The 57,671-nt window shown below is 49.7% G+C and carries 50 protein-coding genes and 1 riboswitch; of the genes, 20 read left to right on the forward strand and 30 right to left on the reverse strand.

Annotated features, from left to right (window positions below; all coding sequences use genetic code 11):
* Nucleotides 1-141: 141 nt before the first annotated feature.
* From DFP94_RS10165 to ilvB, 8 genes are all read right to left on the reverse strand, one after another.
* Entirely contained in the window at nt 142-564 is a 423-nt protein-coding gene (locus DFP94_RS10165; protein ID WP_114496383.1) for a hypothetical protein, read from the reverse strand.
* Between the two features lie 249 nt (nt 565-813).
* Nucleotides 814-1,353, reverse strand: a complete 540-nt coding sequence (locus DFP94_RS10170) for a peroxiredoxin (protein ID WP_114496384.1) — start codon at nt 1,351-1,353, stop codon at nt 814-816.
* Nucleotides 1,354-1,546: 193 nt separating this feature from the next.
* On the reverse strand, nt 1,547-2,626 hold the full coding sequence (gene leuB / locus DFP94_RS10175) for a 3-isopropylmalate dehydrogenase (RefSeq protein ID WP_114496385.1): 1,080 nt from the start codon (nt 2,624-2,626) through the stop codon (nt 1,547-1,549).
* Between the two features lie 202 nt (nt 2,627-2,828).
* Entirely contained in the window at nt 2,829-3,944 is a 1,116-nt protein-coding gene (locus tag DFP94_RS10180; protein WP_114496386.1) for a glycerol dehydrogenase, read from the reverse strand.
* 177 nt (nt 3,945-4,121) lie between these two features.
* The gene (locus DFP94_RS10185; protein ID WP_114496387.1) at nt 4,122-5,660 is read right to left on the reverse strand and encodes a 2-isopropylmalate synthase; all 1,539 of its coding nucleotides are present in this window, start codon (nt 5,658-5,660) and stop codon (nt 4,122-4,124) included.
* Nucleotides 5,661-5,844: 184 nt separating this feature from the next.
* Nucleotides 5,845-6,837 carry a ketol-acid reductoisomerase gene (ilvC, locus tag DFP94_RS10190; RefSeq protein ID WP_114496388.1) on the reverse strand — a complete coding sequence of 331 codons (993 nt, stop codon included), beginning with the start codon at nt 6,835-6,837 and terminating at the stop codon, nt 5,845-5,847.
* Nucleotides 6,838-7,027: 190 nt separating this feature from the next.
* Complete coding sequence (gene ilvN, locus DFP94_RS10195; protein ID WP_114496389.1) at nt 7,028-7,513, reverse strand: acetolactate synthase small subunit; 486 nt, start codon at nt 7,511-7,513, stop codon at nt 7,028-7,030.
* Nucleotides 7,513-9,258, reverse strand: coding sequence for a biosynthetic-type acetolactate synthase large subunit (gene ilvB, locus DFP94_RS10200; RefSeq protein ID WP_114496390.1), 1,746 nt, complete (start codon nt 9,256-9,258; stop codon nt 7,513-7,515). The genes ilvN and ilvB overlap by 1 nt, the downstream gene beginning before the upstream one ends.
* Before the next feature lie 648 nt (nt 9,259-9,906).
* On the opposite strand from ilvB, the gene DFP94_RS10205 reads away from it, so the two are divergent.
* Nucleotides 9,907-10,362, forward strand: a complete 456-nt coding sequence (locus DFP94_RS10205) for a GNAT family N-acetyltransferase (RefSeq protein WP_114496391.1) — start codon at nt 9,907-9,909, stop codon at nt 10,360-10,362.
* 4 nt (nt 10,363-10,366) lie between these two features.
* On the opposite strand, the gene DFP94_RS10210 is transcribed toward DFP94_RS10205, so the two are convergent.
* From DFP94_RS10210 to DFP94_RS10250, 9 genes are all read right to left on the reverse strand, one after another.
* Nucleotides 10,367-10,663, reverse strand: a complete 297-nt coding sequence (locus tag DFP94_RS10210; protein WP_114496392.1) for a hypothetical protein — start codon at nt 10,661-10,663, stop codon at nt 10,367-10,369.
* Between the two features lie 255 nt (nt 10,664-10,918).
* Complete coding sequence (locus DFP94_RS10215; RefSeq protein ID WP_114496393.1) at nt 10,919-11,878, reverse strand: ABC transporter permease; 960 nt, start codon at nt 11,876-11,878, stop codon at nt 10,919-10,921.
* Between the two features lies 1 nt (nt 11,879).
* On the reverse strand, nt 11,880-12,953 hold the full coding sequence (locus tag DFP94_RS10220; RefSeq protein WP_114496394.1) for an ABC transporter permease: 1,074 nt from the start codon (nt 12,951-12,953) through the stop codon (nt 11,880-11,882).
* Nucleotides 12,946-14,484 carry an ABC transporter ATP-binding protein gene (locus DFP94_RS10225; RefSeq protein ID WP_114496395.1) on the reverse strand — a complete coding sequence of 513 codons (1,539 nt, stop codon included), beginning with the start codon at nt 14,482-14,484 and terminating at the stop codon, nt 12,946-12,948. Before DFP94_RS10225 ends, DFP94_RS10220 begins: the two co-directional genes overlap by 8 nt.
* A gap of 123 nt (nt 14,485-14,607) precedes the next feature.
* On the reverse strand, nt 14,608-15,693 hold the full coding sequence (locus DFP94_RS10230; RefSeq protein ID WP_114496801.1) for a BMP family lipoprotein: 1,086 nt from the start codon (nt 15,691-15,693) through the stop codon (nt 14,608-14,610).
* Between the two features lie 417 nt (nt 15,694-16,110).
* Nucleotides 16,111-16,470, reverse strand: coding sequence for a 50S ribosomal protein L20 (gene rplT / locus DFP94_RS10235; protein ID WP_108464861.1), 360 nt, complete (start codon nt 16,468-16,470; stop codon nt 16,111-16,113).
* A gap of 34 nt (nt 16,471-16,504) precedes the next feature.
* Nucleotides 16,505-16,705 (reverse strand): 50S ribosomal protein L35, encoded by a 201-nt coding sequence (gene rpmI, locus DFP94_RS10240; protein WP_044477582.1) that lies wholly within the window; start codon nt 16,703-16,705, stop codon nt 16,505-16,507.
* 75 nt (nt 16,706-16,780) lie between these two features.
* Entirely contained in the window at nt 16,781-17,275 is a 495-nt protein-coding gene (gene infC, locus DFP94_RS10245) for a translation initiation factor IF-3 (protein ID WP_114496396.1), read from the reverse strand.
* Nucleotides 17,276-18,187: 912 nt separating this feature from the next.
* Nucleotides 18,188-19,420, reverse strand: a complete 1,233-nt coding sequence (locus tag DFP94_RS10250; protein ID WP_114496397.1) for a glycosyltransferase family 2 protein — start codon at nt 19,418-19,420, stop codon at nt 18,188-18,190.
* A 612-nt stretch (nt 19,421-20,032) separates the two neighbouring features.
* Here DFP94_RS10250 and DFP94_RS10255 point away from each other — a divergent pair.
* Nucleotides 20,033-20,560: a phosphatase PAP2 family protein gene (locus DFP94_RS10255; protein ID WP_114496398.1), complete on the forward strand. Its 528-nt coding sequence runs from the start codon at nt 20,033-20,035 to the stop codon at nt 20,558-20,560.
* Between the two features lie 51 nt (nt 20,561-20,611).
* Nucleotides 20,612-21,748 carry an MGDG synthase family glycosyltransferase gene (locus DFP94_RS10260; RefSeq protein ID WP_114496399.1) on the forward strand — a complete coding sequence of 379 codons (1,137 nt, stop codon included), beginning with the start codon at nt 20,612-20,614 and terminating at the stop codon, nt 21,746-21,748.
* A 67-nt stretch (nt 21,749-21,815) separates the two neighbouring features.
* Here DFP94_RS10260 and trmB read toward each other — a convergent pair whose 3' ends face one another.
* Complete coding sequence (gene trmB, locus DFP94_RS10265; RefSeq protein WP_114496400.1) at nt 21,816-22,523, reverse strand: tRNA (guanosine(46)-N7)-methyltransferase TrmB; 708 nt, start codon at nt 22,521-22,523, stop codon at nt 21,816-21,818.
* Between the two features lie 389 nt (nt 22,524-22,912).
* Between trmB and mnmL the strand changes: the two genes are divergently transcribed.
* Genes mnmL through DFP94_RS10280 form a run of 3 tightly spaced genes read left to right on the forward strand, consistent with a single transcriptional unit; the run spans nt 22,913 to nt 25,436 of the window.
* Nucleotides 22,913-23,863: a tRNA modification radical SAM protein MnmL/YtqA gene (gene mnmL / locus DFP94_RS10270; protein ID WP_114496401.1), complete on the forward strand. Its 951-nt coding sequence runs from the start codon at nt 22,913-22,915 to the stop codon at nt 23,861-23,863.
* 1 nt (nt 23,864) lies between these two features.
* The gene (gene mnmM / locus DFP94_RS10275) at nt 23,865-24,446 is read left to right on the forward strand and encodes a tRNA 5-(aminomethyl)-2-thiouridylate-methyltransferase MnmM (protein WP_114496402.1); all 582 of its coding nucleotides are present in this window, start codon (nt 23,865-23,867) and stop codon (nt 24,444-24,446) included.
* Nucleotides 24,447-24,503: 57 nt separating this feature from the next.
* Entirely contained in the window at nt 24,504-25,436 is a 933-nt protein-coding gene (locus DFP94_RS10280; RefSeq protein ID WP_114496403.1) for an alpha/beta hydrolase, read from the forward strand.
* A 124-nt stretch (nt 25,437-25,560) separates the two neighbouring features.
* Here DFP94_RS10280 and DFP94_RS10285 read toward each other — a convergent pair whose 3' ends face one another.
* The 4 genes from DFP94_RS10285 to recQ form a co-directional block, all read right to left on the reverse strand.
* Nucleotides 25,561-31,062: a HAMP domain-containing protein gene (locus tag DFP94_RS10285; RefSeq protein WP_114496404.1), complete on the reverse strand. Its 5,502-nt coding sequence runs from the start codon at nt 31,060-31,062 to the stop codon at nt 25,561-25,563.
* Nucleotides 31,063-31,247: 185 nt separating this feature from the next.
* Nucleotides 31,248-31,379: a YjcZ family sporulation protein gene (locus DFP94_RS26410; protein ID WP_342768237.1), complete on the reverse strand. Its 132-nt coding sequence runs from the start codon at nt 31,377-31,379 to the stop codon at nt 31,248-31,250.
* A gap of 176 nt (nt 31,380-31,555) precedes the next feature.
* A complete protein-coding gene (locus DFP94_RS10290; protein WP_114496405.1) occupies nt 31,556-33,334 on the reverse strand; it encodes a B12-binding domain-containing radical SAM protein in 1,779 nt (592 codons plus the stop codon).
* Between the two features lie 11 nt (nt 33,335-33,345).
* Nucleotides 33,346-35,190 carry a DNA helicase RecQ gene (gene recQ / locus DFP94_RS10295; RefSeq protein WP_114496406.1) on the reverse strand — a complete coding sequence of 615 codons (1,845 nt, stop codon included), beginning with the start codon at nt 35,188-35,190 and terminating at the stop codon, nt 33,346-33,348.
* 218 nt (nt 35,191-35,408) lie between these two features.
* Between recQ and DFP94_RS10300 the strand changes: the two genes are divergently transcribed.
* The 9 genes from DFP94_RS10300 to DFP94_RS10345 all read left to right on the forward strand — a co-directional run bounded on the left by DFP94_RS10300 (nt 35,409) and on the right by DFP94_RS10345 (nt 44,320).
* The gene (locus DFP94_RS10300; RefSeq protein WP_114496407.1) at nt 35,409-37,118 is read left to right on the forward strand and encodes a spore germination protein; all 1,710 of its coding nucleotides are present in this window, start codon (nt 35,409-35,411) and stop codon (nt 37,116-37,118) included.
* On the forward strand, nt 37,066-38,163 hold the full coding sequence (locus DFP94_RS10305) for a GerAB/ArcD/ProY family transporter (protein ID WP_181873094.1): 1,098 nt from the start codon (nt 37,066-37,068) through the stop codon (nt 38,161-38,163). Before DFP94_RS10300 ends, DFP94_RS10305 begins: the two co-directional genes overlap by 53 nt.
* A complete protein-coding gene (locus DFP94_RS10310; RefSeq protein ID WP_114496409.1) occupies nt 38,156-39,373 on the forward strand; it encodes a Ger(x)C family spore germination protein in 1,218 nt (405 codons plus the stop codon). The genes DFP94_RS10305 and DFP94_RS10310 overlap by 8 nt, the downstream gene beginning before the upstream one ends.
* Before the next feature lie 11 nt (nt 39,374-39,384).
* Entirely contained in the window at nt 39,385-39,570 is a 186-nt protein-coding gene (locus tag DFP94_RS10315; RefSeq protein WP_114496410.1) for a CLC_0170 family protein, read from the forward strand.
* Between the two features lie 97 nt (nt 39,571-39,667).
* Entirely contained in the window at nt 39,668-41,155 is a 1,488-nt protein-coding gene (gene rlmD / locus DFP94_RS10320; protein WP_114496411.1) for a 23S rRNA (uracil(1939)-C(5))-methyltransferase RlmD, read from the forward strand.
* Nucleotides 41,156-41,691: 536 nt separating this feature from the next.
* Nucleotides 41,692-42,444 carry a hypothetical protein gene (locus DFP94_RS10330; protein WP_147273847.1) on the forward strand — a complete coding sequence of 251 codons (753 nt, stop codon included), beginning with the start codon at nt 41,692-41,694 and terminating at the stop codon, nt 42,442-42,444.
* Between the two features lie 196 nt (nt 42,445-42,640).
* On the forward strand, nt 42,641-43,063 hold the full coding sequence (locus DFP94_RS10335) for an NUDIX hydrolase (RefSeq protein WP_114496414.1): 423 nt from the start codon (nt 42,641-42,643) through the stop codon (nt 43,061-43,063).
* Between the two features lie 8 nt (nt 43,064-43,071).
* Nucleotides 43,072-43,617: a histidine phosphatase family protein gene (locus tag DFP94_RS10340; RefSeq protein WP_114496802.1), complete on the forward strand. Its 546-nt coding sequence runs from the start codon at nt 43,072-43,074 to the stop codon at nt 43,615-43,617.
* Nucleotides 43,618-43,741: 124 nt separating this feature from the next.
* Nucleotides 43,742-44,320 (forward strand): DUF4256 domain-containing protein, encoded by a 579-nt coding sequence (locus tag DFP94_RS10345; RefSeq protein WP_114496803.1) that lies wholly within the window; start codon nt 43,742-43,744, stop codon nt 44,318-44,320.
* Between the two features lie 76 nt (nt 44,321-44,396).
* Here the strand turns inward: DFP94_RS10345 and DFP94_RS10350 are convergent, their stop codons facing one another.
* The gene (locus DFP94_RS10350) at nt 44,397-44,978 is read right to left on the reverse strand and encodes a TetR/AcrR family transcriptional regulator (protein WP_114496415.1); all 582 of its coding nucleotides are present in this window, start codon (nt 44,976-44,978) and stop codon (nt 44,397-44,399) included.
* Between the two features lie 199 nt (nt 44,979-45,177).
* Here DFP94_RS10350 and DFP94_RS10355 point away from each other — a divergent pair, with 199 nt between their 5' ends.
* Together DFP94_RS10355 and DFP94_RS10360 are read left to right on the forward strand one after the other, a co-directional pair.
* Nucleotides 45,178-46,386, forward strand: coding sequence for an MFS transporter (locus tag DFP94_RS10355; RefSeq protein ID WP_114496416.1), 1,209 nt, complete (start codon nt 45,178-45,180; stop codon nt 46,384-46,386).
* Between the two features lie 316 nt (nt 46,387-46,702).
* On the forward strand, nt 46,703-47,089 hold the full coding sequence (locus DFP94_RS10360) for an iron chaperone (RefSeq protein WP_114496417.1): 387 nt from the start codon (nt 46,703-46,705) through the stop codon (nt 47,087-47,089).
* A 260-nt stretch (nt 47,090-47,349) separates the two neighbouring features.
* On the opposite strand, the gene DFP94_RS10365 is transcribed toward DFP94_RS10360, so the two are convergent.
* Complete coding sequence (locus tag DFP94_RS10365; RefSeq protein ID WP_114496418.1) at nt 47,350-48,132, reverse strand: class I SAM-dependent methyltransferase; 783 nt, start codon at nt 48,130-48,132, stop codon at nt 47,350-47,352.
* 608 nt (nt 48,133-48,740) lie between these two features.
* Here DFP94_RS10365 and DFP94_RS10370 point away from each other — a divergent pair.
* Both DFP94_RS10370 and erm read left to right on the forward strand, forming a co-directional pair.
* Nucleotides 48,741-49,325 carry an LOG family protein gene (locus DFP94_RS10370; protein WP_114496419.1) on the forward strand — a complete coding sequence of 195 codons (585 nt, stop codon included), beginning with the start codon at nt 48,741-48,743 and terminating at the stop codon, nt 49,323-49,325.
* A gap of 248 nt (nt 49,326-49,573) precedes the next feature.
* Nucleotides 49,574-50,425 carry a 23S ribosomal RNA methyltransferase Erm gene (gene erm, locus DFP94_RS10375; protein ID WP_245954700.1) on the forward strand — a complete coding sequence of 284 codons (852 nt, stop codon included), beginning with the start codon at nt 49,574-49,576 and terminating at the stop codon, nt 50,423-50,425.
* A gap of 42 nt (nt 50,426-50,467) precedes the next feature.
* Here the strand turns inward: erm and sdaAA are convergent, their stop codons facing one another.
* The 6 genes from sdaAA to DFP94_RS10405 all read right to left on the reverse strand — a co-directional run bounded on the left by sdaAA (nt 50,468) and on the right by DFP94_RS10405 (nt 56,963).
* Nucleotides 50,468-51,349: an L-serine ammonia-lyase, iron-sulfur-dependent, subunit alpha gene (gene sdaAA, locus DFP94_RS10380; protein ID WP_114496421.1), complete on the reverse strand. Its 882-nt coding sequence runs from the start codon at nt 51,347-51,349 to the stop codon at nt 50,468-50,470.
* A gap of 50 nt (nt 51,350-51,399) precedes the next feature.
* A complete protein-coding gene (sdaAB, locus tag DFP94_RS10385) occupies nt 51,400-52,065 on the reverse strand; it encodes an L-serine ammonia-lyase, iron-sulfur-dependent subunit beta (protein WP_114496422.1) in 666 nt (221 codons plus the stop codon).
* Nucleotides 52,066-52,247: 182 nt separating this feature from the next.
* Nucleotides 52,248-52,359, reverse strand: a riboswitch (glycine riboswitch).
* Nucleotides 52,360-52,443: 84 nt separating this feature from the next.
* Nucleotides 52,444-53,433: an ABC transporter ATP-binding protein gene (locus DFP94_RS10390; protein WP_114496423.1), complete on the reverse strand. Its 990-nt coding sequence runs from the start codon at nt 53,431-53,433 to the stop codon at nt 52,444-52,446.
* A gap of 12 nt (nt 53,434-53,445) precedes the next feature.
* Nucleotides 53,446-54,246: an ABC transporter permease gene (locus DFP94_RS10395; RefSeq protein ID WP_114496424.1), complete on the reverse strand. Its 801-nt coding sequence runs from the start codon at nt 54,244-54,246 to the stop codon at nt 53,446-53,448.
* Nucleotides 54,243-55,019 carry an ABC transporter permease gene (locus DFP94_RS10400; protein WP_114496425.1) on the reverse strand — a complete coding sequence of 259 codons (777 nt, stop codon included), beginning with the start codon at nt 55,017-55,019 and terminating at the stop codon, nt 54,243-54,245. Before DFP94_RS10400 ends, DFP94_RS10395 begins: the two co-directional genes overlap by 4 nt.
* A gap of 216 nt (nt 55,020-55,235) precedes the next feature.
* The gene (locus DFP94_RS10405; protein WP_114496426.1) at nt 55,236-56,963 is read right to left on the reverse strand and encodes a cellulase family glycosylhydrolase; all 1,728 of its coding nucleotides are present in this window, start codon (nt 56,961-56,963) and stop codon (nt 55,236-55,238) included.
* Nucleotides 56,964-57,244: 281 nt separating this feature from the next.
* Between DFP94_RS10405 and DFP94_RS10410 the strand changes: the two genes are divergently transcribed.
* Nucleotides 57,245-57,589: a DUF805 domain-containing protein gene (locus DFP94_RS10410; protein ID WP_114496427.1), complete on the forward strand. Its 345-nt coding sequence runs from the start codon at nt 57,245-57,247 to the stop codon at nt 57,587-57,589.
* The last annotated feature ends 82 nt before the right edge of the window (nt 57,590-57,671 follow it).

A 57,671-nucleotide genomic window follows, 5' to 3' on the forward strand; every position in this document is an offset into this window, starting at 1 on the left:
TGGAACGCAACATGCAGACACCATCCCGTTCTATAAATAGCTACCTATATTATACAACATTAACGCGGTGTCGTCTTAAATAAATATAACATAAAAAAGGCTGTCGAGACTTTCTCGACAGCCTGAGCTCCCTGATGGGAGCTATTTCATTTCCTTGCTATTCTTTTGCAACAATTTCGATCTTCGTCGGCTCATGACAGCCAGCCGCTTCTTAAGTTCATCTTCCCATTTGGAATCCTCGATTTGTTTCGCAACTGTCAAAAGATCAAGCGACATGTCAATCTGACTTTGAACAAGATCTAGCGGGTCTTCATCCTCGCGGTTCACGCAATTTCCAAAGATGGATTCTTCGTCCTCCATAATGAAGTCTTGAAAATCGATCTCCGAAAGCCCGTCGCTATGTGCATATTCAGCAAGGACTTCGTACTCGTTTTCCACCTTATAGTGAACCTCCACCCGATGGCATACCGGACAAAAAAGCAGGGGAACGTTATGAACCTGGGTACGGTAATGCTTTAACGTTCCTTTCGTTCCAACCATACTTGCGCCGCAGCAAAAACTCATTCCCCATCACCCTTTCCCGTTCAGGCTACCGTATAACCTGGATGGCATAAAATTGATTTGCATATATTTATTCGCGACCCCGAATGCAAATTCCTTTAACCAGGTAGTTGTTCTTTATTCCTTCTAGGATGAGCCCGGACACGCATGAAAATACGTCTGTTTTCTTTCGTCATCCCCTGTCAATCGGGGCAAAAAGCCCCCTGTTCCGGCTTGTGCCGTCAGGGGGCCTTAAAGACTATTTATGTTGGCTTAGAGATTCTTGTCCCCAGGCTTCCAGTTCATCGGGCAAAGGCCACCGGATTGAAGAGCTTGAAGCACACGGAGAGTTTCTTCAACGCTGCGGCCCACATCATTGTGGTTAACCACTTGATACTTAAGTTCGCCTTCCGGATCGATGATGAACAGACCACGGAGTGCTACACCTTCTTCTTCGATCAGAACGCCATAATCGCGAGCAACGCTCTTCGTAATATCCGAAGCCAGCGGGAAGTTCAATTGACCCAAGCCGTTGCTGTCGATTGGAGTATTGATCCATGCTTTGTGGCTATGCTCGGAGTCAATGCTGACACCCAAGATTTCGGTATCCAACTCCTTGAACTGGGTGTAAGCTTCGCTAAGCGCGGTGATTTCCGTAGGACACACAAACGTGAAGTCCAAAGGATAGAAGAAGAATACCAACCATTTGCCTTGATAATCGGACAATTTCTTGCGTCCAAATTCCTTGCCGTCCCCGGTTACAATCGCCATGTCAAAATCCGGTGCGGGTCTTCCCACCAATCGTTCTGCCATTTGAAAAAGCCTCCTTTAGAAATATGTAAGAAACCGAAAAGTTTCTGTATCCACATCATTCATTTGCAGGTAGTGACTACATTTCAAATGGTATCATTCGAAAAATTCAAAGTCAAGATTATAAATAATATTTATTTATAATTATTATAATTTAATATTATATTTAAAAAATATTGCAATCGGAAGCTACTCTTTACTTTTTGATCGCAGCGACAATCATATCTCCCATCTCCGTCGTACCGATCGCTTTGCTCTTGTCAACTGCGATATCCCCTGTACGATGGCCCGCATTAAGCACATCCGAGACTGCGCGCTCAATAGCATCTGCAGCATCCGCATAGCCGAACGTCATCCGGAACATTAAAGCTACCGAGAGAATCGTTGCAATCGGGTTAGCCAGGTTCTGTCCGGCAATATCCGGCGCCGAACCGTGCACAGGCTCATACAGGCCGAAGCTGCCTTCGCCAAGCGAAGCCGAGGACAGCATGCCGATCGAACCGGTAAGCATCGCCGCTTCATCGCTCAAGATGTCGCCAAACATATTTTCCGTCACGATGACGTCGAAGCTCGAAGGGCGGCGCAGCAACTGCATCGCGCAGTTATCGACCAATACGTGCTCCAGCTCGACGTCAGGATATTCCGGAGCAACCTTGATCACGACCTCGCGCCACAAACGGGAGGTTTCGAGTACATTGGCTTTGTCTACCGACGCCAGCTTTTTGCGGCGTTTTTGGGCGATTTCAAAAGCCTGGCGCACGATACGCTCCACTTCGTTGACATTGTAGGCGCAAGTATCGACTGCTTCCTGTCCGTTCTCCGTCTCGCGGCGGAATTTCTCACCGAAGTAAATGCCGCCGGTAAGTTCGCGGACTACGATGAGATCGGTTCCTTCCAACACTTCCGCTTTCAGCGTCGAAGCATCTTTAAGACAGTCGAATACAACGGCCGGGCGAAGATTCGAGAACAAGCCGAGCGCTTTGCGGATGCCGAGCAATCCGGTCTCCGGACGCAATTCCTTCGGGTTGTTGTCCCACTTCGGACCCCCTACCGCCCCGAGCAGAACGGCATCCGCCTTTTGGCAAATATCCAGCGTTTCCTGCGGCAATGGCGTGCCCTTCTCGTCGATGGCAATGCCCCCGAACAAAGCATGCTCCGTTTGAAATTTGTATCCGAACAATTCCTCCGTACGTTTCAATACTTTTTCCGCTTCAGCTACAACTTCCGGTCCGATCCCGTCTCCGGCGATAACCGCAATCTTCTTTACTTCTGCCATGACCATACAACTCCCTTTCTCTCAGTAGCTCACTCGAATAGACTCTTATTTAGTTGTAACATAATCACCAGCAAGAAAACCAAGATATAGAATCTATTAGGTTAATAGGTTTTAACTATAGGTGTTATGCTGCTTCAGGAATTGGAAAAGCCGCTAATCGATAGCGGCTCCATCCCTTGAAAAAAGGGATTAAATCGTGCTCTTACAGTTCTTCTTCGTCACGGTATGCTTCAGCAATCGCATTGGCCGCGACAATCGCATTGTACACGTCATCTGGCGTAACTGGAAAAGGCATATTTCCCATCGTGTCACCTTCCGCACAGGCATTGGCAGCCACTTGGCGCCACTCTTCTTCGACGAACTTTTTGACTCCGAGATCTTGCAAGGTCAACGGAAGCCCCACCTGCTTCACCAGGGAGATAACCATTTCGATTTCTTCATGGGGCGCGTTTTCCAAGACGAGCTGAGCCAACAATCCGAACGTTACCTTTTCCCCGTGCTGGGCATGATGCAGCGATTTAACGGCTGTCATTCCGTTATGAATGGCGTGTGCAGCCGCTAACCCGCCGGATTCCGCTCCCACTCCGCTTAAGTAAATCGTCGCTTCAATCGTATTTTCCACCGCTTTGGTTACAACGCGGTTATCCACGGCGATTTTGGCTTGAACGGCGTTTTCCAACAGGGTGTCGTAGCAAAGTTTGGCGATGCCAAGTCCGGTCAGCGAAGGTTTCATCAGTACCAGATTGTCCCCGACCGAACGGTAGCAGGCTCTCGCTTCGAAATAGGTAGCCAGGGCGTCTCCGATTCCCGCAGCAAAGAAGCGGGCCGGTGCAGCTGCCAGGATGCCGGTGTCAGCCAGCACCACATCGGGATTGCTTGGCAAAAACAGATATTCGTCAAAGGAACCGTCGGGTTTGTAAATCACCGCAAGCGCCGTGCATGGAGCATCCGTGGAAGCAATGGTCGGAAAAATGACGACCGGCAGCTTTTCATAATAAGCGGTAGCTTTGGCGGTGTCCAGCGTTTTTCCTCCGCCGATGCCGACGACGATATGGGCTCCCGCCTTATGCAAAAGACCGCGATGACGCTGAATTTCTTCCTTGGTGCATTCATAGTTGAATTTCTCGAATACGGCTTTGCCGCCACCGGCAGTAATGGATTTCCCCGCTTCTTTGGAAGCCCGTTCCAGAATAAATTCGTCGCAGATCACGTACGCGCTGTCGCCGAAATGCTTCATATAATCATAAATGGTCTCCAGCAGGTCGTGCCCGATAATAAACTTTTTGGGAGAGGTTACGGATTTAACGGATTTGGTCATGTTGTCTTCTCCTTTTCGCTTGTCTGAAATCATCAGAGATTCTGAGCTCTCAAGTTAAGTTGGACGATTTCGCTTCAAACTAAACATGACTGCCGCACTTTCATGCAAAAATACAAAAAAAGCTGCGGAGCCTATGACTCCACAGCCTTTGCTATGTTCCGTTTTTAGGAGCATATTTTAAGATTGAGCCTTAAGGCCGCGATCACTTTCCTTTTTCTCGATCAGGCGGTTCAGGGCATCGACATAAGCACGCGCACTCGCTTCAAGAATGTCCGTGCTTACGCCTCGACCTTGGACGGATATTTCGTCCTGGGCAAGAACGACATGAACTTCACCCTGCGCATCTTTGCCGCGTCCCACCGATTTAATCAAATAATCGGAAAGCGTCACTTCCTCACCCGACGCCAGGTCAATCGCATTGTAAATCGCATCGACCGAGCCGTTGCCGTCGGCCTCTTTCTCCACCGTATTGCCTTCCGCCGTCAAGAGGGTAACCTTCGCATGCGGCGTTGACTCGTTACCGTATGCAACATAAATCGTTTCCAGGTGTAACGACTCCGGCGTATCGTCCAGCTTCTCTTCCAAAATGGAAAGAATGTCCTCGTTGGTCACGTCTTTCTTCTTATCTGCAAGCGCCTTGAACTTGGCAAACGCCTCGTTCAGCTGTTCTTCCCCAAGCGTATAGCCCAGATCGGTCAGCTTCTCCCGGAACGCATGGCGGCCGGAATGCTTGCCCAGCACGAGCTTGCTTTCCTTCAATCCGATCGTCTCCGGCGACATGATTTCATAGGTCGTCTTCTCTTTCAGCATACCGTCCTGATGGATGCCCGATTCATGGGCAAAAGCATTCGCGCCGACAATCGCCTTGTTGCCGGGAACGACCATCCCGGTCAAACGGCTAACAAGGCGGCTGGTGCGCGAGATTTCCGTCAATTCAAGCGATGTCTTCGCACCGAAAAAGTCACTGCGCGTTTCCAGAGCAAGCGCCACTTCTTCAAGCGCCGTATTTCCGGCCCGCTCGCCGATCCCGTTGATCGTGCCTTCAATCTGATCCGCTCCGCCGAGAATCGCGGCAAGCGAATTCGCTGTCGCCATACCCAGGTCGTCATGGCAGTGCGCACTCAGCTGGATTTTTTCAATCCCGGGAACCTGTTCCTTAAGCGTCTTGAAGATGTTACCGTATTCATACGGATACAAGTAACCGACCGTATCCGGAATATTGACGACAGAAGCGCCTTCTTCGATGGCCATCGCCGTCATCCGGCACAAGAAGTCAAGTTCCGTACGTCCGGCATCCTCGCAGGAAAACTCGATTTTGGAGAAATATTTACGGGCATAGCGAAGCGCATCCCGGGCGGTTTCAAGCACCTGCTCCTTCTCCATCCTAAGCTTGTATTTCCGGTGTATCGGGCTTGTGGCCAAGAACAGATGGATGCAAGGGTCTTCGGCGCCTTGCAGCGCTTCCCGAACCGCGTCGATATCCTGCATGCGCGAACGCGACAAGCCGATAATCGTCGACTTTTTGATGGAGCGCGCCACGGCGTTGACCGCTGCGAGATCTCCCTGTGAAGCCGCGGGAAATCCCGCTTCAATCCGGTCGATACCAAGCTTTTCAAGCTGATATGCGATCTCCAGCTTTTCCCGGGTGTTCAGATTGACCCCCGGCGACTGCTCTCCGTCCCTCAGCGTTGTATCGAAAATATAAATCTTCCGCATTCTGCACCCCCTGAATAAAAAACGTCCAAATAAAAACCTCCAATGCGGCACACGCTGATGCACGGCCGCATTGGATAAGATAAACGGTTCATTCTTTTCTTTAGCTCCGCACCGCCTTAAAGCAGCAGCTTAATAGGCAACCGGAATACTCATGCTACATATTTATGACGTACCTTTAAATGTATTACTTTTTGATCCAATGCATCAAACCGCGCAGCTCTTTGCCGACAACTTCGATCGGATGATTGGCTTCGTTGCGGCGGGTAGCTGTCAGGAATGCACGGTTCGACTGGTTTTCCAAGATGAAGTCGCGTGCGAATTTGCCTTGTTGGATATCGGACAGCACTTCTTTCATCGCTTTCTTTGTTTCTTCCGTAACTACGCGAGGACCGGTAACATAGTCGCCGTATTCCGCCGTGTTGGAAATGGAATCGCGCATCGTTGCCAGGCCACCTTCATAGATCAGGTCAACAATCAGCTTCAGTTCATGTAAACACTCGAAGTAAGCCATTTCAGGAGCGTAACCCGCTTCGGTCAGCGTTTCGAAACCTGCTTTGATCAGGGCGCTTACACCGCCGCAAAGTACAGCTTGTTCACCGAACAAATCGGTTTCGGTTTCTTCACGGAATGAAGTTTCAATGACTCCGGCACGTGTACAGCCGATCCCTTTGGCATAAGCAAGACCGATTTCTTTGGCTTTACCGGTAGCATCTTGATGAATCGCGATCAGACCCGGAACCCCGAAGCCTTCAACATAAGTACGGCGAACCATGTGACCCGGCGATTTTGGAGCAACGAGCAGAACATCATTGTCCGGGGACGGTACGATTTGGCCAAAATGAACGTTAAAGCCGTGGGCAAACAGCAGGGCAGCTCCCTTTTTCAGGTTAGGAGCGATTTCGCTGTTGTATACAGCCGCTTGAGTTTCATCCGGCATCAAGATTTGGACGACATCCGCACGTTTTGTAGCTTCCGCTACGGAAAGAACTTCAAAACCGTCTTCTTTAGCTTTGTTGAAGGATTTCCCTTCACGAAGGCCAACAACGACTTGAAGCCCGCTTTCACGCAGGTTTTGGGCATGGGCATGACCTTGGCTGCCGTATCCGATAATTGCGATCGTTTTCCCTTTTAATACGCTAAGTTCTGCATCTTGTTCATAGTACAAAGTAACTGCCATTTCTAAAACCCTCCCATAATATGCGGGTATGCATAGCGCACGTCCCAATTTTATTTTGTACCCTCCGCCTGTTTGACGGGTGATTCAAAGGATCGTCACCCCTGGAAACTCTGGAAGAACGATACTTTCAATCCCCCGCCAACTTAGGCGGAAGGTGAAGCTGATGCTAAATTATGTTGTAAAAAAACTATCAGGCATTGCCGCGAATCATGGCGGTAACTCCGGTTCGTGACAGCTCGCGGATTCCGTATGGATGCAGCAGTTCGATCATGGCATCGATTTTTTCCGTATCGCCGACCACCTGAACGATCATGCTGTTCGTACCGATATCGACTACCGCCGCACGGAACGTTTCAACGACGCCCATAATCTCCGGACGCTCCGCCGGTTCGGACTTCACCTTGATCAATGCAAGTTCGCGCCCAACCATCGGCTTGGAACTGAGGTTGACGACTTTGATCACGTCGATTAGTTTGTACAATTGCTTTTCAATTTGTTCCAGCGTTTTGTCATCACCCTGGGTCACAATGACCATCCGGGACAATCCTTCTTCCTCCGATTGCCCGACCGTAATGCTTTCAATGTTGAACCCGCGCCGGCCGAAAAGGCCGGACACGCGTTGCAAAACCCCTGGCTGGTCATTAACCAATACGGAAATAGCATGACTTTTTATCATTATTCATCGTCCCCCATCAGCATTTGATCAATGGTGGAACCTTGTGTAACCATCGGATACACGTTCTCGCCTTTATCCACTACAAATTCCACCAATACCGGTCCCGGCGTTTCCAAAGCTTCCTGCCAAATCTTCTTGGCTTCCTCTTTGTTCGTCGCGCGTAACCCTTTAACGCCGTAAGCTTCCGCCAACTTCACGAAATCCGGGCTGCCGGCAAGATCGATATGGCTGTAGCGGTTCTCATAGATCAGTTCCTGCCATTGACGAACCATACCAAGCACCTGGTTATTGATGACGACCACTTTGACAGGGATTTTGTTGATCGCACAGATCGCCAGCTCCTGGGCACACATCTGCATGCCGCCGTCTCCGTTGATCGAAATAACCAGCCGTTCCGGCTGAGCCATTTGTGCGCCGATCGCTGACGGGAATCCGAAGCCCATCGTTCCGAGTCCCCCGGAAGTGATCCAGGAACGAGGCTGATTGAATTTGTAGTACTGGGCGGCCCACATTTGATGCTGCCCTACGTCCGTCGTTACGATCGCTTCGCCGTGCGTCGTTTCGTTCAACAGTTCGATGACCCACTGCGGCTTGAGTACGGAATCCGAATCTTTATACTTGAACGGTTTATCCTGTTTCGACTGCTTGATCTTGGCTCTCCACTCATCAGCCTTTCCTGCGCGTCCAACCAATGGATTCAGCAATTCAAGGACGGTTTTGACATCTCCAACAATCGGAATGTCTGTTTTAACATTCTTCCCGATTTCCGCCGGATCGATATCGATATGCACGATTTTTGCCTTCGGTGCAAAACCGTCGAGCTTACCGGTTACCCGGTCATCGAATCTGGAGCCGATGTTGATCAGCAGGTCCGCCTGCTGGATGGACTGGTTAGCGGTATAGGTACCATGCATGCCTGGCATCCCCATCCAAAGGTCATGCCCGCTTGGAAATCCGCCTAGCCCAAGCAATGTCGTGGTAATTGGAATTTCCGTCTTGTTCACGAATTCCAGCAGCGCTTCGTGTCCGCCGGAATATACCACGCCTCCGCCGGCCAGGATGACCGGACGTTCCGCTTCCTGAATCGCCGAAGACAGTTTGTCGAGCTGCAAACGGTTCGGAACAACGGTAGGATGATAGCCGCGCAGGTTGATAGTTTGCACGGGTTCAAACAGCGCTTTGTTTGCCGAAACATCCTTCGGAATATCAATCAACACAGGCCCTTTGCGTCCGGTATTTGCAATGTGGAATGCCTCATGAATAACGCGCGGAAGATCCTCTACATCTCTGACCAGATAACTATGCTTCGTGATCGGCATCGTAATGCCGGTGATATCGGCTTCCTGGAAAGCGTCTGTACCGATAAGGCTGGAGACTACGTTCCCGGTGATGACGACGAGCGGAACCGAATCCATATAGGCTGTCGCGATTCCCGTTACCGTATTGGTTGCTCCCGGTCCGGAAGTAGCGATGCAGACACCGACTTTCCCGCTTGCACGGGCATAACCGTCTGCCGCATGAATCGCTCCCTGCTCATGTCTTGTCAGCAGGTGATGGAAATCGGTGAACCCGTACAACGCATCGTAAATATATAGCACCGCGCCCCCCGGGTAACCGAAGACGCACTCGACACCTTCCAAAAGCAAGCTGCGAAGCAGGATATCCGAACCGGTGATCACTTCCGGTTTCATCCATTTCTCACGTAATTGTTCTGTAGACCGCACTGCAGGAATTTGCGCGCTCATCAGTCATCCTCCTTCCAAAACTTAGGTATTTCTAAAATTTAAATTGTTATATTAACAAAAAAACCTTCCGTCCTCCAGAACAGTCTCCTGTTCCGAGGGACGAAAGGTTTAGCTTCCGTGGTACCACCCATTTTCACCCGGTTCTTCACAGTACCGAGTCTTAACGAGTAGAAGCCAAGCCGACTCCTACCCGTGGTCTTTAACGCAGACCTGACGATTTTCCCTAATAGACTCATCGCAAGCATTGCCTAGGATACCTTGCAGTTTTTCAGGAAAACAGCTCCGAGGTGAGCTCGCATTTAAGGGGTAATGGCAGACGGTCTCAGCAAATCCGTCCACTCTCTGAGCAAAGAGCCCTTAAACCTTCGTCCTCTTCATCGCCGATTGATATAATCGTTAAAATGTTTAGAAACATTATATGATTAGTTTACATCCAGAGTCAATACCCTTTTCGAGGCAGTTTTGAAAGTTGCTCAAGAACAGGCTCCATGTCAGCGGGCCGAACCTTATTCAAATTCAGCGTTTCTCCGCTTCATATTCCACTTGGAACCCCTGGATACCCTCCTGTCATATGATAAAAGATAACGCCCACTTTTATGCATGAGGTGAGGCCGAATTTCATTCTTCATGAGGAGGACTACGAGTGAAATGATACGTTACAGAAGACCTAAACAGGATGATCCGGTCATTAACGAACTGATTCTTAAGGAGCTTGTCCCTTATTCCCACTTGCCCCCGCATGAATTGAAAACGGTCATCAAAGAACTCCCCAAACGGTTCGCCCGAGGCGTTACGTTGGTGGTGTCGCCCTATTATGAAGCCAACCCCGTGGCATTCATTCACTTCATGGTACACGGTGAACTTTTATATATCGATATGATGGCCGTTGCTCCCGCGCACCGGCGTAACCGCCATGGCAAAACCCTGATCGCCCAGGCGGAAAATTTTGCCGGTTCGCGCGGGTGTACACGAGCCAAAGTCATGGTAGATCGGGACAACACCCGAGCCCAACAGTTTTATCGGAATCTAGGCTATCAGACAGTCCGATATGTTCAGCTTTCCCAATGTTTTGAGTTGGAAAAGAAGTTGCTGATCCGGGTTTAAACGATTACCAGAAACCGCCGTAGGGATAACCACCGTAAGGATTTCCGTACGGGCCGTAACCTCCCCCGTAAGGGTAACCTCCATAGCCGTAAGGAGCCGTTCCGATAGCAAGCAGATCAAACAGAACCAGCGGGATAATCGCCTTGGTCTTCACTTTTTTGCCCGAATTTTGAGTTACAATCAAACGGTTTCCGCTAATTTTTACCAGCTTGCCGGTAACCATTCCGCCATCCTTTTTGTAAGCGACGATCGACTTGCCCAGCCACTTTTCGGCTTCCTTTTTTGTTACCGTTCTACCCATGGTAACCCTCCTCCAATGTAGGATCAAATAGCCGTGTTGGGCGCTACCTTTCGAACTGCATGTTCCGGCTATTTCGTGTTCAAATCACCATATTCGTTTCCATCCGCCCCCGCTTGCGCCATCGCCTTGATTTGTCCAAAATAGGCCTTCCGTTGGCTCTATGAAAGACCGGAGACATTAAACTCCGGCCTTTTTAAGTACGACTCTGCAGACAAAAACGGCCCCGACAGGCATACGCCTGCGGGACCGCTCTCATCATCTCTTGGATGGATCGTATGGAGTACCAAGTGCGGAAGGAGCCGAAGATCGGCCGACCGCGCTGACCAGTACAATAATCGTCAATACATACGGAATCATGAAAATGAATTCCTGCGGAATGCTTCTGGACCATTCAAACAATTGCACATAGTTCCGGATCGCCTGGGAGAAGCCGAAGAACATAGCCGCCCCTAAGGCACCTACCGGGTTCCATTTGCCGAAGATCATTGCAGCGATCGCGATAAAGCCCTGCCCGGAAATCGTATTGTGGGCAAAGGTGCTTGTCGTAGTCAGCGTAATCGTCGCACCGCCGATGCCCGCAAGCGCACCGCTGATCATTACGCCAATATAACGCATCCGCGAAACGTTTACGCCCAGCGTATCGGCTGCGCCCGGATATTCACCTACGGAACGCAAGCGAAGGCCAAAAGGCGTTTTAAACAACACATAGTAAGCGACTCCGACAAGTATAAGCGCCAGATAGGTCGTTGGATACGAATTGAAGAATCCTTCGCCAATAACCGGAATATCACGCAAGAACGGAATCTCAATTTTGTGGAACACTTTAATTAATGGCGTTTCTGCAGAACCATTAAAGAGCATCTTCACGATATAGACGGTCAAGCCTGCCGCCAAAAAGTTGATTACGATCCCGCTGATCGTCTGATCCGCCTTAAACGTAATCGAAGCGACAGCATGAATAAGCGAGCCGAGGATGCCAACCATAATTGCAGCGATAACACCGATCCATGGTGCCATGCCTCCGAGCCCTGCTTCCTGGGCATAGTAGGTTCCCACCCCAGCCGCGAATGCACCGAAGATCATCAAACCTTCCAGACCGATGTTCACCACGCCGGAACGCTCCGAGAAAATCCCGCCAAGAGCCGTAAAAATCAGCGCGGTCGAAAACACAAGGGTTGAATTGAGCAACTGACCTAGCAGCGTAAGAACGTCCATATTACAACACCTTCTCTTTCTTGCGCTTGAGGTAGAATGGCTTCAGCACGAAGCGGACGATGCCTTGTGCGGCAATGAAGAAAATGATGGAACCGATGATGATTTTGATCAGTTCGGGTGGAACACCCGCTGCAAAGCTCATCCCCGCCGATCCGTAAGTCAAAACGCCGTACAGGATTGCAGCCAGAACGACCCCGAACGGATGATTCATCCCAAGAAGCGCAACCGCGATCCCGTCAAAGCCGTAGCCCGGAGACGCCGCAAAGACCGACTGATAATGAAATACGCCAAGCACCTCAAAAGTACCCGCCAAACCGGCGAACACCCCGCTGATGAACATGGCTTTCACCACATTGCGCCCTACGTTCATCCCGGCATACTCAGCCGCATTCTGGTTAAAACCGACCGCGCGCATCTCATAACCCTGCTTCGTTTTCCAGAGATATACGTAGAAGAATAGGGCAGCCAACAGTGCGATAACGATCCCCCAGTGCACCCGGGCATTGTTAAATATACCCGATAGGAACGTCAGAGCAGCCGATGCTCCAATATCCTCCGAACGGTTCTGCCCCTTGAGCAGGAAGAAATGACGGATCACGTAGTTGGATAAATAAAGAGCGGTCCAGTTCAACATGATCGTTGTAATAACTTCGTTAATGCCCCGTTTGGCTTTCAGGTAGCCGGCAATCGCAGCCCATAACCCACCTGCGACTCCCCCGGCTATTACGGCCACTGGCACGACAATCGAAGACGAAACACCTGACATGGACAGAGATACGGACGTTGCCGCCGTCATCCCGATAAGAACCTGTCCATCCGCGCCGATATTAAACATCCCGGAACGGAAGGCAAACGCCACGGCAAGCCCGGTAAAGATCAGAGGCGTAATCTGCCGAATCGTCTCGCCAAAGTCGTACGGGTTGCCCACAACCCGTTTGATTAAGGCAGCATACGCTTCAAACGGGTTGTAACCGCCTAGAAGCATGACGATGGCGCCGACAATCAAGCCGAGGAGAATAGCCACGAGCGGCACGATCAGGCTGTCCAGGGTAAAGATTTTGCGCAATCTATTCATCCGATTGTCCTCCCTTTTCCATGAAGCCTGCCATCATCAGACCCAGCTCTTGGTCATTCGTATCCTTCGGAAGCACTTCACCGACAATTCTTCCTTCATAAATCACGGCAATCCGGTCGGATACATTCATAATTTCGTCCAACTCGAAAGAAATAAGCAGTACGGCTTTCCCTTGATCGCGTTGGCCGATTAATTGTTTATGAACGAATTCGATAGCGCCTACGTCGAGTCCGCGTGTCGGTTGGGCAGCGATTAACAGATCCGGATTCTTATCTATTTCCCGCGCAATAATTGCCTTCTGCTGATTGCCTCCCGACAGAGAGCGGGCTTTGGTTTCAATGCTCGGGGTGCGCACGTCGAAATCCTTCACTAACTTCTCGGCATTCTTATCCACAACCCGGCGGTCAAGAAAACCGCTTTTACTGAAAGGAGATTTGTAATATGTCTCCAGCACCATATTCTCACTGATGGAAAAATCCAACACCAACCCGTGTTTATGGCGGTCTTCAGGAATATGGGACATGCCGCTTTCGATGATTTTGCGCGTCGGCAGATTGGCAATGTCTTTGCCGGATAACTTAATCGTGCCCGAATCAATCTTGCGAAGTCCGGTGATGGCCTCGATCAGCTCCGATTGGCCGTTGCCGTCCACGCCGGCGATCCCGACAATTTCTCCCGCTTTAACCTCCAGATCTAGCCCATTCAAAATAGAAACTCCGTGTTTGTCATTCATTTTCACCTGCTTCAGTTGCAAGACGGGTTGTCCGATGACCGGAGCATCTTTGTCTATTTTGAAAGTGACGCTGCGGCCGACCATTTTTTCGGCAAGCTCGTTCGGGTTCGTTTTGTCCGTATCCACCGTATCAATCACTTTGCCGCGACGAACGATCGTCACCCGGTCGGAAATTTCCATGATTTCCTTCAGCTTGTGAGTAATCAAAATGATAGACTTGCCTTCCGCCACCAAACGCCGCATTATCGCCATCAATTCCACGATTTCCTGCGGGGTCAATACCGCCGTTGGCTCATCAAATATAAGAATATCCGCGCCGCGGAACAAGGTCTTCATAATTTCCACGCGTTGCTGCATTCCGACCGAAATATCCTGGATTTTGGAGTTAGGATTGACGTGAAGACCATACTGTTCCGACAATTTCGCCACTTCGGCGGACGCCGATTTATAGTCGATATTAAGCCCTTTCTTCGGTTCCATGCCGAGAATGATATTCTCCGTAACCGTGAAAGGCTGGACCAGCTTGAAATGCTGGTGAACCATACCAATTCCTAATTTTATCGCTTTGTTCGGATTATCAATCGTTACCGGTTTTCCGTCGATCTCAATGGAACCTTCATCCGGTTGGTAAAGCCCAAACAAAATATTCATCAAAGTTGACTTGCCGGCACCATTTTCGCCTAAGAGCGCATGAATTTCCCCTTTACGCAAGGTCAGGCTGATTGAATCGTTGGCGACTATACCGGGAAAACGCTTTGTGATTTGCTTCAACTCGACTACAGGAGCCGCAGTGCTCATGAAATCACCCTCACCATTCTGGGATTTACGCAAACAACAAGGCCAGTTCATACAACACTGGCCTTGCCTGCTTATGCTTTATTTTACTATCCGGTCTTAACCGCCGTAAAGAAAATATATTTGTTACTCCGCCGGAACTGTGATTTCGCCGCTGATAATTTTTTGTTTGTATTCTTCTACTTTGTCAAGAATCTCTTTGCTTACGTTTTTCGAAGAAGTATCAGCAATGCCTACGCCGTCGTCTTTCAGCGTCAAGTTCGTGATTTGGCCACCTTTGAACGTACCGTCAATGACTTGTTGAGTTACGTTTTTCACCGCTACATCTACCCGCTTAATCATCGATGTCAACGTTACTTCATCGCCAAATTCGAGCGATTGATCCTTGTCCACGCCGATAACCCACAATTTTGTAGCTCCGCCTGCATTGTTGCGTGCAGTTGCTTCGTTAAATACGCCGTTACCGGTTTGTCCGGCAGCAGGGAAAATAATATCCGCGCCGTTGTCATACAATTGGCTGGCTAGCGATTTACCGATATCCGGCTTATCATATGCACCGGCATAAGTAATTTTAACTTCCGCATCCGGATTAACTGCCTCTACGCCTGCTTTGAAACCAACTTCAAAACGTTTGATAACCGGGCTTTCCGCACCGCCGATGAAGCCGATTTGATTTGTTTTTGTAGTCAGACCCGCAACTACCCCCACCAAGAACGAACCTTCGTTCTCTGCAAAAGTAACAGATTCGACGTTAGGCGCTTCAACAACGCTGTCGATGATCGCCAGTTTGGCGTCCTTGTTGGCGTCAGCCACTTGCTTCAACGCATCGCCCAAATCAAAGCCGATCGCCCAAGTCAAGTCATAGCCGCCTTGCACAAATTGGTTCAGGTTCGGAATGTAGTCCGCACTGCTTCCACTTTGCAAATACTTGTGCTGGATGCCTTGCTCTTTATTCAGAGCCTCAAGCGCTTCCCATGCCGATTGGTTAAAGGATTTGTCGTTTACGCCGCCAATGTCTGTAACAAGACCGACCTCGATGTCGGACGATTTACTTCCGCCATTGTTAGCACCATTGCCGGCTTCAGTGTTACCCGCTCCCGTGTTGGACGTGGCACCGTTGTTTGCTGCATTGTTCTTGTTGCTGCCGCAACCCGCCAAAATCATCATCACCGCGAGTACCATGACTAAAGAAAATTTGAAGGTTTTGTTCATTGACTTCATTGACGAATAATCCCCCTTAAAATTTTATGACCCTGTTATAGCGTCTGTACAGACAAATTATACATTTAAAATTACTTAAAATCCATACTTTTAATGACCATAGGTTAAATAAGCTTCGCCTTTTTGTGAAATGAATCGCTTTCATTCGACACAATTCCCATACAATGTTCGCTATGTGTGAATTTAGCCCGAAATCAAAGCTTTCTGCTCATTTACTTCAATAATTATCTTTCCCAATAAAAGAGTTCCCCACACAAAAGAACCCCACAAAGTACTCATCGATCCCCAAAGGGATTCGTTAAACTTTGCAAGAAATTCCATAAGGCTATCTCGAATGCATTTTGACATCAAAAAAACGCCGCCTCCGGTTGATCGCAACCAGAGACGACGTCGCTACTATCGCATTAATTAGGCGTTGATTTTTTCTTTAGCTACAGTCGCCAAAGAGTTGAACGCGTTGATGTCGTTAACAGCCAGATCCGCAAGCATCTTACGGTTGATATTAACTTCAGCCAGTTTCAGACCATGCATCAATTTGCTGTAAGACAAACCGTTCATGCGTGCAGCCGCATTGATACGAACGATCCACAGTCTGCGGAAATCGCGTTTCTTCGTGCGACGGTCACGATATGCGTACAGCAGGGATTTCATAACCTGCTCGTTAGCTGTTTTGAAAATGCGGTGTTTCGAACCAAAATAACCTTTAGCCAATTTCAATACTTTTTTATGACGACGACGAACCACGAATCCGCCTTTTACTCTTGCCATATCAATAAACCTCCCAATAAGTTGTGTTAATAAATTACTTCAAGTTTGCGAGTTGTTGTTTCAAACGGCTAACGTCACCGGAATAAGCCACAGGGCTGTTTGCCAATACACGTTTAGCGCGTTTGGACTTATGGGACAGCAAGTGATTGCGATTCGCTTTGTAACGTCTTACTTTACCGGATCCGGTAATTTTGAAGCGGTCTTTAAGACTGCTGTGGGTTTTCATTTTAGGCATTGTACTTCCCCCTCAAAGTTTGTGAGCTGCTCGTTCTCGCCAGTCCGCTTGGGCAAACCGATCGGAAACGCGCGCTTAGTTTTTAGGTGCCAAAATCATAATCATGCTGCGACCTTCCAATTTAGGAAGACGTTCCACCGATGAAAGTTCCGCAACCTCTTCCTTAACGCGGTCGAGAATTTTCTTACCGATGTCGGCATGGGTAATTTCACGGCCGCGGAAGCGAACCGAACATTTTACCTTGTCGCCTTCTTTTAAAAATTTGATCACATTGCGAAGCTTCGTCTGGTAATCATGTTCCTCGATATTGGCACGGAACCATACTTCCTTGATGTCCACTATCTTTTGATTCTTACGGGCTTCCTTGTCTTTCTTCTGCTGCTCGTAACGGAACTTGCCATAGTCCATAATCCGGCATACCGGAGGCTTGGCCGTCGGTGCTACGTTAACCAGATCCAGATTCTGATCGATTGCCATCTGCAGTGCCTCACGGATCGGCGTAATACCGATTTGTTCGCCACCCGCACCTACCAAACGAACTTCCTTGGCTCGTATCTCATCATTGATCATATGTTCCTTACTAATAATTCTCCACCTCCAAAGAGTTTGTTGTCCTTAGGACGGATATTGCTAAATAAAAAGGGATGCAGGTTATCGCCCGCATCCCAAATTGATCATCAATTCATCATGAATTTTTCATTCATAAGTCATCGGATCAAAACCAGCCAACATCATCGTCGGGCAGGTGAGAAGCCAAGGCCTCTGCTTGCAATCCAAAATCATTCATTGCAACACTCAAATACTTTAACACATGCCGAAGTTCGTGTCAAGGCTTTGATTCAAAGCTCGGTTGGGTGCTTCCATTCCAATCAAGGCTCAAAAAGCGGGCTTTCAGCACCGAGAAGGTTGGATGAAGCCGAGACTGAGGAGCGGAGCGTAGGAGAAACCTACGTGAGCACCTAAAATGTTTCCGGAGGAACATGCTTCGAAAGCATCACCTTGGCTCGGCTGAATTCAAGATTCGACGCCGAATCCGCTCCTTAGTCAAGCTTCGTGATTAAAGTCCGGGTTTTGAGCTTCCATTCCAATCAAGGCTCAGAAACCGGGCTTTCAGCACCGAGAAGGTTGGATGAAGCCGAGACTGAGGAGCGGAGCGTAGGAGAAACCTACGTGAGCACCTAAAATGTTTCCAGAGGAAACATGCTTCGAAAGCATCACCTTGGCTCGGCTGAATTCAAGATTCGATGCCGAATCCGCTCCTTAGTCAAGCTTCGTGATTAAAGTCCGGTTTTTGAGCTTCCATTCCAATCAAGACTCAATAACTGGGCTTTCAGCACCGAGAAGGTTGGATGAAGCCGAGACTGAGGAGCGGAGCGTAGGAGAAACCTACGTGAGCACCGGAAGGCTCGGCTGAATTCAAGATTCGACGCCGAATCCGCTCCTTAGTCAAGCTTCGTGATCAAAGTCCGGTTTTTGAGCTTCCTATCCCTTTTGGACTTCTTCTAGGCGTACTACGCGCGTATGCTGCGTATGACTCCACTGCTTGTTATTCTGGGTGAAGAACGCATAGAAAGTGATCGGCCACCAGGAAATCAGGTAGATCGGGAACAGCACGAGATATGCGTAGACCTTCTTGAACTTGACCTTTTCAAGAAACATGGCCGCCAAGAAAATGAATACGTTGGCCGCGATCGCCACGAACGAGATCCACAGCGGGAATTTGGCATACAGCGTTTCGAAGTTCGGTCCGCCGAACAAGGACTGGTCTGCCCAGATAAAAGCGGTCAGCAGAAAAGTCAGCAGCACGATGTATACGTTGGCACCGTAAAGAGCCATATCCAGCTTGATCAGATTCCGCTCCTTGATACTTTTCCACAACAGCGGGAAGAAATATCTGCGGGCGACGGTAAAGTGCCCCTGCATCCAGCGAAGGCGCTGGCGGGCGGAAGCTTTGAAGGTGAGCGGCTTTTCGTCAAACAGCTTGGCGTCATAGTTAAACACCGGATAAATTCCGCGCTCCACGCAACGCATCGTGAACTCCAAATCCTCCACGAGGCTTGTTGCTCCCCAGCCGATTTCTTTCAAAAGCTCGGTTTCAAAACACATCCCCGTTCCGCCGAGGAAGTTAGCCATATTTAAATTGTGGCGGGACAACTGCCACAAACGGTTGCAATACCAGTAAGATATCCCATAAGAAGCGGTAATCCAGGAATCTTCCGGATTCTTGGTGTCAATATACCCTTGAATGACCCGGGCACCGGAACAGAGGTCATTGTTCATTTCGCTCAAAAAGTCCGGATGCGCCAAATTATCGGCATCGAACATCACGACCGCATCGTATTGCCGCGGCATTTTCCATAATTGCTTGAGCATCCATTCGATCGCGTAACCTTTACCGCGCAAATTCGGATTGGAGCGCACGCAAGCATTCATCCCGTGACTCCTTACGATGTCAGCCGTACCGTCCGTACAGTTGTCGCAAATGACAAACACATCGTAAAGTTCTCTCGGGTAGTTCAGATGCTTTAAATTTTCCATCAAAGCGCCGACCACTTTTTCCTCGTTATGCGCCGCTACCAGCACCGCAAAGGATTTGCTCGGAGCAAAGCTTTCTTTTTTCTTTTTTTTGTACATGCCGAACAACGATAAACCGAATTGGTACACCCCGATCACTGCAAGCACTACCTGCAGCGAAATTAAAATGGCGTCCATCATGATCTCTATTACCCCCTTTTAACTCCCTTTAATTTTTACCTGCTTTTTTCTCTAGATATTACGGAGTTTTTTTCATGACCCTTTGTAACAACGTTGTTTGAAAATCTGTTTTTCATTTTCAACGCTTTTACGATTTTCCATGACTTTGTAACATTTGTCAAACCGCTGTAAGAACTGCGAAACGCTTAAAATCCGACGGAAGTCACTCTATAGTCACACAAAGCACCACCGCATCCAGTAATCGGTACGGTTAGTTCTTATTTTCATCAATTTTGACGCTTTTTATTTCTTTAGTCCCCCTTTTTTTTCAAATTATTAACGGTATATAAAATCAGTCGATAATACACAAACGAAAAAAACACAAAAAAGTTTACTTAATAACTCATTTTTCTTTAAACTTTTTTGCTATCATTTGAATCAACCTCAAGTGCAGATTCACAAGAACTTAAAAAAAGGGTATATTAACACACAAAGTCCCCCTGTTCTTGAAAAAGGCCACGGAATCAAAATATGATCAGACTTACCTGAAAATACCATCGCTGCGTTATAGTCTCGGCTTATGCGGCAGTTCTAGGCCGTATCTTGCAGCACACCAAGCGCGGAGGAATTTTTATGAATCGATTGCTTCAAAAATTGATACAACTGGATCAACGGCTTTTTGTTGGAATCAACGGCCGTTTGCATCGGAGCTTTCTAAATTTTTGGGTGTATCACCTCACCCATCTAGGAGGAGCCTGGTTTACGATTTTATCGACCCTTCTTATTTGGATGATCGCTCCTCAGCCCTGGAGCAGAGTTGGCCTTCAAGCCTGCGTTGCCCTGGCAATCAGCCATTTGCCGGTCGCATTGGCGAAAAAAACATATCCCAGGGTTCGTCCGTACTTGACGCTTCCCGGGACAAATACGTTCCGAAATCCGTTAACCGACCATTCTTTTCCTTCGGGTCATACTACAGCCATTTTTTCGGTGACCATGCCGTTCATGGCAGCCCAACCGGCCCTTGCCCTGATCCTGGGACCTATAGCGCTGATCGTTGCCGTATCCCGGATTTATTTGGGTTTGCACTACCCTTCCGACGTGCTCGCCGGGGCTGTAATCGGATCGTCCGTTGCCCTTGGAACGGTTGCATTATGGGCGTAAAGGGGATATTGTAAATGGTAGAAAAACCTTGCAGGAAAAGGTGAAACTAAAGTGCAAAAACAAAGAGTCTTGCTTTTATCTGAGGGGTTTGGAGCCGGACATACCCAGGCGGCATACGCGCTCTCCAGCAGTTTACGCAAAGTGGCACCACACGTGCAGACCAAAGTCCTAGAACTGGGCAGTTTTTTAAATCCGAGAGTGGCACCGATCATTATTACCGCCTATAAGAAAACGGTATCCACCCAACCGCGTCTTGTACGCATGATGTACCGCAGCAATTATAAAAAATCACTGAACCGATTGACGACTCTGGCTCTCCATCGGATATTCTATACGCGCACGATCCAGCTGATCCGGCAGCTTCACCCGGATGTCATCGTTTGTACTCATCCAATACCTAGCGCCATTATTTCACGGATCAAGCGGCTGGAAATGCTTGACGTGCCTCTCTGCACGGTGATAACCGATTATGACGCTCATGGCACCTGGATCAGCAGGGAAGTGAACAGCTACCTTGTATCCACTGAACAAGTGAAGCAGAAACTGCTTGAACGAGGGGTCGAGGAGGACAAAATCCGGATTACAGGAATTCCGGTTCATCCGAATTTCTGGGAACGTCACCGGCAAGAAGATATCCGGGCTCAATATAACCTGAAAAACATCCCAACCGTGCTTGTCATGGGTGGCGGATGGGGCTTTATGAAGGATGAGGCGGTCAATGCCTACCTAGCTTCTTACCGCGACGTGATTCAGATCATCTTCTGCTTCGGAAGCAACACCAAATCACTGGAGAAGATGAAAAAGGATTCCCGTTTCATTCATGAACATATCCACTTGCTGGGATTCACGCGGGAGATAGACAAGCTGATGGATGCATCCGATTTACTGATAACGAAACCCGGCGGAATGACCTGCACGGAAGGCCTGGCGAAAGGCATTCCCATGCTGTTCCATAAACCGCTCCCGGGGCAGGAAGAGGAGAATTCACAGTACTTCACCTCCCAGGGTTGGGGTACGCCTATCGGTTCCCTGGATGACATTACCGCTTGGATCAACAGGCTCACGGACAATTACGATGAGGTTGTACGGGCCAGGGAAGAAGTTCTCGACCATATCGCTAGTTATTATCCGCTGCAAAGTGCACAGGCCATTATGGATCTTATTGAACGTAATACAGTGACGACATAATTCTACGATTATCGGTTTACAAGCAAAAAACAGACCTCCAAAACTTTGGAGGTCTGTTTTACTATTGCTAAAATTGCTCCATTTTATGATCGTGATAACGGCGCAGGGCCAACTCGCCGACCTTAACCTCACAACGGTAAATCGGCATCCCTTGTCCTACGAATTTACTCTCATATTCCGTCATGACATGCTCTTCATTAATCCCGTCTCCATGCAGATTAAGCGAGATACTGCCCATCTGCAAGCCGTTTGCGGCAAATGCGTTTAGCGAAAATTCAAACAGCTCCCGCGAATCGGTTTTAAAATGTATTTCGCCTTCCTCATTCAGTAAAGTGCGGTATTTGTCGAGAAAACGCGGATGCGTAAGCCGTCTCCGTCCGTGCTTCTTCTTCGGCCACGGATCGCTGAAGTTCAAATAAACCCGCTCGACTTCGCCGGGAGCGAAAAATTCCTCGATCGATTCGATGTTGCCAAGCGCAAGCCGGACATTATGCGAATTTTCCGGTTCATGCCCGCTCCAGATATTCCGCACCTTCTCGCTTCCCCGGCGGATCAGTTCATCGTACATATCCATCCCCACAAAGTTGCAGTCCGGATGCTTGAAGCTCATTCCGCTGATAAATTGTCCCTTGCCCATGCCAAGCTCGATATAAAGAGGGCGATCATTCCCGAACATTTGGCTCCATTTTCCTTTATATTCCCGGGGATCCAGAACGACAAGATCCTCCTGCTGCTCCAAATTTTCCCGGATTCCCTTTCTGCCGCGTAAACGCATCTCATTCCTCCGCTTTCATGTAAGTGCCAAAATCAATATTCCATTACTGAAATATTGTGCCGAAGTTCGAACTAAAAGTAAAGAGATAAAAATGAATCATGATCCCCTGACAAAGGGAAAAGGAATCCTGACGGACCGCCGGGGAGACGGTACGGGGATTCCTTTTCCGATATATTTTGGAATTGGGGTCCAAACGTAGTTTAGGTACAATTAAAATAACATAATCTGTCATTCATCGCAAGAAAAGACCCCTTCGATTATTCCCCTTTTTTCGTAAAATTTGATACAATGATTCATGAGAAGCCGCTTGATCAAAGGCTTTGCGGCCCTTAATCGACACAAAAACTTATTTTGTGACAAACACGGACACAAAAGATAAAGGAGCAAAAATGACCACTACACTATCAGCGACACCCAGACTTTGGAGCGATAAACGTTTTCATACCTGGAATACAGAAATGCGGGAGCAGTTCGGGGATAAAGTATTCAAAGTTATGCTCGACGCCGGCTTTACTTGCCCGAACCGGGACGGATCCATCGCCAAAGGCGGATGTACTTTTTGCAGCGCCCGCGGCTCGGGGGATTTCGCCGGCAGCCGACGCAATGATCTGGTATCCCAATTCAATACGATCCGTGACAGGCAGCACCTAAAATGGCCCAATGCCAAATATATCGGTTATTTCCAGGCTTATACGAATACGTATGCGCCCGTGGAGGAGCTGCGGGAATACTACGAGGCTATTTTGGAACAGCCTGGAGTGGTCGGTCTCTCCATTGCGACGCGTCCCGATTGTCTCCCTGACGATGTCGTCGATTATTTGGCCGAACTGAACGAACGAACCTACCTGTGGGTGGAAATGGGACTGCAAACTATTCATGAATCAACATCGACGCTGATAAACCGCGCACATGATACAAAGTGTTATCTCGATGCGGTAGAGAAACTTCGCAAGCGGAATATTCGCGTTTGCACGCATATCATTTACGGGCTCCCACAGGAAAGTCATGAAATGATGCTGGAGACAGGGCGGGCCGTGGCGCATATGGATGTCCAGGGCATCAAGATCCACCTGCTGCACCTGATGCGCAAAACGCCGATGGTAAAACAATATGAGGCCGGCCTTCTACAGTTTTTGGAAAAAGACGAATACGTGAAACTGATCGTGGACACGCTTGAATTTCTGCCGCCAGAAATGATTGTACACCGCTTGACCGGCGACGCTCCGCGCGACCTGTTGATCGGACCGATGTGGAGTCTCAAAAAGTGGGAAGTACTGAATGCGATCGATGATGAGCTGAAGCAGCGCGACACTTGGCAGGGAAAATTCTGGAGGGGATGACATGGGGTTTCTCTCGGTACTGAGCTTTGCACATAAATTGGCGGGTGAACGATTGCAGCCGGGCGACATCGCCGTAGATGCGACGGCCGGTACAGGCACCGACACCCTCTTTCTGTCAAAAGCCTGCGGGCCGCGCGGCCACGTCTATGCTTTTGACATCCAGTCCAAGGCGCTTTCTCTTACCCGCACCAGGCTGGAGAAAGAGACGTCAGGAACGCTGTCCGCCGTAACTTTGCTGCAACGCAGCCATGCGGAGATGGAGTCGGCATTGCCGCTAAATATTCATGGCAAGCTTGGAGCCGTCATGTTTAACTTGGGGTACTTGCCGGCTGATGGAGCCGACAAGGCAGTAATTACGAATACGGAAAGCACGCTAAAGGCCCTGAATGAAGCTGTGAGGCTTCTAAAGCCTCGAGGAATCCTGACAGTTGTTCTCTACCCCGGTCACCCGGGAGGAGAAGAGGAAGCAGCGACAGTCGAAGCCTGGACCGCCAACCTGCCGCAATCCGCTGGACAGGGTATACTTTACCGCCAGCCGCAGAAGCCGGCTTCGCCTTACCTCATCGCCATTGATAAAAAATAAAAGGCCACCGTGTTTTGCTGAAGGGATTTCCAAAATATAAAAAGGAAGTGCTGCAGCATGCAAGAACAAACATTTACGTTTGAAAATGAAGCAGGTCAACATGTTTACGTGTACTCCTGGTCTCCCAGTGATCCTGGCACACCTCTTCGCGGTGTAATTCAAATCGCCCACGGTATGAGCGAAACGGCGGAGCGGTATAGTCGGTTTGCGGAAACGCTGACGAAGGAAGGCTTTCTGGTGTACGCCAATGATCACCGGGGCCACGGTCGAACCGCAAGCAGCCCGGATGAGCTCGGCTGGCCGGGCCAAGACGGTTTGAACGGTATGGTACGCGATATCATTACACTTGGCGAACTTATTCATGACAGGCATTCCGAATTCCCCCTGTTTCTCATGGGACACAGCATGGGGTCCTTCTTAACTCAAAAAACGATGTATACCCGGCCGGAGAGATACAGAGGATTCATTCTTTCGGGTACCAACGGTCCACGGGGGCTCCTCTCCTTCGGCCAAAACCTGGCGCGGTTTCAAGCACGGCTTCAGGGACCGGAACATGCGAGCTTGCTTTTGAACGCGTTGTCGTTCGGCAGTTTCAATAAAAACTTTATGCCCATGCGGACGCCCTTCGACTGGTTGTCCAGAGACGAGCAGGAAGTGGATAAGTTCGTGAAGCATCCGCTTTGCGGGTTTGTTTGCAGCTCCGGATTTTTTCACGGCTTGTTCGGTTTACTGCGCGAGATACATCGTCCCGACCGGATGAGCCTCATTCCCAAGGACAAACCGGTTTATATTTTCGGAGGGGATCAAGACCCTGTAGGCCTTGAAGGCAAAGGGGTGCTTCGGCTGCTATCCCTTTACGAGCGGCTAGGGCTACAGGATCTTGAATTTAAGCTGTACCCCGGCGGAAGGCATGAAATGCTGAACGAGCTCAATCGGGACGAAGTCACCCGCGATACAGCCGATTGGCTGAAGCGGCAGTTGCCTTCTTAAAGTTAGTTTCGATATCTTACATAGGTCGTAAAATACGGCAAGGGGACTGACACAAAAGCAAATCATTGCTTAGGTCTGTCCCCTTGCTTATTGATATTCCGATAAAATTAACGCGTGTCAGCCACTACGGTGCGTCTGGAGTTGTCGCTTCCTCTTCCTCCGGATGATCGAGCCAACTGCGAATCATGGACAGCAATTGTGTGCTGTTTACAGGCTTTGTAATATAGTCGGAAGCCCCTGCCTCAAGGCAGGCCTCCCGGTCGCCGCTCATCGCCTTGGCCGTAAGTGCGATTATCGGCAGGTTCTCGAACTCCGGCTTTTTGCGGATGGCCCGGGTCGTTTCGTACCCGTCCATAATCGGCATCATAATATCCATCAGCACAATTTCGATCGATGGTGTATTTTCCAGGATCTGAATCGCCTCCTGGCCGTTCTCCGCAGGGATCACCTTCATGTTATGACGCTCCAGAATCGTCGTTAGCGCGAAGATATTCCGAATATCGTCATCCACCACAAGCACTTGTTTGGATGTGATCATCTCATCGGACTCATGCAGCTTGACCAGCATTTGCCGTGATTCGTCGGACAGATTTTCCGCTTTACGGTGCAGGAACAGACTGCTTTCGTCCATCATCTGAACCGGTGTCTTGACCTCTTTGATCACAGAGTGCTTCATTAATTCCTCAAGCTGCGCCTCCTGTTCCGGGGTCCATTTTCGGTTCCTGTTCAAAATGATCGGCACGGACTTGTTCTGAATATTTTTGTGAATTTCGTGAACCAGGCTGAGCACGTCGGTATTGCCCAGATCATTATCGATCAGAATGACGTCAAAGCTGCTCGACTTCAGTTGGTTGATCGCCTTTCGTCCAGTATCCACCATAACGATTTCCAAGTCGTCATTGTCGAGAAGCTGCAAAAGTTGATCGCTTCGCTCGCTATCGCTGATTGCGATGAGCACCCTATGCACCAAGCGGGTCGAAAACTCTCTCAATTGATCCAGCTTCGTTTCGAGTTCTTCATTCGTCACCGGCTTGCCGATATATTCGTACACGCCTTTTTGACGCAGCGGAATCTCATCTTCTTCCACAGTGATGACGCAAATCGGAATGTGCCGGACACTAAGGTCGTTTTTCAACTGGTCGATCACCAGCCAGCCGTCCATATCTTTCAAGCGCAGATCAAGAGTAATGGCGTCCGGAGTGTATTTTTGGGCAAGTTCAAGCGCCCCGTTTCCTCGGGTGGTTATAATCGCCTTGATTCCTTTTTTATGCAAAATATCGAGCAGAATCTCATTGAACTTCACATCGTCTTCCACGATCAAAAATACGCTGTCCCCGGGCTCAATGGCATCCCGGTCGTCCCGGATGATCCTCTCTTCTCTAGGAGCGCCGCCTCGCTTCGATTCACGGGGCGTAACATCGATGATTTCCGGCACGTACTTCGGAAAGGACGACACTGCCTCCAACTGGGAAACTTCTTCCGTCTCATGTCCCGGAATGTCCAAATATAACGGCAGGAACAGATTAAATACGCTGCCTTTATTCACCACGCTAAACAGCGTAATCTCGCCGCCCAGCAAGACCGCAATCTCGCGCGAGATGGCTAGTCCCAGGCCGGTCCCCCCATATTCCCGGCTCGTGCTTCCGTCAGCCTGCTGGAACGCCTCAAATATAATCGCCTGTTTATCGGTCGGAATTCCGATGCCTGTATCGCTGACCGAGAAGCAAATAACTTCTTTAGCCCTGTTCAACCGTTCGCTCCCTGCGCTCCACCCTTCGCTTGCTTTATGGATATGGAGCAGGACCTGGCCCTCTTCCGTAAACTTGAAAGCGTTAGATAGCAAATTTTTAAGTACCTGCTGCAGCCGTTTTGGATCGGTCACCATTTTTTCAGGAAGATCCGACTCGAGCTTTATCGAAAAGTCCAGCCTCTTGTTGTCAACCATGTGGCGGAATGTCCGCTCCAGGCCGTCCGTGACTTCCCTGATTTGAAGTTCGTTATATTCCGCGGTAACCGTACCTGATTCGATTTTGGACAAGTCCAGAATATCGTTGATTAACTCAAGCAACTCAATGCCCGCGTCCTGAATCGTCTGGGCAAATTTCACCTGGTAATCGCTGAGATTCTCATCGGGGTTTTCGGCCAACTGCTCGGCCAGAAGCAGCAGCGAGTTGAGCGGCGTACGAAGTTCGTGCGACATATTGGCCAAAAACTCGGATTTATAACGCGAGGTCAAAGCAAGCTGTTCCGCTTTTTCCTCGAGTACACGTCTGGCAATTTCCACTTCATTGTTTTTGCTCTCTACTTCCGCCTTTTGGAGAACGAGCAACCGTGCTTTCTCCTCCAGTTCCTCATTTGTATCCTGTAGCTCCATTTGTTGGTTTTGCAGTTCCTCGGTAAGCGACTGGGACTGCATCAGCAGTTCCTCCGTCCGCCGGTTCGCTTGCATCGTGTTAATTACGATACCGATCGATTCCGTCAATTGGTCAAGGAAATCAAGATCGATATCGGTAAAGCTGCGGAATGAAGCCAGCTCCAGCACGGCGAGCACCTGATCTTCAAAGATGATCGGCAAGAGCACGATATTCAGAGGAGCCGATTCGCCGAGACCGGAAGAAATCACGACATAATCTCCAGGCACGTTCGTAAGCAGGATTCGCTGCTTCTCGATCAGGCACTGGCCGACCAGGCCTTCTCCGGAACGGAATTGATTGGATAGATGCTTCCTCTGCTGATAAGCATAGCTGGCGAATAAGGCCAACGTCGGTTCGCCGTTTACCGGTTCGTTAATATACATGACGCCATGCTGCATGGAAACGAGCGGAGCCAGCTCCGACAATATCATGCGGCACACGGCATACAGGTCACGCTGCCCTTGGAGCAATCTGGAGAACTTGGCGAGATTCGTCTTCAACCAATCCTGCTCCGTGTTGATCCGGGTCGTCTCTTTCAGATTACGGATCATTTCATTCACATTGTCCTTCAATTCGGCGACTTCACCGACAGCGGCCACATCAATGCTCCGCGACAGGTCGCCTTTGGTTACCGCCGTGGCAACCGTCGTAATGGCTCGAACCTGGGTCGTCAACGTACTGGCCATGTAATTTACGTTATCGGTCAAATCACGCCACGTACCCGCCGCACCGGGCACGCTGGCCTGTCCTCCCAGCTTTCCTTCCGCGCCAACCTCGCGGGCCACGGTCGTAACCTGATCCGCAAATGTGGCCAGCGTATCGATCATGTTGTTGATCGTGTCCGTCAGCTCGGCGATTTCCCCCTTGGCGTCTACCGTCAGCTTCTGATTCAGGTTCCCGCCGGCGACCGCAGTAACGACCTTTGCGATTCCCCGAACCTGGTCCGTCAGGTTCGCAGCCATTATATTAACGTTATCGGTCAAATCTTTCCAGATGCCGCCAACGCCACGTACTTGGGCCTGACCGCCGAGTTTGCCGTCGGTGCCTACCTCCCGCGCTACCCGCGTTACCTCGGAAGCAAATGAATTGAGCTGATCCACCATCGTATTGATTGTGTTTTTGAGCTCAAGCAACTCGCCTTTCACATCTACGGTAATTTGCTTCGACAGATCCCCGTTTGCCACCGCGGTCGTCACTCCGGCGATATTCCGCATCTGGATCGTCAGATTGCTGGTCATCGTATTCACCGTGTCCGTGAGGTCTTTCCACGTTCCGGATACGTCCTTCACATCCGCCTGCGCACCCAGCTTTCCTTCGGTGCCGACCTCGCGGGCTACGCGGGTTACTTCGGAGGCAAACAGGCTGAGCTGATCCACCATCGTATTCATCGTATTTTTCAATTCCAGGATTTCGCCTTTGGCGTCTACCGTAATTTTTTTCGAAAGGTCGCCTTTCGCGACGGCCGTCGTCACTTCCGCAATGCCCCGAACCTGATCGGTCAGATTTCGGGCCATGTTATTTACGCCTTCGGTCAAATCCTTCCATGTACCCCCGACGCCTCTCACCTCGGCTTGTCCGCCGAGCTTGCCTTCGGTACCTACTTCCAGCGCTACCCGCGTGACTTCGGAAGCAAACGTGGACAATTGATCCACCATCGTGTTGATCGTATTTTTCAGTTCCAAAATTTCACCCTGTACATCCGCGGTAATCTTCTTGGAAAGATCGCCGTTCGCGACAGCCGTCGTAACGACCGCTATGTTCCGCACCTGGTTCGTCAAATTGGACGCCATGTAGTTTACGCTCTCCGTTAAATCGCGCCATGTGCCGGCTACCCCGCGCACCTGGGCTTGTCCGCCCAGCATCCCGAGCGTACCTACCTCACGGGCCACCCGCGTAACCTCGGATGCGAAAGTGGACAATTGATCCACCATGATATTAATGGTGTTCTTCAACTCCAGGATTTCACCCTTGGCGTTAACTGTAATATGCTTGGATAAATTCCCTTTAGCGACCGCGGTCGTAACCTCGGCGATATTGCGCACCTGATTCGTCAAATTGGACGCCATGTAGTTTACGCTTTCCGTCAGGTCGCGCCACGTACCGGCTACTCCGGTAACCTCGGCCTGACCGCCGAGAATCCCCTCCGTACCGACCTCCCGCGCCATCCGCGTAACCTCGGAAGCAAAGGTAGACAATTGATCCACCATCGTGTTGATCGTATTTTTAAGCTCTAAAATTTCGCCTTGCACATTCGCCGTGATTTTCTTGGACAGATCGCCGTTTGCGACCGCCGTCGTCACGACCGCTATGTTCCGTACCTGATCTGTCAGGTTAGAAGCCATATCATTAACGCTATCGGTCAAATCCTTCCAGGTTCCCGAAACTCCCTTAACCTCGGCCTGCCCGCCAAGCTTGCCTTCCGTGCCTACCTCCCGCGCCACCCGCGTCACTTCCGAGGCAAACATGGATAACTGGTCCACCATCGTATTTATCGTGTCCTTCAGTTCCAGAATTTCGCCCTTGGCATTTACGGTGATTTGCTTCGTCAAATCGCCTGTCGCAACGGCCGTTGTAACGGCTGCGATATTCCGTACCTGATTCGTCAGATTGGCAGCCATGTTGTTTACGCTGTCCGTCAGGTCTTTCCAGGTCCCGGACACGCCTTTGACATCCGCCTGACCGCCCAGCTTACCGTCGGTACCGACCTCCCGGGCCACCCGCGTCACTTCCGAAGCGAACGTGCTGAGCTGATTGACCATCATATTGATGTTATTCGCCGTTCTTAAATATTCCCCGGTCAGAGGTCTGCCTTCGAACTCTACCTCTACCTTCTGCGTCAAATCCCCTTGTGCCACCGCGTTAATTACGCGGGCCACTTCGGCAGTAGGTTGAACGAGATCGCTCACAAGTCCGTTCAGCGATTCAATAACGAGTTCCCAGGATCCGCCTGTGTTTTTATGATTGAACCGCCGAGTCAGCTTACCTTCCTTGCCAACAACTTCAGCCACGGTGCGGATCTCGCCCACCAGGTTTTCCTGCATGTCCATGATCTCATTAAACGTGTCTGCCACTTTGCCGGAGATACCGGTCCGGTCGTAAGGCATTCGAAAAGAAAAGTTCCCTTTTTTCATAGCCATTAAAGCATTCAGCAACTCACCGGCATCGATATGATCATTCGACAGCTGGGGAAGCTGTTGTTCTTGATCCGACATCTTCAATCCTCTCCCGACATGTTGTATATTGACTTAACAACAACCTATGACAATTTCTTCACATTTATTATTTTACTATGGAAATTGGCCCCCTGTCATTATTCCGGGGGATTCAAGGAAATATTACCCATAAAGTAAATTCCCGCCAAGCCATAAGGCTCAGCGGGAAAATGACGAATATTTTTCTACAAGACAAAAGCTCTAGAGATAATCACGAGCAGAATGAAAAGTACCAAAATAGCCCCGGTAGACGTAAACATACCGCCTACATATCCTCTATCGCCATATCCACTATTTCCGCCAACTACACCACTCACAGGGATTCCTCCTTTGGTTTAGAGTACATCCTATTTTATTCCAAACCCAGGGGAATGATTGGGCCTTTGACACACATAGGCTCAAGCCTGAAGTAACCGGAGATTATTCTCTGCTTGAGCAATTCCATTTACGATCCAAGCGATCCACACGATTGCCGGTCCCAATCCCTAAATCCTTATACCGGAAACGACGTAAACGTCGACGTGTTTACCTTATAATACACCGGCCGTTGATCGTTTGAATCCTGCTGGTACAAGACGACGAGCAGGGTGCCGCCCTGTCGCCGGTCAAGGGCCTCCTTACCTTCCAGCACGTCCTCGAGTGAAAAAGGCAGTTCGTCCAGTACGGCAAATTTCTGTAAATCCCGCTCCTCTAGCCCGTGGGCTGCAAAGGCTGCGGACACCTCTGAAGGCCGATCCGCCAGTGCTTTGAAATACCCGCTCCGCCGCTGCTTATCCATCCGGTCTTCCCACCAGATTTTGCGCGGCTTGTACTTATGGCCCAAAAAGTAGTCCAGTTTCATCAGCCCCAGGACGATATCCGGCTGCTTCATACCACGCCACTCCAGGAATTCATAAAGCCGAGTGAACAAATCTTCCAATTGATGGCCGATCCGCTGCCAGGCCCGATCTTCCCAAAAATCGCCCAGCTCCTGAAAGAAATCAAACGGGGAATCGAATTCGCGGGTAATCAGGAATTCCATTGTATGATCCATCCGGTGGTCGTTCCAGTACTTTTCCAGGACATCCTCCAGCCGCTTCAGCCGGATGATATCCGAAAAAGGCATGATATCATTACCCAGAATTTCGTAGGGGGCATGATCCATATAGGTGTAATTATACTTGGCCGCTTCATTTCGAAGTCCCGTGCCGCGAAGCATTTTCAGGAACCCAAGCTGCAATTCCTCGGGACGCATGGCAAATACGTCGTTGAATGTTTTACGGAACGAGGCGTAATCCTCCTCGGGTAACCCGGCGATCAGATCAAGATGCTGGTCTATTTTGCCGCTTTCCTTGATCTTCATTACGGTTCTGGTCAGCTTGGTAAAGTTCTGGCGGCGCTTCACCAGTTCATTCGTGTTGTCGTTCGTCGACTGAACCCCGATCTCGAAGCGGAAAATATCCGGCGGAGCGTTCTCCGCCAAATAATCGAGCACCTCAGGTCGCATAATATCCGCCGTAATCTCAAACTGGAACACGCAACCGCCGTGATTGTGAATCAGAAAATCAAACATTTCCATCGCGTAGCTGCGGTTGATGTTAAAGGTCCGATCCAGAAATTTGATCGTTTTTGCCCCGTGGCTGATCAGGTACAGAATATCCGATTTTACCCGCTCGATATCATAGTAACGTACCCCCACCTCGATACTGGAGAGGCAAAACTGGCAGTTGAACGGACAACCCCGGCTCGTTTCGAAATACACGATGCGCTTGCCCAGATCCGGAATATCCTCCGGAAACCGGTGCGGCGACGGAAGCGTATTGAGGTCGGACTTCGGTCGGGGAGGATTTACCCTGATTTCCCCGTCCTTGCGGTAAGCTGCGCCGAATACATAATGGAATTTTCGTTCCCCGGCCAGCTCCTGGAGCAAATGATGGAACGTTTCCTCTCCATCCCCCATAACGATGAAATCAACGCTGTCCGCCCGTTCCATCCAGTAAGCCGTATCGTAAGAGACTTCGGGACCGCCCAGCACGATCGCCGTTTCCGGCATCACCTTTTTCAGCATATTTGTCAACTTGATCGTTTCTTCGATGTTCCAGATATAACAGGAGAAGCCGATGACATCCGGCCGTTTCTTATATAAATCGGACACGATGTTCAGCACCGGGTCCTTGATCGTATATTCCGCCAAATCGATGTCGAACTCATTCCCGCTGTATGCTTTAAGCAACCGGATCGCCAGCGAGGTATGGATGTATTTTGCATTTAATGTGGCTAAGATGACTTTCATCGTTCACAACCCTATTCCATATTTTGAAAAAACTCGAGAAACGGCACGCCGTATTTACGGTATTTCACTTCGCCGACGCCTTTAATCCGCAGCATTTCCGCTTCGCTTGTCGGGCATACCGTGCTCATTTCGCGCAGGGTGGCATCGTTGAAAATAATATAGGAAGGCACGCGCTCTTTTTCGGCCAAATCCCTGCGGATCAGGCGCAGTTGTTCGAATACCGTCTCGTTCACCGCCGAAGGCCCGTTATCATAGGAAGCGCCTCTTCGACGTGAACCGGCCGCCGTCCCGGCACTTTTCGCCGCGGAGTGTTCCGGCGCGCGCATCATCACCTGATGCTGCCCTCTCAGGACATCCGCAGCCAACGGTTGAAGCCGGACAACGGGGTATTGCCCTTCGGAAAGAGCGAGATAACCCTCGGCAATAAACACATTGATCAGCTCCGAAATCTCTTTCTCGGTACGGCGCCGCATCATACCATAAGTCGGCAGACTGTCGAATCCGTACTGAAGCACTTTCTTGTTCTGCGAGCCTTTGAGCACCGAGGATACCAGCGACACGCCGAAACGCTCCCTCATCCTGTGGATGCAGGAGAAGATGATTTGCGCGTCCACCGTCATGTCGACAAGCTCACGCTCGTCGCGGCAGGAACTGCAAATGCCGCAAGCTTCCCGGCTATGGGCTTCACCGAAATAATCCAGCATCGCCCAGCGCAAGCAACTATTCGAGTAGCAATACTCAATCATCTGTTGAAGCTTTTTGTACTCATTGCGCTTCCGGTTCTCGTCCTGCGGATTTTGTTCGATCAGGAACTTCTGCGTCATGATATCCTGCGGACTGAACAGCAGGATGCAATCGCTCGGCTCGCCGTCCCGTCCGGCCCGGCCCGCCTCCTGAACGTAAGCCTCCATATTTTTCGGCATATTGTAGTGAATCACGTACCGCACGTTCGATTTATCGATTCCCATCCCGAAGGCATTGGTCGCAACCATCACCCGGATGTCGTCATACAGGAACGCCTCCTGGCTCTCCTCCCGTTCACTGTCGGATAACCCGGCATGATAGCGTCCAGCCGGAATGCCGTTTTGCCGCAAACGGTTATACATATCATCAACCTCCTTACGCGTCGCCGCGTAAATAATCCCCGGCTGATGCCCGTGCGTAGTTACGTAATTCATAATGAAATCCCGTTTGTTTTCGCCGCGCAGAACCGACATGGCCAAATTGTCGCGGCCCAGCCCCGTAACGAAAACGGACGGATCGTTAAGCCTCAGCAACCGGATCATGTCATCCATGACCTCCGGCGTTGCGGTCGCCGTAAAAGCCGCAAGGATCGGGCGTCTCGGCAGACTGTTCACGAACGGCGATACCGCGAGATAGCTTGTCCGGAAATCATGTCCCCACTGCGATACGCAGTGGGCCTCGTCGACGGCAACGCAAGAAATTTCCAGTCCGCTCATTTCTTCGCGGAACCAATCCAGCTCCAGTCGCTCCGGCGCTACGTACAGCAGCTTCAGTTCCCCGCGTTTCGCGGCTCGGATGCGCTCGTTCACCTCTTTGCCGGAAAGGGTGCTGTTAATAAAAGCGGCCGATATCCCCATCGTGATCAAGGCGTCGACCTGATCTTTCATGAGCGAGATGAGCGGGGATATGACAAGGGTTAATCCGGGCTGCAACAGCGCGGGAACCTGATAGCAGATCGACTTGCCGCCGCCTGTAGGCATAATGCCGAGCGTATCGGCTCCATTCAGCATGCTGGCGACGATTTTTCGCTGCCCTTCGCGGAAATCAGGGTATCCGTAATATTTTTGCAGCAACTGCTGCGCTTGTTCCAAGGTGGGGATATGCACATTCATTGAACCAAACTCCTTATATCGGTACATGTTTTACCGGCCAATAAACCTTCTCTCCAGTTTACCGGGCCTTAAGCCAATGGGCAACTTCCGTCTTGGGTCCTGCTTGATTTTACGGAATGCAATACCTGGTACATAAAGTCCATAACTCTTACTAACACTTACTATTATATACTTTCATCCGGAAGAGAGGCCGGTTTATTGGATTGGAGGAGCGGACCATGCAAAAGTGGAGTGAAAATTACAGGGCCTATGCGCAAAAAAAGAAACTTTCCCGCGAGGAACCATTATCCGGCAAGAGAGGCCCGCACTTCCTCGGCACTTTGCTCGATGAGAATTTGGCTCAATTTGAACAATCCATCGGCGCCAACGGCGATCTGGCCGTCCGGGAATTCCAGATTGCGCGCCGATACCGGGCAGCCCTTGTCTTCCTTTCTTCCATGACGGATCAGAAAGGAATTCAAGAGAACATCTTAAAGCCACTGATGCTGTGGCGGGAAAATGAATCCGGAGACAATGGAGGCTATGAAGATTCCGGGGATTCCGTAGTTTCCGATTCCTCGGCATCCCTGGAGAACAGCCTGATCGACCGGCTATGGAACGAGACGATCTATATTAATGAAGGTCAAAAAACCTCCGACCTGTCCCTGCTCTTCAATTTATTAACATCCGGTCATGTACTGCTTCTGCTGGACCGATGCGGCGAAGCGCTTGCCTTTGCCATGCGTCAGATTGAGAAAAGGGGCATTGAGCAGCCCCAGACGGAACAGGTGATCCGCGGCGCGCGCGAAGGTTTCATCGAACTGTTGGACACCAATTTATCGCTGATCCGATATCGGCTGCAAAGCCCGGATCTGAAGATCGAAACCGGTCCGGTCGGACAGCGCACCAATTCCCGCGTCGCGGTTTGCTATCTTAACGGAATTGCGGATCCCGAATTGGTCGAAGAAGCCATGCTGCGCATTTCCAAAATCGATTTCGACGGGATCATCGATGCCGGTTACATCGAACAATTCATTGAAGATCAGCCCATTTCTCCTTTTCCGCAAGTTCAAAATACGGAACGGCCCGATAAAGCCGTAGCCGCCTTGCTGGAAGGCAGAGTCATCATCATGGTCGACGGCTCGTCCTTTGCCCTGATCGTCCCCGCGCTGTTCGACCAATTTTTCCAGACGGTCGACGATTATTCCGAACGCTTTATTATCGGAAGCCTGGTGCGCATCATCCGGCTTGTTGCCTTGCTATTTTCTCTGTTTTTCCCGTCGCTGTATGTCTCGGTCATTTCCTATAATCCCGAACTGCTGCCTACCGATTTTGCGGTCGCCATCTCGGGAGGACGGGCCGGCGTTCCTTTCCCCGCCGTACTGGAAGTGTTCATTATGGAGGTATCCATGGAAATTTTGCGGGAAGCCACCATTCGTCTGCCGCAAATGATCGGCGGCGCCCTCTCCATCGTCGGCGTGCTGGTCGTCGGACAGGCTGCGGTGTCCGCGGGTCTAGCCAGTCCGATCACCGTAGTGATCGTCGCGTTAACCACGATCGGTTCGTTCGCCACTCCGGCCTACAATGCCGCAATCGCCCTGCGGATGCTTCGTTTTCCGCTGATTTTACTGGCGGGATTATTCGGTTTGTACGGCGTGATGATCGGCACTATTTTAATTATTAACCACCTGCTTTACCTGGAGTCGTTCGGCATACCGTATCTCTTCACCTTGGTTACCGGTATGCGGGAGCGCTTGACCGACACGGTTATTAGAGTCCCTCTTTGGTGGATGAACCGGCGGCCGTCCCATTTGCATCCGGTTGACGCAACCCGTTTGCCTGATGGAGAAACGCAATCCTATATCGATGGAATATTCCGGACAAAGGAGAGAGCACATGAACAGGAAGCAAAAAATCTCAACGATCCAAACCGCCCTCGTCGTCGCTAGCACTACGTTTGGCGTTGGTGTTTTAAGTTTCCCGAGAGTTATGGCTCAAACTGCCGGAAGCGGCGCTCCGCTGATGACAGTGTTAGGCTTGGTTCTGGCTTTGTTCGGACTGTGGCTCGTGACTACGCTAGGACAGCGCTTCAGGGGACAGACCATATTCGATTACGGGCAAGCGCTGATCGGAAGATGGCCAGCAAGCGCAGTTAATCTGATTTTGTTCATCTTCTTCACCGTTTCGGCGGCCCTTTCTTCCCGTCAATTCGGCGATGTGCTATCCATCGTCGTGTTTCGCAGGACACCGATCGAAGTCAGCATCATCCTGATTTTGTTGACGACCGCATTTTCCTGCAGACGGGATATCGTAAAATTCAGCTATATCCACATTTTCTACTTTCCCTTTATCTTTGTTCCATACCTCGTAATAATGCTGGTATCGCTGCAAAAAATCGATGTATTGAACCTGCTGCCGCTAACCGGAAACAACTCCATGAAGTTTATTCCGGGAATTACGGAATCGGCATCCCTGTTTCTCGGATCGTTTATCATTACGATTTTGATCCCCCATATGCAAAAACCGAAATCGGCGATGAAATCGTCCCTCTTCGGGATCATCATCAGCGGAGGAGCCTACCTGGTCATGATCTTCTCGGTGCTCGGCATATACGGGGTGGAAGAAACCAAGGTACTGCTCTATCCCACCCTGGAACTTTCCAGGTCCATTTCTTTGGGTGGGGGTGTTTTGGAGCGGTTTGATGCTCTTTTCATCGTCATCTGGTTCATTACTGTTTATACCACGCTTTATTCCAGTTACTATCTGGCATCCTATGCATTTAGCAGGCTATTCCGTTTTACCGACCAGCGTCTTACCTCTTCCTTTTTACTGCCGTTTATGTTGGCGATCGCCCTGCTGCCGCTCAATGTATTCCAAACGCGGAGCATCGTCCATCACACGGAGTTTACAGGCCTGCTTCTGCTGACTAGTTATCCCTTGCTGCTGAAATTGATCTCCTTATTCCGCCGGAAAGGAGGCATCCACCTTGAATAAACGGATTGTACTGAATGGGCTGCTCGGACTGCTGTTCATCTGCTCCGGATTGTTCCTGACCGGCTGCTGGGACAGCCTGGAGATCGAGAACAGAGCCTTGGTACTGGCGCTGGCCATTGATGAAGCCCCTCCCGGCAGCGAGAACGAAGAGGATAATGTAACGCATATAAACGACGGGAAATTGCCGGACAAAATGATCCGCATTACCGCACAAATCGCCGTTCCCGGGCGAGTTCCCCTGGGGCCCAGCAGCGCCACCAGCGGCGAGGAAACCCAAAATTCGGTATGGGTCGTCCAAGTGGTCGGCCATAGCCTGGATGACGCACTGAACAATTTGCAGCAGCAAATCGCCGATCCCAAATACTTGATCCATCTTCGGGTTATCGTCGTAAGTGAAGCTATCGCCAAGCAGGGATTGGAAGACCTTAGCGACTATCTTAAACGTAATCCGGAAGTCCGCCGCAGAACCTGGCTGCTCGTATCCGATATGGAAGCGGCAAAAATCATGAACGCCGCCCCGCCCTTGGAACGGGTGCCCACCTTATATCTGTTGTCCATGGTGGAAAAGGCGGTCAAAACCGGCAAATTTCCGCTCGACTATTTGGGTATTTTTTGGACGGCCGAATCCAAATGGGGACAGGACGGTTATCTCCCCTATATTTCCATTCGCGGAAAAGAAAATATCCTGATTAAGGGGATGGCCTATTTTAGCGGAGGAAAGCTGGCGGGAACGACGACGCCGATCGAAATCGGCGCCTTCATGGCTGCCAAAGGCATCGATCCCGGCGGATACTCCATCTTGCTCGACGTGCCCGGCATCGGCTTTGTCATGGTTCAAACCCAGGAGCGCCACACGAATATGCAGGTGGATATTCAGAACGGGTTACCTAAGGTTACCCTGAATATTAAACTGGAGGGGACGATCACGGAGCATAGCGAAGGCGGCGCAGACATCGGATCCAAGCAGGCTCTTGCCCTGATCGAAAAAACGTTCGCCACCAATGCCTCGGGAATCGTCGAAGATTTCCTGAAGGTGACTCAATCGAAGCGCTCGGACGTACTCGGCGTGGGCGAGTTGGTCAGAGCCCACCGTTCGGCTTACTGGAACAAGCATGTCCATTCCAAGCGAGACTGGGAAGACATTTATGCCAAAGTGCCCATGGATATCAAGCTCCATATGACGATCCGTCGCGTCGGCCTGAAAAATTAGGAGGGATTACAATGATTCGGGTTATTTCCTATGTCGCGATCATGTTCTTGTTTTCGGGATTTCTGATGCTCTTGATCGACCGGAAAATCTACATAACAGAACAAAGAAAAAAAGAAGCCAAAGCCGCCTCACTCCTTGGCTGGGTTAACCTGGCCTGTTCCCTGCTGCTTTTCGGCGCCTTTTTTTGGCTGCATTGAGTATTCTTCCAGACCTGCTGCGGTTTTATGGTACTTGCCCGTACGGCGTGGTATAGTTAAATCGGACAAAAATATCGGATGGAGAAGCAGACTTTTTATGAAAAACTCAAAGAATTCACAACCGCACCAGGCTAGTCATAAATCAAAATATAAAAACACAGTCCCCCCGCAGCGGAAGAAACCGGATTCCCGGATTTCCAACCGGAATACGGCGGAAGAAGTCGCCCCCGGCGACGTCATTGTCGTGACGATCAAACGGCTTGGAATCAACGGCGAGGGCGTCGGATACTACCGGCGCAAAGCGGTGTTCATTGAAGGCGCGCTTCCGGACGAGGTGATCAAAGCCGAAATCATCCGTGCTGAGACCAAGTATATTTCCGCGAAAATCAAGGATATCGAGAAGCGCTCCCCACACCGGATCGATGCCCCATGTCCGGTATTCGGCATTTGCGGCGGCTGCCAGATCCAGCATCTTTCCTATGAGGGGCAGCTTGCCAGCAAAACGGATATCGTTCGCGAAGCCTTTTCCCGGTATGCCGGGATGCAGGAAGTTCGAATGAAGCCGATGCTCGGCATGGAGCATCCTTGGGGCTACCGCAACAAAGCCCAGCTTCAATTGGGGATGCAGGAAGAAGGCATGATCGCCGGGCTGTACGCGGCGGATTCGCACAGGTTGATCGACATTACCGGCTGCCCGATCCAGCACCCGAAAATCAACGAGGCCGTCGACCGGACGCGCAATGTCCTGCAACACCTGAACATTCCGGTTTACCGGGAAAAGAGCAATCTGGGACTGGTGCGGACGATCGTGGTACGCTGGGGCTTCCAGTCCGGGCAACTTCAGGTGACGCTCGTCACGGCGAGCGACAAGCTGCCGCAGCGCGAGCAGCTTGTCAAGGAGCTCCGGCTGGCGATGCCGGAGCTGACGAGCATCGCGATGAACGTCAATCCCAAGAACACGTCGCTCGTGTTCGGCCACAAGACGTTCATCCTGTGGGGGGAGGACAGCATCCGGGAGTCGCTCGGCGACCTGGAGTTTACGCTGTCCCCGCGCGCTTTTTTTCAGCTTAACCCGTTGCAGACGGTCAAACTGTATGAAGCGGTGCGCAACGCTGCAGGGCTGACCGGCCGGGAGAAGGTGGTCGACGCCTATTGCGGCACCGGAACGATCGGCCTGTGGCTTGCCCCTTACGCGCGCGAGGTCCGCGGGATCGAGTCGATCCCCGAAGCGGTCCGGGACGCGAAGGAGAATGCGGCGCACAACGGGCGCGCCAACGCGACCTTCTACGAGGGCCTGGCGGAAGAACTGCTTCCGCGCTGGGCCAAGGCCGGTTACTCGCCCGACGTCATCGTCGCCGACCCGCCGCGCACCGGCCTCGACCCCCGCTTCCTCGAAGCGGTGCTCCGCACGAAGCCGAAGCGCTTCGTATATGTGTCCTGCAATCCGTCCACTTTGGCGAAGGATTGCAAGGTGCTGACTGACGGCGGCTACAAAATCGATTGGGTACAGCCGGTCGATATGTTTCCTCAGACGAGCCATGTGGAGTGTACAGTGTTACTTAAATGGAAAGGGGCTTCCGATTAAGCCCCCTGCAATAATTCGCCCATTCCCTGAGGGTTGGCGATGTTGTAATGTATCTTGATAGAACCATCTTGGTGGACTTCTATCTTTTGAATGACCTGATGAAGCAACTGTTTCAGAACATTCTCATCATCTATGTTCAGTTGTGCAAATAACGTGATTTGCTTCTGAAAGGCACGGAATTGTTCTTCCGTGTCTTTTTGTGTTTCGAGAATGGTCTCAAGTTCGACCTTACGCTTCGTAAGTGCCTGTTGCTCTAATAGAATACGGTCATTTTGGGTGGTAAACTGTTCGAGGGACAGACGTTGATTTGAAGAACAGGGTTATAAGTCCTTCTAAATTCTTATTCAACTGCTCTTGTTGCTTGTTCAGCTTGTGTAGCTCCTTGGCAAGAGCAGATTGTTTAAGACCAACATTCCCCTTTACTGCATCGAAAGGCCTGTCCAATTTAACATTACTGCCTATCAGTTCCCTTAGGTCACTCTTTACCGCCGCGAGTAATGTCTCGTATCCGATGACATATGGAAGAGGTCGAATTGTTGAAAACTGCCTATCCAAGTCGAAAGTCAAATGCTTACTTCCAGTATAATTATTTCCAACGTAAGCCTAACTTCTTCTCGTTGCTGATGTATCCTAAAAATACCTACGTATGGAGACACTACAATGCTATGTTGTCATTCAATCCGTCTAGTCCACCACCCGAAGCGTTGGAGATATTCAATATGATTTCTCCTGAAAGGTGGGCGGTCAAACGGCTTGATATCGCATTTGATTATTCAATGCCATTACATGAGGGCTTTTTACTGCCGCCGCCAACAAGCCAAAGAATCCAAAGGGTTGATACAACACTCTATTACGGAGCGGCAACAGCAAAATGTACTGTTTGCCAGTATGACAAATCGAAGCAACTAACAGACGTTTATGGGGTAAAGTCTCTTAGTCCGTTGACAAGGGTCGAGTTTCGATTCAAACCTAAATTAAAGCCGATGCCGGAATACACCTTTAAGGATTTTGAGTCCATGAGCCGTTATCATTATGTTCCCGACACGAAGGCTCTAACAGGCTTAAGGGTGGAATTGAAGCATTTGACAGTAGGGAAATCGAATTGGAAGCAGTTGGAGCGGTCATCTAAAGACCGGATTAGGGCGGCAGTACAGAACAATGTTCCTGATATGCGGACTATCTTTTTGGAACATATTGAAGGTGACATCGAAGCGTTTATGCTGTCAGGTCTTAAGCGATTTGGCATTAACAGTATCAACCAACTTAATAGCTCGCTAATAGCCATGTAGGAGTTTCTACAGGGCTATTTAGTATTTCCCCCCACCCAGTGCCGAGTCAAGGGCTTTTAACGTCTGATTTGAAGTTTATGCTCGTTGCACCTATGAAAATTTTCATGGAAAACCTTGTACGCACAAATGGTTCCAACATAAGGGAAATAATGTTAAAGTTGTTATAGTAGAATCTCTTAGAGGGGAGCAAGACAGCGTGTTCATAGTAAACGTAGAAGGTGCAGTCTGTAGGGATGATAAATGGCTTGTTATTACACGAAGTACCAAAGAGGAACATGCAGGGGGGACTTTGTCTCTTGTAGGAGGAAAAGTAGAGGTTGAAGGTAACGCACTCGAAATCCTAGAACGAACTGTAAAGCGAGAACTTTATGAAGAAGTTGGCATCGAGATAAAAGATGCTGTTACTTTTGTATACAGCTCTTCCTTTGTGACAAATGATGGATGCAACGTTATAAATATGGTCTTCCTATGTGAATATGACAGAGGTACAGCACATAGCAAGAGTCCCGATGAGGTTGAAGCCGTTCATTGGATGACCTACGATGAAATAATGAATCATCCCAAAGCTCCTCCTTGGACAAAAGAGAGTATAAGAAGAGTAGCATTTGCAAGGGGATAACAATAATGATGAAATATGTTTATGTTGTGCGACATTGCAAAGCAGATGGGCAAGAGCCTGATGCTAAGCTAACTGAACTAGGTATTCAACAAGCTGAGAATCTTGCTAAATTTCTTTTAGATAAAGATATTGATTTTATCATTTCAAGCCCTTTTGAAAGGGCTTACCGCACCATAGCCCCATTGGCTGAACAAATAGGTATAGAAGTTGTTTTGGACGATAGATTGGCTGAAAGGCTCTTATCACGCAAGAATCATCCTGATTGGCGAAATATGCTTCGCAAGACATACGATGACTTAGACATATGTTATGAGGGTGGAGAGTCCAGTAACACGGCTATGAGCCGTGCCATTAGTGTAGTAATGGAAGTCCTGAATGGTGGGAACAAAAACATTGTGTTAGTTTCACATGGAAATCTGATATCTCTCCTTCTTAAGCATTTTGATGACCGAATCGGGTTTAGGGAGTGGGAATCTTTATCCAATCCTGATGTATTTCATCTTACCTTCTCAGCAGAAGAAAAGCCCATCATTCGTCGAATATGGGCAGAGTGACTTTATATTAGAGCAAACACATTCCTTCGGACACGTACATGTTTGTTGTCACTGTCTACTCGTCACATGTGGAGTGCTGCGTGTCGCTCACTAAGGAGTAACAGATTTGAAGGGAGAAATTCATATGACAACGAGTCCCATCAACGGGAAAAAGGAGTTATCTCCGGAACAACAGGAAGGACTGCTGAAAATATTGAAAGCGCGCTTTGAGAAAAATATGAACCGCCATCAAGACCTTGAATGGGCTAATGTACATGCAAAGCTTCAAGCTCTGCCAGAAAAATTGTGGTCGCTCCATGAAATGGAGAGAACTGGCGGCGAACCGGATGTCGTTGATCATGACATGAAGACGGACGATTACATTTTTTACGATTGCTCAGCGGAAAGTCCCAAGGGTCGCAGAAGCGTTTGTTACGACCGTGAAGCGCTTGAGTCACGGAAAGAACATAAGCCGCAAAATAGTGCGACAGAAATGGCCGCTGCCATGGGTATCGAGCTTTTAACAGAAGAACAATACCGAGAGTTTCAGAAAATTGGAAACTTCGATTTAAAAACTTCGAGCTGGGTGAAAACACCCGCCAGTATTAGAAAACTCGGGGGAGCCATCTTTTGCGATCGTCGCTACGACACTGTCTTCATGTACCACAATGGAGCAGAATCCTATTATGGTGCCAGAGGGTTCCGTGGCTCACTAAGGGTCTAAATACGGATGGTGACTGGTCTCACCCATTCTGTTGAAGCTCAAGCAGTTAATATGCTTGAGCTTCTTTTGATTTATGTTAATTAAGCAACGCAAGGACTGACTCCACACTATTTTGGACAAACAGCCGATCGGGACGCGCTTTCATTATTACGGTAAGTCCGATCAAGAAAACGACGAGCGTTTGAGCTAAGGCCTTCGGGTTCAAGGTGACCGCAAGCTCACCAGATCGTACGCCTCGTTCGATCGTCTCTTGAAAAATAACCGTTAGATACATCTGATGTTCTCTTGTCAGTACCTCGAATTTTTCGTCATGAGGGGCGAGTTCCACCATCGTATTAATGCAAAAACATCCGCTGCTAGACTCTGCTCCGTATCCCTCATCAATCAAGCCTTCGAAAAATGCACGGATGTCTTCTTTTACCGAAGATTTGTTTTGGAGTTTGGATCGGACGGAAGAGGCATGAAGTTGCGTGTACTTACGCAATGCCGTTTCGAATAATGTTTTCTTGTCTCCAAAGGCTGAATAGATACTAGGCTTTTGAATCCCCATTCTGGATGTCAGGTCGCTCAACGATGTCGCTTCGTACCCCTTTTCCCAAAACACCTGCATTGCCGCATCTAAAGCTTGTTCCTCATCGAATTCACGCGGTCGAACCATGATACCCCTCCCCTTTTCATACTGAATAGTATGATATTATTGTATTCATTCACTCTTATCATGTCAAAATAATGCCATTATTCGATTGTAATTCTCTATTCTCTTGACATTATCTTACGATAACGTTTATATTAATCCATGATAATTATGTACCGAACGGTACGTTAAAATATTTGTATAAGGAGATGAGTGATTAAAGATGGAGAACGTAACTACCGCAAACGTAGGCAAAGAAGCCAACTCCGGTTCCTTCCCTTCCATATCTCGAAAAATGGTCCTGCTGTTTGCTGTATCATGCGGGATGGCGGTTGCTAACATTTACTATGCTCAGCCGCTTCTTGACGCCCTGTCGAGCGAGTTCGGCATTGGACATTCCAAGATTGGCATCATCACGACTATAACCCAGATATGCTATGCATTGGGATTGTTGCTATTAGTACCGCTTGGAGACTTGTTGAATCAGCGCCGCTTGATCGTCTGTCAAATGCTATTATCCGTTATAGCTTTGTTTGTCGTTGGCACTGCTTCCTCAGCTACGGTCCTGATGTCAGGTATTGCCGCTGTCGGACTGCTCGCCGCCATCGTACAGACGCTAGTGGCATTCGCAGCAATGTTGGCCGCGCCTTCCGAAAGCGGAAGAGTAATCGGAGTGGTAACAAGTGGCGTCGTGATCGGTATTCTGCTTGCGCGAACCGTTGCCGGCATATTGACGGACCTGGCCGGTTGGCGCTCGGTCTACCTTACGTCCGCCGTCATGATGCTCCTAATGGCCGGTATGTTATTTCGGGCGTTACCGAATTATGAGCGCGAAAAAACGGATTTGACCTACATTAATTTGATCCGTTCGGTCATTTTATTGTTTGTACAGGATAAAACTTTACGCATTCGTGGTGTACTGGCGCTGTTGATTTTTACCGCATTCAGTATTTTGTGGACTTCCCTTGTTTTACCCCTAAGCGCACCTCCGCTATCTCTTTCACACAGCGCAATTGGGGCTTTCGGCCTTGCCGGAGTTGCCGGAGCTTTAGCGGCTGCTAAGGCAGGGCATCTGGCCGATCGCGGTTTGGGACAGCGGACAACAGGGGTTTCGCTCGTCCTGCTGTTGGCGTCATGGTTGCCGATCAGTTTTACAGAACATACATTGTTGGGATTGATTATCGGAGTTATTTTCCTTGACTTTACGGTCCAGGCCGTGCATGTTACGAACCAGAGCATGATATTAAGCGTGCGCCCTGAAGCTCGCAGCCGTCTCACTGCAGCCTATATGATGTTCTATTCCATAGGAAGTGCAACCGGTTCAATCGTTTCCACCTTGACTTACTCCTACTCAGGTTGGATAGGCGTGTGCTGGCTTGGTGCCTCTGTAAGCGCCGTTGCTTTACTCTTTTGGGCATTGACCCGTAGTTAAGACTGAATCGGCAATTCATCAACTTGTAATCCACACATGAGGATCGCTGTACACCGGATTACCGTTATAACCGTGATACTTCAAACATCAAATGTGCAAATATATGTCTTGAAAGGTTGAATTATAAGAGGGAAGAAGAGCCAGTTGGCATGAGTCATGCTATTTATGAAATCGTTCGGGAACAACGCATCGTCTATACCTACACTCTGGATTCCGGCGACAAGTAGCAACCGATTTTTTCCCTTTCCAAAGTAAGCATCTTCCAATTCTATGGCTTTCAGGTTACCATAAAATAGATTGCAGAAAGGAGAAGATCATGGAAAATAAGAAAACTACTTATGAATCGATTGACGAGTATATTGCCAATTTCCCCGCCGAAGTTCAAGAAAAGCTTCAAACCTTAAGGGAAGTCATCCAAGCAGCCGCACCGGAAGCAACCGAAAAAATCAGCTACCAGATGCCTACTTTTGCTCTGCACGGGAATCTCGTGCATTTTGCCGCCTTTCCGAAGCATATCGGATTTTATCCCGATCCCAGCGGAATTGAAGCATTCAAAGAAGAATTATCGGCGTACAAAGGAGCAAAAGGTTCCGTCCAGTTTCCTCTGGAAAAGCCGCTGCCCTATGAATTAATAAGTAAAATCGTGAAATTCAGGGTAGCGGAAAATCTGGAAAAGGCGGAAGCTAAAAGAAAAAAGAAGTGAACCAAGCTTCTGGGCCTTCCAATCGGGGAGGAATCATGGATGCAACAAGATGAATTCATGAATGAATGCCTGAACAGATTAAAGCTGCACCATCCATTTCGTGCGGATCTGGCCACCCTGCGAAAAATTCAAAAGCGGCATTTGCTGAATATTCCGGACCCCAACGGGCCATTTCGGATCATGATGACGGAAAAAGATACATACCCAGTATTCAAAAGAGCTATCGCATCAGGCAAGCAGCAAGCCATAGTATCAATCCCTCATTCCGAAGGGACCGCAAACCAGATGCTCCAGGCATCGCTTTCCACGATTGGACCATCATGATCCTTGAATTTTCCCGATATAAAGGAAACCAGCTCATCAAGCTGTCCATCATTAAGTTCATGCAGCAACGAGCGGCCGGTCCGGTGGAGCAAATCCTGCCGCAGAGCCTCCAGGTCGGGGTGAACCATTCTCGTCTCCCAAAGGGAGGCGGTTTCCAACAGCTTGAATCCTGAGGCTTGGAGTGTACGCTGCACTTGTTCCGACTCATACCTCCGCGATATCTCCGAACCGGCCAACTGAGGATATTTTTGAAAAAAATAGCCCCGAATGTGATGAATATCTCCTGGTAACAGGCAATCGGCCGGCGTCCGGTCCTGAACCATGAGCAACCCGCCCTTTTTTAAAATCCGGTTCGCTTCAGTAAAGCAGGCGTTCAAATCATCCAAATGATGGATCAAGGCTCTTTCCAACACGAGATCGTACTCGCGGGCAGGAAGACCGGATTGGTAAGCCTCTCCTTTCACCAAACTAATCTCTTGGAGGCCTCTGCAGTTTATGGCAGCACTAGCCAGCACCTCATCCGAGAAATCGACTCCGACCACACTTGAAGCTCCTAACTCCGCCAAAGCTTTAGTATAAATCCCCCCTCCACAACCTACATCCGCCGCCTTTTTGCCGCTAATATCCACCCTTTCGCGAATAAAATCACTCCAAGAACCGTCTGCGGTTCTTGTACTGTAGGTCTGACGGTTTTGGGCATCATGGAAATCGATCGGCATATCATTTCCCCCAATTCACATTAAGTTTAGTTTCGTCTAGTGAAACTCAGTTTCGTTCCAGTTTGGTTTTTAAACTATACTATCACATATTCTGGTTCCGGCAAGCGATACATGGCATGACGCTCATGGGGGAGGAGGATGCGGTGTGACGAATGGGTAGCGTTTATGCAGAGCATGGTATGGGGAGTTTAGTATGAAGTAGTATAGATAATGATGGCGTTAACGGACACCAGAGACGTTATTCCCCACAAAATGGCCATTTTTGAATTTTAACGGACACCACTGCCGTTAAATGGCAGCGATGCCCTTGCTCTTCTGACGAAAACCCAAAATAAGGTCCCATGTGTCCGTTAGCCGCAACGGATCCCATTTTCTGAGTATTTAACGTCTCCTGTGTCCGTTAGAATTAATAGGCCGCAGCCCAGCCGGCTACATTCAAAACCGATTTTGATTTTCGCTTCTCCCGCCGCTTCAACCGCCGCTCCCCCATCGCTCCAATATTTTTACTCGTATGAATTTATTCATGATTTACAATTGTACTGTATAGTTATTTAACAAGCCCGGGTATGTGAGCTATAATTTATGGAGATCTACAAGGAGGCGATAGAATGGAAAAAATAGCCGTTTTTTGCGGGTCGAGTGCAGGTGCGTCTGATGTGTATAGACAAGGGGCAGTTGCCCTGGGGAAAGAATTGGCGGCCAGGGGTCTTACTTTGGTGTACGGTGGATCCAGCGTAGGGCTGATGGGGAGTGTTGCCGATTCCGTACTGGAACATGGCGGGCAAGCCATCGGGGTCCTTCCCGTATTTTTGGAAAACCGGGAAATAGCCCATAAAAACCTGTCCCAACTGTTTGTTGTGGATTCCATGCATGAAAGAAAAGCAAAAATGGCGGAGCTAGCCGATGGATTCGTCGTTATGCCCGGCGGTACCGGCACGATGGATGAATTTTTCGAAATATTCACCTGGGCCCAACTGGGGCTTCACAGCAAACCATGCGGACTTCTCAACATAAATCATTACTATGACCCTCTGATCGCGATGTTCAATCATATGGCCGACGAACAGTTCCTACAGGAGAAATACCGTTCCATGGCACTGGCCGACACGACGGCGAAAGGGCTGCTCGATCAGTTTCTTACCTATGAAGCGCCTACAGTAAAAACTTTTATGACCACCGAGCAACAAGTTTAAAATTTTGCAATTGTAGCATAATGGCTGTACAAGTTAGAGGCATATCTAATATACTCTTAAAGTACTCTTATTCCAGAAAAGCAGCTTAGTGAGGTTTATTATGATTATGAACGGCGGCATCCCATACATTCGTATTAGATAATGTGAGGTACAAGACAAATGCGTCCGATTTAATTTTTTTCAATTGATCGGATTATTTGTGTTGTACCTTTTTCATTCCTAAATTCGAATGAATGAGGTGCTTTTTCGTGTCTAAAAATAAACCGTTCACCACTGCAAATAACAGGGGGTCTACCAACTTTTCTGCGCAGCATCTGCTTATCAGCAAAAACATCGTTCATGATCTAATCCGTCATGCGAAGATCGGACCCGGCGACATGGTGCTGGATATCGGCGCGGGGGCAGGTGCCATCACACTGCCTCTAGCGGAGAAGGCGGCCCAGGTAGTGGCCATTGAGAGCGACCCCAGATTCGCCAGCAAACTAATAAACAAAACAGAAAAAATAGCAAATATTAAAATCAGACAGGCCGACTTCCTGCAATCCCCTCTTCCAAAAAGTCCATTTTCCGTAGTGGCTAATATTCCGTATTCGATTACCACTCCGATCTTTGGGAAGCTTCTCGACGGGCCGGGGATTCCATTGCAACGAGCCGCCATCATCGTGGAAAAAGGAGCAGCCAAACGCTTTACATCTCATCCTATTACAGATCCACGGATTCTAAAATGGAGAATGTGGTTTGATCTGCAGTTCGTACGCACCGTTGCGCCAAGCAACTTTTCGCCTCCGCCAAAAGTGGATTCAGCGATTCTGTGTATTAACCGAAGGAAAAATCCGACCGTTCCCTTAAAGTACCACGCGCGATTTATGGCGCTGGCCGTATATGGGCTCAGGTCCCCCCGGCTTCCAGTGTCCGCAGCATTTGCGGAAGTGTTCTCGCCGCCACAAATTACGAAACTGGCAAGAACCCTGAGCATCGACAGAAACATGCCCGTTAGCCAACTCAATGAGCAGCAGTGGGGCCAACTGTTCATGGCCATGCTGCAGCATGTGCTGCCTGCCAGATGGCCCAGAATCCCGAAGCAAAAACGACGCAACTAAAACAAGCCGCCCGGTTGGGCGGCTTTCTTTTTATCCGGGCATCTATTTTTTTCGCGCCCGCAGTTCCTTCATGATTTTACGACCGGTCGGCGTCTGGGCCAGACCGCCCTGGGCCGTCTCCCGGTGTCGGCTCGGCATGGCGGTGCCGACTTCCAGCATCACATCGATCACCTCGTCAGACGGGATGGCACTGCGTACGCCGGCCAGCGCCATATCGGCGGCAGCCAGCGCATTGACTGCGCCGAATCCGTTACGGACGATGCAAGGTATTTCCACCAGCCCGCCCACGGGATCGCAGATGAGCCCGAGCGTATTTTTGAGCGCCAGGCCGACCGCATGTACGGCTTGCTCCGGCGTCCCTCCGCGCAGTTCCACCATGGCTCCGGCCGCCATACCGATTGCCGAGCCGATTTCGGCCTGGCAACCGCCTTCCGCGCCGGAAATGAAAGAATTGTTGGCAATGACATAGCCGATGGCGCCGGCGCTAAACAAGCCGCGTACCAAGTGATCGTCATCCCAGCCGAAACGCTCCTGTGCGCTGACGAAGACGCCGGGAATGATGCCGCAGGAGCCCGCCGTCGGCGTGGCGACGATCCGCCCCATGGAAGCGTTGACCTCCGATACGGCCAAGGCATAGGCCATCGCCTGGCAAGCAATATCTCCGGCGGACGGCTGCCCGGACCTCCGGTATTCCTCCACTCTTTTCGCATCGCCCCCGGTTAATCCGCTGGTAGAAGTAATCTCCTCCGTTAATCCCTTATGAACCGCTGTTTTCATAATTTGATAATATTCGGCCATGACAGCCGTGATTTCCGCCACCGATTGACCGCTCTCTTCGGCCTGGTCCTCCAGCATAATTTGAGAAATCGTCTTGGACTCTTTATTGCAAACTTCGATGAGCTCCTGCAAATTGCGAAAGCGCATGGTGTCCGCTCCTTCCTGTACTTGCCTATACTTTAGCTTCATGCTCGGATTTACGTTAAATGGATGGAAGAAATCCGGCTGACGTGAGGCAGAGCCGAGATCGCTTTGATCAGGTTCTCCGGAATGGCCGAATCCGCCTCGACCATCGTCAATGCTTCGGCCGTTCTACCCTTCCGGTCCGTAATAATAAAACCGATATTTACGTTTTCCCGACTGAACAGCGCGGTAATTCCGGCCAGTACGCCTTGTCGGTCAGCGTGGGCGATTACAAGCGTAGGCAATTCACCGGAGCATTTTGCTTCGAAACCGTCGATATTCCGGATCATGATCGTTCCTCCTCCGATGGAAGCACCGATCACTTCGCTTCTCTTCTCTCCGGCAGACAAAACAATCTTTACCGTATTCGGATGAGCCCCTGGTGCTACGCCCGTAGAGAATTGTAACTCAACCCCCATATCCTCGGCATTTTGCAAGGAGTGGCGGATACGCTCATCATCCGTGGGGTAATCCAAAATCCCGCCGACCACGGCAAGATCCGTGCCATGTCCCTTAAAGGTTTCCGCGAACGAACCATAGAAGCAAATTTTCGCTTCGCCCGGCATTTCTCCAAGCAGCTGCCGGGCGAAGCGTCCGATCCGTACCGCCCCGGCCGTATGCGAACTGGATGGGCCGATCATCGCCGGCCCGATAATTGAGAATACATTTTTAAATCGCATGGTTTTTCCCCCGACTGCTCATTTTTTTCTGTAAAGCCATACGCTCAATTTTCCTTCTGCGCAAAAAAGGGACAGGGAAAAGGCCTGCTGCCTTTTCCCTGTCCCGGTTACCAGAAAGTTTAATGTCCCGATCCTTTAGGAACATGTACCCCGTTGGTGGCTGAACGCTCTCTCCAGAGTCGCGTCGGATCATGGTCCTGGTACCTGAGAGATTCATTGCCGTCATGCAGTGCCGGCCCTTTGCTCCTTCGGTGCCGCTTCCTCAGTGAAAGCGGGCTCTCCCATCATCTTCATCCGCATTTTTTAGTTTGTATAATTCAATGTAAGATGATAAGCGGCAAATGTCAAGATAGCTGACACAAGTTTTTTTCATATCGTCTATGAAGCGGAAAAACTGCGGATGACCTCCTCGAATTCCGGCTCTTCCATGGCGATATCATCGATTTCGCCCCAATCCCCGACAACCCGAATGATATCGATCGTGCTGATTTCCCGGCGATTCGCCTCAAGGGTAACGGTATCGCCTTCGATCTGTGTCACATTAAATGACAGGGACGGACTTATGCGGAGCAAGTCCTCAGGAACCTGAAAATCGCCCCGAAACTTGACCCGGATCAGCGTCGGCAATCCGATCATCTCCCTCAGACGCCCAATCGTTCCGTCGTACTTCATTTCCCCGTGATTGATAACCATAACCCGGTTGCACAGTTGTTCTACGTCATCCATATCATGGGTCGTCAGCAGGATTGTTTTGCCGAAATCCTCGTTCAATTTGCGCAAAAACCGCCTGATATTGAGCTTGGCGTGCACGTCCAGCCCGATCGTAGGCTCGTCGAGGAACAGCAACTCGGGATCATGCAGCATGGCGGCCGCAATGTCCGCCCGCATCCGCTGACCGAGCGACAGCTTCCTTACCGGCGTGTCCCAAAATTCATGCAGATCCAGCAATTCCGCAAACTGATCCAGCCTTTCCTTTTTATCCGCCGGATTAACGTCATACATTTGAGCCAGAATGTCATAGGAATCCTTCACCGGAAGGTCCCACCAAAGCTGACTTCGCTGTCCAAAGACGACGCCTAGCTGCCGGACCGCTTTCTGGCGGTCCCGGTGCGGGTTCCATCCGCCTACCGTTACCTCACCGGAGGTTGGATGCAAAATCCCTGTCAGCATTTTGATCGTCGTCGACTTCCCCGCTCCGTTTGGGCCGATGTAGCCTACGAACTCGCCTTGTTTTACCTGAAAGCTGATTCCGCGTACCGCTTCTTTCAGCCGGTATTCCCGGGAGAACAGCGTACGTATTCCGGAAAAGCGCCCTTCCGGCACTACCGGTGTTTTAAAATCCTTGCACAAGTTTCGGGCTTCGATCATTTTCTTCCCTCCTTAACTCCCCGTACTCTGATATTTGGTAATGCCGAACCGCCAGAAACGCAAGCTTGCGGCCAGACAAAGTATCGCCACGCCTGCCAATGCCGCGAGCACCCACGCCCCCAGCTCCCCCTTCAGGATGTAAAGTGACGGAACATAATTCACGAATCCGACCGGAATCACGATCAGGAGCAGCGATTTCATCCACTTGGGATACAAGGTAAGCGGATACTGCGCCGCCGTACGTGCGGCATCCTCCGTAAAGTTCTGCAATTCTTCGATCCGGGTCGTCCAGAAGCCGATCGTTGCAGTGGCAAGACCTATCGAGAACAAAATGACCGCGCCCGTAAATATGATAAACAGCGTAAACGGCACAGCGGCCCAACCGACTTGTCCACTGTGCATCATCCCGCCAAGAGACCAGCAGAGAATAAAGCCGCCCTGCAGCACTTCACCGAGCATAATTCTGAAATTTTGCGGCATCAGGGCGAGCAACACCGGCATCGGCCGGGTCAGCAACTGATCGAAGTCCCCGCCCACCAGATATTTTTCCAAATGATGCACTTCATCGGCAAATGTCCTATACAACGTTTTGGACAACGTCATCACCGCGAACAAATATCCGATTTCATAGATGGACCAGCCCTGGATCGCACCGAATTTGGCCAGCACAATCGCGATCATCAGAAATTCGGAAATCTGGATCAGCGCAGCCAGCACCGACGCGAGCATAAAATTAAATTTGTATTGCATTCGGCTTTTGATGCTGGTTTTAATTAACAGCCGGTACATAGCCAAACAGGATTTAAGCTTCATCCTCCCTGCACCTCGACTTTCCGCCGTACGATGCGAGTGGCCAGGAGACAGAGTACGGTCATCAGCACGCCCCAGAACAAAGTCCCCCATAGTCCGCGGCCGCTTCCGTGACCCAGATAAACGGTCGTCGGCACATAAAGCAGATAAGGATACGGAGACATCCAGGCAAGATTTTCAAGCCAGCGGGGCAACCATTCCAGCGGAATAAAAAAACCGGCAAGCAGGTTGATCATCGCGTGATTGCCCCAATACAGCCAGGACGATTCCGTCGTCCACAAAGCGCTGACACCGATCAGATAATTCATGCAAATGGATAAATAGGCGGCTCCGGATAGTCCCAAAAAGGTGAACAAATAAGTAATTCCATGATCGGGAAGCCGAAGTGAAAAGAGAAAAAAGTACAGGAGGTAAATCGGAATGGATTTGTAAAGAAACTGGTAGGCGATTTGCCCCCATTCCCTGGCCATCATATGGCTGAACAAATGAACGGGACGCATCAGATCAAGCGAAATTTGACCGGTCCTGACGGATTGGGGAATGCCGAGACCGTTTGAGATGAAGCTGGTAACCCAGAGCACAGCCTGGGTAAAAGCGATGTAGCCCACCATCCCCTGCGTTCCGTAATCCCCCAAAGGATGATCTCTGCCAAGCCCGATCCAGATACATGCATACATGAAGCCGAACATGGCACTTGCCAGATTGTGCACCATATGCGCACCGCGGTACTGCAGGTTTCGGGCATAGGCTTTGGAAGCCAGCGTGAAATAAAGCATTAAAGAACACCTCCGATAAGCTTATTGGACGCAAGTTTTCGTCCACTTCAGACAAGGCGATTTTGCAAGAAGGATATCATCATACCTTAATATTCCAAACCGGGCAAGGCTTTTTGCTGTAAAAAATAAATAATGAACAGAATTATCACATTTAGCAAAAGAGAAGCCCCGGCCCGTTAAAGACACGCGGCTTGAGGCTTCCCAATCTAGGGCCCGCTAATCCCGGGAAACTTGCCCGGTCACGCTGGTTCCCTTTTTCGAAATTTTGTAGTTTACGATCTCTCCGCTCCAGAAGTGGAATTTTAAGATCACGTCTCCGTCCTTCACTTCCTTGAAAAATTCCGGTTTCAACTGAATTTCGTCGGTTGCGAACGAAGGAGCAAAGGTATATCCGAATTCCTTGAAGGAGGTCCAATCCTGCGGTCCCGCATTGCCCCCGCCGGAATATACGGCTTCCATCGTGGCTAGCTGATTTCCGTTAAAGGTAGTCGGAATTGCAAAATCCTCTGTGGAACCCGAAGCATTGCCCAACTCCGGAGTTATATAAACGGTAATTTTAAAATTCCATTCCGGTCCTTGATTGAATTTAGCGGTTACAATCGCATTTTGCCCCAAATGGCCGGCCGTCGTAAGTTTGGCGAGGCGTCCTGCCTTAAGAACGAGTTCTTCTCCATTCAATTCGTAATCTTCTCCCTGAGCAAGCTTCTCGCTTCCCGCAAACAAGCCGGTCAGTTGATTACCGTTCAGATTCAGCTCGATTTTTGCATCCTGAATCTCGTCGCCTTGCTTCAGGTAAACCAAGTCACTCTCCGCCGTGGACGAACGTCCCGTCCATCCCGCTTTCATAATATTGAACAATTGCTCGTCAGACCATTTGAACGTGGTACGGCCAAAATGCTGCCCGTTGTCCCACAGCATATGCGTAATTTTCTTTTCGTTCAGATAGTTGGTCAAAATCTCGAAAAATTTCAACGTTTCGCCCTGTTCGATAACGCCGGTATTTTTATCGAAGCCAAGCAACCCGTATTCGCCAAGAATGACCGGAATCCCCTTCGACACCAAAGTGTTGTAAATGTTATCAAAAGTCGTGGTCAAATCGTTCAACGTATCTTTTTCGAGCTTATAGTAACCGGCGATATTGACGCTAAACGGCCAAAAGCCATAAAAATGGACGGTAGCGATCAAGTTTGGATCGTCAAGCTTAAGGATCGTATTGTAAAGCTCGGTCAAATCCTCCTGCGCAGGCGAAGTTTCGCGCGTCGGAATTACCAGTGGGCGTTCAGCATTCAGACCACCGGAGTTTCTTACGATTTTGTGGAAAGAGGTGATCAACTCGCTCAGCATCTCATATTGCTTGGCGCGATCGGTCGTGCCGCCGTCGGTGAACCGCGGTTCGTTGATTGCTTCAAAAATCAGCTTGTTGGAGTGATCCTTAAAACGGTCGGCAATTTGAGTCCACGCCGATTGGTAACGCGCCAGCACTTCATCGTGATTCTTTTCCATATGGCTTACCCACTGCCACGAATCATGATGCATGTTGATCATCACGTACAATTTGCACTCCAAAGCCCAGTCCACAACTTCTTCTACCCGGTCAAGATAGGCAGGATCAATACTATAGTCCGGCGCTTCGCCCATGTGCTGTCCCCAGGTCACCGGGATACGGATGCTTTTGTAACCTTGATCGGCGATTTGTTGAATCAACTCTTTCGTTACGCGAGGATTGCCCCACGAGGTCTCATCGTCGCCTGTAGCATCAAGGGTATTTCCCAAATTCCATCCGGGCTGCATAGCTTCTACATAAGATTGCATACTGATTTTCCCGGTGTCTTTAGCGCTAGCGGCTTGTTTCGGATCGGCGGATGCGACGGTTGAAAACATCGAAACCAGCAACACAGCAGCCATGGCCAATGACCAGACCGGACGATATCGTTTTTTGCCCATACCCAACAATTTCCTCCCTTGTAAATTGTTTTGCTTCATTTTTTGAAAGCGTTTTCCTATCTACTTAATAACGTAACACATCACTTCTTCGCAAAAATACCGTACTAATTTATGGAAAAATCATGTACTAATCAGAGGTCTGTCAGGTTTAGTTATAAAATTAGGAAAATGATTTAAAAAGGTTGTTAAATTTCAGAATTTTTTTCTAAGGAACTAGAACAAGCCATGGAATGAATATACATAGTTCGCAGAGAAAAATTGATGCGGGAGGGAATAGAATCATGGAGTGGTATCTCAAGGTTTTACAAAATTATGCGGGGTTTCAAGGGAGGGCCCGGCGTAAAGAGTACTGGATATTCTTTCTGTTGAATTTCATTATTGGCCTTGTCCTTGGCTTTGTAAGCGGACTCTTTGGGATACCCAACATACTCGGCTACCTTTATGCGCTGGCCGTATTAATCCCCTCCATCGCCCTGGTCTTCCGCCGGCTGCATGATACGGGCAAAAGCGGCTGGTGGATTCTGATCAGTTTCGTGCCAATCGCCGGGACAATTATCCTGCTTGTATTCATGTGTCTGGACAGCGACGAAGGCACGAATCAGTACGGCACGAATCCTAAATACTAAATTGTTGCGGAAACAATATGGTTATCCCTGCCTCCCTTCCAGAGGGAGGTTTTTTTTCAATAACACGGTTGGCACTTTTCAG

This window comes from Fontibacillus phaseoli (assembly GCF_003337355.1).
Classification (GTDB): Bacteria; Bacillota; Bacilli; order Paenibacillales; family Paenibacillaceae; genus Fontibacillus; species Fontibacillus phaseoli.

Coding starts and splice junctions, on each gene's coding strand:
- DFP94_RS10405 (WP_114496426.1), bottom strand. CDS start 56,963: ATGGGCAAAAAACGATATCGTCCGGTCTGGTCATTGGCCATGGCTGCT.
- DFP94_RS10250 (WP_114496397.1), bottom strand. CDS start 19,420: ATGATGGACGCCATTTTAATTTCGCTGCAGGTAGTGCTTGCAGTGATC.
- rlmD (WP_114496411.1), top strand. CDS start 39,668: ATGAAAAACTCAAAGAATTCACAACCGCACCAGGCTAGTCATAAATCA.
- DFP94_RS10365 (WP_114496418.1), bottom strand. CDS start 48,132: ATGCCGATCGATTTCCATGATGCCCAAAACCGTCAGACCTACAGTACA.
- DFP94_RS10345 (WP_114496803.1), top strand. CDS start 43,742: ATGACAACGAGTCCCATCAACGGGAAAAAGGAGTTATCTCCGGAACAA.
- DFP94_RS10285 (WP_114496404.1), bottom strand. CDS start 31,062: ATGTCGGATCAAGAACAACAGCTTCCCCAGCTGTCGAATGATCATATC.
- DFP94_RS10210 (WP_114496392.1), bottom strand. CDS start 10,663: ATGGGTAGAACGGTAACAAAAAAGGAAGCCGAAAAGTGGCTGGGCAAG.
- leuB (WP_114496385.1), bottom strand. CDS start 2,626: ATGGCAGAAGTAAAGAAGATTGCGGTTATCGCCGGAGACGGGATCGGA.
- DFP94_RS10220 (WP_114496394.1), bottom strand. CDS start 12,953: ATGAATAGATTGCGCAAAATCTTTACCCTGGACAGCCTGATCGTGCCG.
- DFP94_RS10300 (WP_114496407.1), top strand. CDS start 35,409: ATGCAAAAGTGGAGTGAAAATTACAGGGCCTATGCGCAAAAAAAGAAA.
- DFP94_RS10355 (WP_114496416.1), top strand. CDS start 45,178: ATGGAGAACGTAACTACCGCAAACGTAGGCAAAGAAGCCAACTCCGGT.
- rpmI (WP_044477582.1), bottom strand. CDS start 16,705: ATGCCTAAAATGAAAACCCACAGCAGTCTTAAAGACCGCTTCAAAATT.
- DFP94_RS10230 (WP_114496801.1), bottom strand. CDS start 15,693: ATGAACAAAACCTTCAAATTTTCTTTAGTCATGGTACTCGCGGTGATG.
- DFP94_RS10185 (WP_114496387.1), bottom strand. CDS start 5,660: ATGCGGAAGATTTATATTTTCGATACAACGCTGAGGGACGGAGAGCAG.
- DFP94_RS10225 (WP_114496395.1), bottom strand. CDS start 14,484: ATGAGCACTGCGGCTCCTGTAGTCGAGTTGAAGCAAATCACAAAGCGT.
- DFP94_RS10340 (WP_114496802.1), top strand. CDS start 43,072: ATGAAATATGTTTATGTTGTGCGACATTGCAAAGCAGATGGGCAAGAG.
- rplT (WP_108464861.1), bottom strand. CDS start 16,470: ATGGCAAGAGTAAAAGGCGGATTCGTGGTTCGTCGTCGTCATAAAAAA.
- DFP94_RS10360 (WP_114496417.1), top strand. CDS start 46,703: ATGGAAAATAAGAAAACTACTTATGAATCGATTGACGAGTATATTGCC.
- DFP94_RS10215 (WP_114496393.1), bottom strand. CDS start 11,878: ATGGACGTTCTTACGCTGCTAGGTCAGTTGCTCAATTCAACCCTTGTG.
- DFP94_RS10395 (WP_114496424.1), bottom strand. CDS start 54,246: ATGAAGCTTAAATCCTGTTTGGCTATGTACCGGCTGTTAATTAAAACC.
- mnmL (WP_114496401.1), top strand. CDS start 22,913: ATGACCACTACACTATCAGCGACACCCAGACTTTGGAGCGATAAACGT.
- DFP94_RS10280 (WP_114496403.1), top strand. CDS start 24,504: ATGCAAGAACAAACATTTACGTTTGAAAATGAAGCAGGTCAACATGTT.
- mnmM (WP_114496402.1), top strand. CDS start 23,865: ATGGGGTTTCTCTCGGTACTGAGCTTTGCACATAAATTGGCGGGTGAA.
- infC (WP_114496396.1), bottom strand. CDS start 17,275: ATGATCAATGATGAGATACGAGCCAAGGAAGTTCGTTTGGTAGGTGCG.
- DFP94_RS10410 (WP_114496427.1), top strand. CDS start 57,245: ATGGAGTGGTATCTCAAGGTTTTACAAAATTATGCGGGGTTTCAAGGG.
- ilvC (WP_114496388.1), bottom strand. CDS start 6,837: ATGGCAGTTACTTTGTACTATGAACAAGATGCAGAACTTAGCGTATTA.
- DFP94_RS10170 (WP_114496384.1), bottom strand. CDS start 1,353: ATGGCAGAACGATTGGTGGGAAGACCCGCACCGGATTTTGACATGGCG.
- DFP94_RS10290 (WP_114496405.1), bottom strand. CDS start 33,334: ATGAAAGTCATCTTAGCCACATTAAATGCAAAATACATCCATACCTCG.
- DFP94_RS10400 (WP_114496425.1), bottom strand. CDS start 55,019: ATGCTTTATTTCACGCTGGCTTCCAAAGCCTATGCCCGAAACCTGCAG.
- DFP94_RS10205 (WP_114496391.1), top strand. CDS start 9,907: ATGATACGTTACAGAAGACCTAAACAGGATGATCCGGTCATTAACGAA.
- sdaAB (WP_114496422.1), bottom strand. CDS start 52,065: ATGCGATTTAAAAATGTATTCTCAATTATCGGGCCGGCGATGATCGGC.
- trmB (WP_114496400.1), bottom strand. CDS start 22,523: ATGCGTTTACGCGGCAGAAAGGGAATCCGGGAAAATTTGGAGCAGCAG.
- DFP94_RS10305 (WP_181873094.1), top strand. CDS start 37,066: ATGAACAGGAAGCAAAAAATCTCAACGATCCAAACCGCCCTCGTCGTC.
- DFP94_RS10165 (WP_114496383.1), bottom strand. CDS start 564: ATGAGTTTTTGCTGCGGCGCAAGTATGGTTGGAACGAAAGGAACGTTA.
- DFP94_RS10370 (WP_114496419.1), top strand. CDS start 48,741: ATGGAAAAAATAGCCGTTTTTTGCGGGTCGAGTGCAGGTGCGTCTGAT.
- sdaAA (WP_114496421.1), bottom strand. CDS start 51,349: ATGCGCTTTCGCAATTTGCAGGAGCTCATCGAAGTTTGCAATAAAGAG.
- DFP94_RS10390 (WP_114496423.1), bottom strand. CDS start 53,433: ATGATCGAAGCCCGAAACTTGTGCAAGGATTTTAAAACACCGGTAGTG.
- ilvN (WP_114496389.1), bottom strand. CDS start 7,513: ATGATAAAAAGTCATGCTATTTCCGTATTGGTTAATGACCAGCCAGGG.
- DFP94_RS10255 (WP_114496398.1), top strand. CDS start 20,033: ATGAATCGATTGCTTCAAAAATTGATACAACTGGATCAACGGCTTTTT.
- DFP94_RS10315 (WP_114496410.1), top strand. CDS start 39,385: ATGATTCGGGTTATTTCCTATGTCGCGATCATGTTCTTGTTTTCGGGA.
- recQ (WP_114496406.1), bottom strand. CDS start 35,190: ATGAATGTGCATATCCCCACCTTGGAACAAGCGCAGCAGTTGCTGCAA.
- DFP94_RS10350 (WP_114496415.1), bottom strand. CDS start 44,978: ATGGTTCGACCGCGTGAATTCGATGAGGAACAAGCTTTAGATGCGGCA.
- ilvB (WP_114496390.1), bottom strand. CDS start 9,258: ATGAGCGCGCAAATTCCTGCAGTGCGGTCTACAGAACAATTACGTGAG.
- DFP94_RS10180 (WP_114496386.1), bottom strand. CDS start 3,944: ATGACCAAATCCGTTAAATCCGTAACCTCTCCCAAAAAGTTTATTATC.